This is a genomic window from Pseudomonas sp. 1176_21, from assembly GCF_052850635.1.
Genome location: NZ_VXCV01000015.1, coordinates 57,672 through 112,489 on the forward strand (window position 1 = coordinate 57,672; position 54,818 = coordinate 112,489).

The 54,818-nt window shown below is 66.5% G+C and carries 57 protein-coding genes (2 of these 57 cut by a window edge); 28 read left to right on the top strand and 29 right to left on the bottom strand.

Annotation, left to right across the window (positions count from 1 at the left end):
• The 3 genes from FW760_RS24195 to argC form a co-directional block, all read right to left on the bottom strand.
• A protein-coding gene (locus FW760_RS24195) for a GmrSD restriction endonuclease domain-containing protein (protein WP_446444054.1) crosses the window boundary here: on the bottom strand, positions 1-876 show its beginning. Its footprint begins 1,488 nt before the window's first position; 876 of the gene's 2,364 nt are visible here — the first part of the coding sequence; it begins with the start codon at positions 874-876; the stop codon falls past the left edge of the window.
• Complete coding sequence (locus tag FW760_RS24200; protein ID WP_446444055.1) at positions 873-2,648, bottom strand: GmrSD restriction endonuclease domain-containing protein; 1,776 nt, start codon at positions 2,646-2,648, stop codon at positions 873-875. The genes FW760_RS24195 and FW760_RS24200 overlap by 4 nt, the downstream gene beginning before the upstream one ends.
• Before the next feature lie 467 nt (positions 2,649-3,115).
• Positions 3,116-4,036 carry an N-acetyl-gamma-glutamyl-phosphate reductase gene (argC, locus tag FW760_RS24205; RefSeq protein WP_446444056.1) on the bottom strand — a complete coding sequence of 307 codons (921 nt, stop codon included), beginning with the start codon at positions 4,034-4,036 and terminating at the stop codon, positions 3,116-3,118.
• A gap of 111 nt (positions 4,037-4,147) precedes the next feature.
• On the opposite strand from argC, the gene FW760_RS24210 reads away from it, so the two are divergent.
• From FW760_RS24210 to FW760_RS24220, 3 genes are all read left to right on the top strand, one after another.
• Positions 4,148-5,032, top strand: a complete 885-nt coding sequence (locus FW760_RS24210; RefSeq protein ID WP_043860492.1) for a LysR family transcriptional regulator — start codon at positions 4,148-4,150, stop codon at positions 5,030-5,032.
• Between the two features lie 73 nt (positions 5,033-5,105).
• The gene (locus FW760_RS24215) at positions 5,106-5,825 is read left to right on the top strand and encodes a GNAT family N-acetyltransferase (protein WP_043860493.1); all 720 of its coding nucleotides are present in this window, start codon (positions 5,106-5,108) and stop codon (positions 5,823-5,825) included.
• A gap of 177 nt (positions 5,826-6,002) precedes the next feature.
• Positions 6,003-6,854 carry a CAP domain-containing protein gene (locus tag FW760_RS24220; protein ID WP_446444057.1) on the top strand — a complete coding sequence of 284 codons (852 nt, stop codon included), beginning with the start codon at positions 6,003-6,005 and terminating at the stop codon, positions 6,852-6,854.
• 85 nt (positions 6,855-6,939) lie between these two features.
• On the opposite strand, the gene FW760_RS24225 is transcribed toward FW760_RS24220, so the two are convergent.
• From FW760_RS24225 to FW760_RS24235, 3 genes are all read right to left on the bottom strand, one after another.
• Positions 6,940-7,407 (bottom strand): GNAT family N-acetyltransferase, encoded by a 468-nt coding sequence (locus FW760_RS24225; RefSeq protein ID WP_104573104.1) that lies wholly within the window; start codon positions 7,405-7,407, stop codon positions 6,940-6,942.
• Positions 7,408-7,423: 16 nt separating this feature from the next.
• Positions 7,424-8,383: a DMT family transporter gene (locus tag FW760_RS24230; RefSeq protein WP_446444058.1), complete on the bottom strand. Its 960-nt coding sequence runs from the start codon at positions 8,381-8,383 to the stop codon at positions 7,424-7,426.
• A 77-nt stretch (positions 8,384-8,460) separates the two neighbouring features.
• Positions 8,461-9,189 (bottom strand): helix-turn-helix domain-containing protein, encoded by a 729-nt coding sequence (locus FW760_RS24235; protein ID WP_446444059.1) that lies wholly within the window; start codon positions 9,187-9,189, stop codon positions 8,461-8,463.
• A 171-nt stretch (positions 9,190-9,360) separates the two neighbouring features.
• Between FW760_RS24235 and FW760_RS24240 the strand changes: the two genes are divergently transcribed.
• The 5 genes from FW760_RS24240 to FW760_RS24260 all read left to right on the top strand — a co-directional run bounded on the left by FW760_RS24240 (position 9,361) and on the right by FW760_RS24260 (position 12,742).
• Entirely contained in the window at positions 9,361-10,494 is a 1,134-nt protein-coding gene (locus FW760_RS24240) for a GGDEF domain-containing protein (protein WP_043860497.1), read from the top strand.
• Positions 10,495-10,569: 75 nt separating this feature from the next.
• Entirely contained in the window at positions 10,570-10,812 is a 243-nt protein-coding gene (locus FW760_RS24245) for a hypothetical protein (RefSeq protein WP_078480135.1), read from the top strand.
• A gap of 17 nt (positions 10,813-10,829) precedes the next feature.
• The gene (xth, locus tag FW760_RS24250; RefSeq protein ID WP_043860499.1) at positions 10,830-11,618 is read left to right on the top strand and encodes an exodeoxyribonuclease III; all 789 of its coding nucleotides are present in this window, start codon (positions 10,830-10,832) and stop codon (positions 11,616-11,618) included.
• Positions 11,615-12,340, top strand: a complete 726-nt coding sequence (locus FW760_RS24255; RefSeq protein WP_058540691.1) for a DUF72 domain-containing protein — start codon at positions 11,615-11,617, stop codon at positions 12,338-12,340. Before xth ends, FW760_RS24255 begins: the two co-directional genes overlap by 4 nt.
• Before the next feature lie 72 nt (positions 12,341-12,412).
• Positions 12,413-12,742, top strand: a complete 330-nt coding sequence (locus FW760_RS24260; RefSeq protein ID WP_043860501.1) for a hypothetical protein — start codon at positions 12,413-12,415, stop codon at positions 12,740-12,742.
• Here FW760_RS24260 and FW760_RS24265 read toward each other — a convergent pair.
• Complete coding sequence (locus tag FW760_RS24265; RefSeq protein WP_043860502.1) at positions 12,739-13,041, bottom strand: DUF7693 family protein; 303 nt, start codon at positions 13,039-13,041, stop codon at positions 12,739-12,741. The two genes, FW760_RS24260 and FW760_RS24265, sit on opposite strands and share 4 nt — an antisense overlap.
• A gap of 113 nt (positions 13,042-13,154) precedes the next feature.
• Here FW760_RS24265 and FW760_RS24270 point away from each other — a divergent pair, with 113 nt between their 5' ends.
• The gene (locus tag FW760_RS24270; protein WP_054915351.1) at positions 13,155-13,625 is read left to right on the top strand and encodes a hypothetical protein; all 471 of its coding nucleotides are present in this window, start codon (positions 13,155-13,157) and stop codon (positions 13,623-13,625) included.
• Complete coding sequence (locus FW760_RS24275) at positions 13,622-14,101, top strand: HIT family protein (protein ID WP_123752519.1); 480 nt, start codon at positions 13,622-13,624, stop codon at positions 14,099-14,101. The genes FW760_RS24270 and FW760_RS24275 overlap by 4 nt, the downstream gene beginning before the upstream one ends.
• Before the next feature lie 161 nt (positions 14,102-14,262).
• Here FW760_RS24275 and FW760_RS24280 read toward each other — a convergent pair whose 3' ends face one another.
• Complete coding sequence (locus FW760_RS24280; RefSeq protein ID WP_043860504.1) at positions 14,263-14,739, bottom strand: hypothetical protein; 477 nt, start codon at positions 14,737-14,739, stop codon at positions 14,263-14,265.
• A gap of 27 nt (positions 14,740-14,766) precedes the next feature.
• Positions 14,767-15,909 (bottom strand): GlxA family transcriptional regulator, encoded by a 1,143-nt coding sequence (locus tag FW760_RS24285; protein ID WP_446444060.1) that lies wholly within the window; start codon positions 15,907-15,909, stop codon positions 14,767-14,769.
• A 31-nt stretch (positions 15,910-15,940) separates the two neighbouring features.
• On the opposite strand from FW760_RS24285, the gene FW760_RS24290 reads away from it, so the two are divergent.
• From FW760_RS24290 to FW760_RS24300, 3 genes are all read left to right on the top strand, one after another.
• A complete protein-coding gene (locus tag FW760_RS24290; RefSeq protein ID WP_446444061.1) occupies positions 15,941-16,930 on the top strand; it encodes an ABC transporter substrate-binding protein in 990 nt (329 codons plus the stop codon).
• A gap of 66 nt (positions 16,931-16,996) precedes the next feature.
• Complete coding sequence (locus FW760_RS24295) at positions 16,997-18,115, top strand: aryl-sulfate sulfotransferase (RefSeq protein WP_043860506.1); 1,119 nt, start codon at positions 16,997-16,999, stop codon at positions 18,113-18,115.
• An 81-nt stretch (positions 18,116-18,196) separates the two neighbouring features.
• The gene (locus FW760_RS24300; RefSeq protein WP_078480129.1) at positions 18,197-20,485 is read left to right on the top strand and encodes a TonB-dependent receptor; all 2,289 of its coding nucleotides are present in this window, start codon (positions 18,197-18,199) and stop codon (positions 20,483-20,485) included.
• Between the two features lie 10 nt (positions 20,486-20,495).
• Here FW760_RS24300 and FW760_RS24305 read toward each other — a convergent pair whose 3' ends face one another.
• Positions 20,496-21,827, bottom strand: a complete 1,332-nt coding sequence (locus FW760_RS24305) for an aminotransferase-like domain-containing protein (protein WP_446444062.1) — start codon at positions 21,825-21,827, stop codon at positions 20,496-20,498.
• Positions 21,828-21,932: 105 nt separating this feature from the next.
• Here FW760_RS24305 and FW760_RS24310 point away from each other — a divergent pair, with 105 nt between their 5' ends.
• Positions 21,933-22,823 carry a DMT family transporter gene (locus tag FW760_RS24310; RefSeq protein ID WP_054915345.1) on the top strand — a complete coding sequence of 297 codons (891 nt, stop codon included), beginning with the start codon at positions 21,933-21,935 and terminating at the stop codon, positions 22,821-22,823.
• A gap of 279 nt (positions 22,824-23,102) precedes the next feature.
• Here the strand turns inward: FW760_RS24310 and FW760_RS24315 are convergent, their stop codons facing one another.
• From FW760_RS24315 to FW760_RS24325, 3 genes are read right to left on the bottom strand one after another with little or no spacing between them, the layout of a single operon-like run.
• On the bottom strand, positions 23,103-24,305 hold the full coding sequence (locus FW760_RS24315) for an MFS transporter (RefSeq protein WP_078480128.1): 1,203 nt from the start codon (positions 24,303-24,305) through the stop codon (positions 23,103-23,105).
• Positions 24,283-24,906 carry a glutathione S-transferase family protein gene (locus FW760_RS24320; RefSeq protein ID WP_043860541.1) on the bottom strand — a complete coding sequence of 208 codons (624 nt, stop codon included), beginning with the start codon at positions 24,904-24,906 and terminating at the stop codon, positions 24,283-24,285. Before FW760_RS24320 ends, FW760_RS24315 begins: the two co-directional genes overlap by 23 nt.
• 37 nt (positions 24,907-24,943) lie before the next feature.
• Positions 24,944-26,002 carry an NAD(P)-dependent alcohol dehydrogenase gene (locus tag FW760_RS24325; protein ID WP_058540721.1) on the bottom strand — a complete coding sequence of 353 codons (1,059 nt, stop codon included), beginning with the start codon at positions 26,000-26,002 and terminating at the stop codon, positions 24,944-24,946.
• 155 nt (positions 26,003-26,157) lie between these two features.
• Between FW760_RS24325 and FW760_RS24330 the strand changes: the two genes are divergently transcribed.
• Positions 26,158-26,475, top strand: coding sequence for a DUF2388 domain-containing protein (locus FW760_RS24330; protein WP_043860539.1), 318 nt, complete (start codon positions 26,158-26,160; stop codon positions 26,473-26,475).
• Positions 26,476-26,582: 107 nt separating this feature from the next.
• On the opposite strand, the gene aceE is transcribed toward FW760_RS24330, so the two are convergent.
• Complete coding sequence (gene aceE / locus FW760_RS24335) at positions 26,583-29,255, bottom strand: pyruvate dehydrogenase (acetyl-transferring), homodimeric type (RefSeq protein ID WP_210015196.1); 2,673 nt, start codon at positions 29,253-29,255, stop codon at positions 26,583-26,585.
• Between the two features lie 131 nt (positions 29,256-29,386).
• On the opposite strand from aceE, the gene FW760_RS24340 reads away from it, so the two are divergent.
• On the top strand, positions 29,387-29,833 hold the full coding sequence (locus FW760_RS24340; protein ID WP_058540700.1) for a MarR family winged helix-turn-helix transcriptional regulator: 447 nt from the start codon (positions 29,387-29,389) through the stop codon (positions 29,831-29,833).
• Here FW760_RS24340 and FW760_RS24345 read toward each other — a convergent pair.
• Together FW760_RS24345 and mrdA are read right to left on the bottom strand one after the other, a co-directional pair.
• Positions 29,822-30,892 (bottom strand): transketolase-like TK C-terminal-containing protein, encoded by a 1,071-nt coding sequence (locus tag FW760_RS24345; RefSeq protein ID WP_052504211.1) that lies wholly within the window; start codon positions 30,890-30,892, stop codon positions 29,822-29,824. The genes FW760_RS24340 and FW760_RS24345 overlap by 12 nt on opposite strands.
• 101 nt (positions 30,893-30,993) lie before the next feature.
• Positions 30,994-32,886: a penicillin-binding protein 2 gene (mrdA, locus tag FW760_RS24350; protein ID WP_313326866.1), complete on the bottom strand. Its 1,893-nt coding sequence runs from the start codon at positions 32,884-32,886 to the stop codon at positions 30,994-30,996.
• A gap of 280 nt (positions 32,887-33,166) precedes the next feature.
• Between mrdA and FW760_RS24355 the strand changes: the two genes are divergently transcribed.
• From FW760_RS24355 to FW760_RS24370, 4 genes are all read left to right on the top strand, one after another.
• A complete protein-coding gene (locus FW760_RS24355; protein WP_054915341.1) occupies positions 33,167-34,387 on the top strand; it encodes a putative DNA modification/repair radical SAM protein in 1,221 nt (406 codons plus the stop codon).
• Positions 34,384-35,229, top strand: coding sequence for a TIGR03915 family putative DNA repair protein (locus FW760_RS24360; protein ID WP_054915340.1), 846 nt, complete (start codon positions 34,384-34,386; stop codon positions 35,227-35,229). Before FW760_RS24355 ends, FW760_RS24360 begins: the two co-directional genes overlap by 4 nt.
• Before the next feature lie 178 nt (positions 35,230-35,407).
• Positions 35,408-35,938 (top strand): glyoxalase superfamily protein, encoded by a 531-nt coding sequence (locus FW760_RS24365; RefSeq protein WP_446444063.1) that lies wholly within the window; start codon positions 35,408-35,410, stop codon positions 35,936-35,938.
• 98 nt (positions 35,939-36,036) lie between these two features.
• Positions 36,037-36,930, top strand: coding sequence for a sterol desaturase family protein (locus tag FW760_RS24370; RefSeq protein ID WP_213605708.1), 894 nt, complete (start codon positions 36,037-36,039; stop codon positions 36,928-36,930).
• Here the strand turns inward: FW760_RS24370 and FW760_RS24375 are convergent.
• On the bottom strand, positions 36,913-37,533 hold the full coding sequence (locus FW760_RS24375) for a helix-turn-helix transcriptional regulator (RefSeq protein WP_229589228.1): 621 nt from the start codon (positions 37,531-37,533) through the stop codon (positions 36,913-36,915). The two genes, FW760_RS24370 and FW760_RS24375, sit on opposite strands and share 18 nt — an antisense overlap.
• A 102-nt stretch (positions 37,534-37,635) precedes the next feature.
• Positions 37,636-38,088: an Lrp/AsnC family transcriptional regulator gene (locus FW760_RS24380; protein WP_043860530.1), complete on the bottom strand. Its 453-nt coding sequence runs from the start codon at positions 38,086-38,088 to the stop codon at positions 37,636-37,638.
• Positions 38,089-38,236: 148 nt separating this feature from the next.
• On the opposite strand from FW760_RS24380, the gene FW760_RS24385 reads away from it, so the two are divergent.
• Together FW760_RS24385 and FW760_RS24390 are read left to right on the top strand one after the other, a co-directional pair.
• Positions 38,237-38,854 (top strand): LysE family translocator, encoded by a 618-nt coding sequence (locus FW760_RS24385; RefSeq protein ID WP_043860545.1) that lies wholly within the window; start codon positions 38,237-38,239, stop codon positions 38,852-38,854.
• 36 nt (positions 38,855-38,890) lie between these two features.
• Positions 38,891-39,373 carry a MaoC family dehydratase gene (locus FW760_RS24390; protein WP_054915335.1) on the top strand — a complete coding sequence of 161 codons (483 nt, stop codon included), beginning with the start codon at positions 38,891-38,893 and terminating at the stop codon, positions 39,371-39,373.
• A gap of 21 nt (positions 39,374-39,394) precedes the next feature.
• On the opposite strand, the gene FW760_RS24395 is transcribed toward FW760_RS24390, so the two are convergent.
• The gene (locus FW760_RS24395) at positions 39,395-39,892 is read right to left on the bottom strand and encodes a hypothetical protein (RefSeq protein ID WP_043860528.1); all 498 of its coding nucleotides are present in this window, start codon (positions 39,890-39,892) and stop codon (positions 39,395-39,397) included.
• A gap of 38 nt (positions 39,893-39,930) precedes the next feature.
• Positions 39,931-40,494, bottom strand: coding sequence for a helix-turn-helix domain-containing protein (locus FW760_RS24400; protein WP_054915334.1), 564 nt, complete (start codon positions 40,492-40,494; stop codon positions 39,931-39,933).
• A 123-nt stretch (positions 40,495-40,617) separates the two neighbouring features.
• Between FW760_RS24400 and FW760_RS24405 the strand changes: the two genes are divergently transcribed.
• Positions 40,618-41,502, top strand: coding sequence for a DMT family transporter (locus tag FW760_RS24405; protein ID WP_104573111.1), 885 nt, complete (start codon positions 40,618-40,620; stop codon positions 41,500-41,502).
• 1 nt (position 41,503) lies between these two features.
• Here the strand turns inward: FW760_RS24405 and FW760_RS24410 are convergent, their stop codons facing one another.
• Complete coding sequence (locus tag FW760_RS24410; RefSeq protein ID WP_043860525.1) at positions 41,504-42,301, bottom strand: AraC family transcriptional regulator; 798 nt, start codon at positions 42,299-42,301, stop codon at positions 41,504-41,506.
• Positions 42,302-42,405: 104 nt separating this feature from the next.
• Between FW760_RS24410 and FW760_RS24415 the strand changes: the two genes are divergently transcribed.
• A complete protein-coding gene (locus FW760_RS24415; protein ID WP_446444064.1) occupies positions 42,406-43,215 on the top strand; it encodes a sulfite exporter TauE/SafE family protein in 810 nt (269 codons plus the stop codon).
• Here FW760_RS24415 and FW760_RS24420 read toward each other — a convergent pair whose 3' ends face one another.
• The gene (locus FW760_RS24420; RefSeq protein ID WP_327781352.1) at positions 43,216-44,676 is read right to left on the bottom strand and encodes a transporter; all 1,461 of its coding nucleotides are present in this window, start codon (positions 44,674-44,676) and stop codon (positions 43,216-43,218) included.
• 130 nt (positions 44,677-44,806) lie between these two features.
• On the opposite strand from FW760_RS24420, the gene FW760_RS24425 reads away from it, so the two are divergent.
• The 3 genes from FW760_RS24425 (at position 44,807) to FW760_RS24435 (ending at position 46,841) form a co-directional block, all read left to right on the top strand.
• On the top strand, positions 44,807-45,289 hold the full coding sequence (locus FW760_RS24425) for an Lrp/AsnC family transcriptional regulator (RefSeq protein ID WP_043860522.1): 483 nt from the start codon (positions 44,807-44,809) through the stop codon (positions 45,287-45,289).
• 127 nt (positions 45,290-45,416) lie between these two features.
• Entirely contained in the window at positions 45,417-46,148 is a 732-nt protein-coding gene (locus FW760_RS24430) for a carbon-nitrogen hydrolase family protein (protein WP_116054382.1), read from the top strand.
• 42 nt (positions 46,149-46,190) lie between these two features.
• Complete coding sequence (locus FW760_RS24435; protein WP_116054380.1) at positions 46,191-46,841, top strand: hypothetical protein; 651 nt, start codon at positions 46,191-46,193, stop codon at positions 46,839-46,841.
• A gap of 3 nt (positions 46,842-46,844) precedes the next feature.
• On the opposite strand, the gene FW760_RS24440 is transcribed toward FW760_RS24435, so the two are convergent.
• Together FW760_RS24440 and FW760_RS24445 are read right to left on the bottom strand one after the other, a co-directional pair.
• Positions 46,845-47,891: an LLM class oxidoreductase gene (locus FW760_RS24440; RefSeq protein WP_116054377.1), complete on the bottom strand. Its 1,047-nt coding sequence runs from the start codon at positions 47,889-47,891 to the stop codon at positions 46,845-46,847.
• A 22-nt stretch (positions 47,892-47,913) separates the two neighbouring features.
• Positions 47,914-48,549, bottom strand: a complete 636-nt coding sequence (locus FW760_RS24445; RefSeq protein ID WP_116054374.1) for a glutathione S-transferase family protein — start codon at positions 48,547-48,549, stop codon at positions 47,914-47,916.
• Positions 48,550-48,678: 129 nt separating this feature from the next.
• Here FW760_RS24445 and gcvA point away from each other — a divergent pair, with 129 nt between their 5' ends.
• A complete protein-coding gene (gcvA, locus tag FW760_RS24450) occupies positions 48,679-49,566 on the top strand; it encodes a transcriptional regulator GcvA (protein ID WP_116054371.1) in 888 nt (295 codons plus the stop codon).
• A gap of 10 nt (positions 49,567-49,576) precedes the next feature.
• Here the strand turns inward: gcvA and FW760_RS24455 are convergent, their stop codons facing one another.
• The 5 genes from FW760_RS24455 to FW760_RS24475 form a co-directional block, all read right to left on the bottom strand.
• On the bottom strand, positions 49,577-49,738 hold the full coding sequence (locus FW760_RS24455; RefSeq protein ID WP_446444065.1) for a DUF2986 domain-containing protein: 162 nt from the start codon (positions 49,736-49,738) through the stop codon (positions 49,577-49,579).
• 831 nt (positions 49,739-50,569) lie between these two features.
• A complete protein-coding gene (locus FW760_RS24460) occupies positions 50,570-53,035 on the bottom strand; it encodes a TonB-dependent siderophore receptor (RefSeq protein WP_446444066.1) in 2,466 nt (821 codons plus the stop codon).
• 97 nt (positions 53,036-53,132) lie between these two features.
• Positions 53,133-54,113, bottom strand: a complete 981-nt coding sequence (locus FW760_RS24465; RefSeq protein WP_258658939.1) for a FecR domain-containing protein — start codon at positions 54,111-54,113, stop codon at positions 53,133-53,135.
• The gene (locus tag FW760_RS24470) at positions 54,110-54,625 is read right to left on the bottom strand and encodes a sigma-70 family RNA polymerase sigma factor (RefSeq protein ID WP_302098955.1); all 516 of its coding nucleotides are present in this window, start codon (positions 54,623-54,625) and stop codon (positions 54,110-54,112) included. The genes FW760_RS24465 and FW760_RS24470 overlap by 4 nt, the downstream gene beginning before the upstream one ends.
• A gap of 165 nt (positions 54,626-54,790) precedes the next feature.
• Positions 54,791-54,818, bottom strand: the final stretch of a protein-coding gene (locus tag FW760_RS24475) for a DUF6124 family protein (RefSeq protein WP_158554935.1). 278 nt of this gene lie beyond the right edge of the window; the window shows 28 of its 306 coding nt (coding positions 279-306); the start codon falls outside the window, past its right edge; the stop codon is at positions 54,791-54,793.

A 54,818-nucleotide genomic window follows, 5' to 3' on the forward strand; every position in this document is an offset into this window, starting at 1 on the left:
CATGGTCGCGGGGGCCGTGGCGTCATTGGGGGCGTTGCTGAAGTTCCAGAAAAAATCCGCCCAGCGCGTGTCCATGCGCCAGGCGAAGAAGGTCGCGGTGCTGACCGGCTTGCCGTGCATCTGCCGGGTGTGACCGTCGAACTGGGTGTGCAGGTGCCGTTCATAGCGCGCCTTGAATGTCTCGAAGGCGGTCAGCGGCATGCCGCGGGCGTTCATCTTGATGTACAGGTCGTCGGCCAGGCCGAAGTCGTCCAGGTCGAGGATCTGGAAGCTGATCACCGGCCGCTGCACATCGATCAGGCGGGCAAAACGGGCGGTGGCGGCGTTGTGAAAGCGCTCGTGCATGGCCTGCAGCATGGTCAGGCATGACTGGATGGTGGGGTCCAGGCGCCAGTGGCGAAAGTACCAGGGCTGGTCGGTGAGGTGCTCGATCAGCGAGTCGTCGGCACCCAGCGCGGGCGAGGGCGCATGCTGGCTGAGGGCGTCGAAGAACTCGCTGCTGCTGGGCCTGACGCTGTAGGCGAATCGGGCGCTGCCGTTGGCGTTGCAGAACAGCTGGGCGAAGGCTGCCAGCTCACCGTCGCGTTGCGCCAGGTACCAGTGCAGCAGAAACAGCGTGGTCAGGCGCTGCTGGCCGTCGAGCGGGACGAACTGGCGCTGGGGGTTCAGCGTGCCGTAGACGAAGTCCAGGTTCAGCGGCAGGCTCGGGTCGTCGGGCGGCAGTGCCAGGGCGCGGGCCAGGGCACCGAGGAACTCGCTGCGCACCTCTTCGGTATCGGCCCTGCCCTGGGCGTAGTCGCGCTGGATCAGCGGGATGCGGGTGCCGGCGTAGCGCTCGAACAGCTGGCCGAAGATGATCTGGCTGTTGGCGCTCATGCGTGCTGCTCCTGCGGGTCGGCGAAGAAGGCTATCAGGGTGTGCAAGAGCGCAAGCGCGTAGCCCTTGCGGTCCTGTTCGCCCCAGAACAGCAGGTGCTTGACGTCAGGGCTGTAGCATTTGAGGAACAGGTTGCGCGTGCACAGCGGCACGAACACGCCGCCCTGGTCCAGGGCCAGCAGGCGCTCGCGCTTGACCGCGAAGATCGCGTTCTTGTAGCTGCGGTTGGTCTTCTGGTCGAGCAGCGTGAGGTTGCCGATGCTGTCGTCGACCTCCTGGTTTTCGCCGAACGCCTCCAGCACTGCCTGGTGGAGCACGTTGAAAGCCTCATCGTCTGCACCCTTGGGGTCGCCAATGAATGCCTCCAGGGCCTCGCGCAGAGGCCGGGTTTCGGTCTTGTCCGGCAGGTGCGGCAGGCAGCGCTGCAGCCATTGCTGTTTTTCCTCGGCGCCGTTGAAGCGGTGGGCGGTGACCGAGCGCACATGTTCGATGTCCCAGCGCTCCTTCTTGAAGCTGTCGAACTGGAAGCGCACGTTCGATTGCGGGTTCTGCAGCAGGCTGGCGAGGTTGAACAGCAGCAGGGTCGCGCGAATGGCCGATCTGTCCCGCTGTGAGTAGTCCAGGCCGGCGAGGAAGGGCGAGAGCGCATCGGTAATGGCGTCGCGGGTAGCCGGCTGGGGCAGGGGCGAGCCGGTCAGTTGCATGAACACGCGCTGGCGCAGGCGCTGTTCGAACTGGCTCTTGGGCAGGCCTTGCGAGAGGGCGAACAGCTCGGCCACGGCGACACCCTGCTGCACCAGAAAACCGATGATGTGGTAGAGCCGGCGGTCCTCGAACCATTCCTCCAGCAGCATGCAGGTGTTCTTGACCTGCTGCCATAGCGGTTGCGCCGAGGCGTCGGGGGCAGCCAGCCGGCGACTGTAGTGATGGAACACGGAGTAGCGCTGTCGGGCTGGCGCGCTTGCGCCTTCCAGCCGGGCTACCAGCTGGAACAGGAAGCCGATGCGGTTCTGCCCGGTGCTTGGCTGTTCGTTCAGGAAGTACCAGAGCGCGTCGTTCTGCAGGGCCTTTTCGAGTTGATCCCATTCGTGGGCGATGCGCAGTTGCTGGGGCGTTTCGCCCGAGGCGTCGTCGGCGTTGCGCTTGAGAAACAGCGCACGGATCAGCTCGTCGTCGGTCAGGGGGATCTTGCCGATGTTCAGGCGCGTGAAGGCGTCCACCGGGTTCTCGCTGGCGGCCAGCTCGTACCAGATGACCTTGGTGCGGTTGAGCAGGGTGGACTTGAAGTCGTCGACTTCGTTGTCGTGCTGATCGAACCAGTGCTCGATGCTGTGCATGGCCTGGTACAGGTGGAAGAAATCGACATTGCCGCGGGCCTGTTCGGCCGAGGGCTCGAGCAGAAAATCCGGCAGGTGCGGGCGGGTTTCGTAGCTGAGTTCGAACACCGGTGCGCGGTGTCTTTCGGTGAGCCGCTGGTTGAAGAAACGCAGAATCAGCAGCAGCGTGGTGAGGCGCTGCTGGCCGTCGACCACTTCATACTGGCCATTGTCGCGGGCCTTTAGCACCAGCGGCTGCAGGCAGTAGAAGTCGTCGTTCTGCGGGTTCTTGCGGTAGGCGAACTCGAGGATGTCTTCCAGCAGTTGTTGCACCTGCTCGGGTTTCCAGCGGTAGCCGCGCTGGTAGGCGGGGATCCAGAAGCGATTGACCGGGCTTTGCCTGTCCTCCCTGATCAGCTGGTGGACGGGCTTGGGCCGAAAATCGGGTGAGGTCATTGCAATGGTCCTTATTGCCGAGGGTGCGCAACAGCCGAGCGATGGCAGAGTGCCTTGGTGGGGCGAGGTTGGCAACGGAGTGGGCAGAAAAACCGCGTGGGCAGGTTTTGCTGGCGCTGCGCACCAGATCGCGGGTCAAGCCCGCTCCCACGGCCTGGCGGCCAGAAGCGGAGTCTGCCCGAAGGGCGTAGGAGCCGGCGTTGCCGGCGAACGAGCGCGAAGCGGTCGCAACGCCTGAGTGCGCGGTGTATCAGGCAGACCGCATGTGCAGGTTTTACTGGCGCTGCGCACCAGATCGCGGGCAAGGCCCGCTCCCACGGCCTGGCGGCCAGAGGCAGCATCTGCCCGCAGGGCGTAGGAGCCGGCGTTGCCGGCGAACGAGCGCGAAGCGGTCGCAGGGCCTACATGCACAATGCAGGCTTTTGCTGCGAGGCCACCGCGCCAATCGCCAGGGAAGTGCCCCTCACTCACCCCCCCATCATCAGGTCCAGATTCTGCACCGCCGCCCCCGCCGCGCCCTTGCCCAGGTTGTCGAACACCGCCGCCAACAGCACCTGCTCGCCATTCTCGAACACCATCAGGCGCAGGTCGTCGGTGCCGTTCATCACCTGCGGGTCCAGGTACGTCAGCGCCTTGGCCTGCTGCATCGAAAGCACCTCGACGTGCTGCAATTGCGCATAGTGCTCGGCCAGGCACGCATGCAAGCGCTCCCCGGTAGCACCCGGTGCCAACAGCCGCAGTTGTACCGGGATGGTCAGCACGATGCCCTGGCGGAACGCACCATAGGCCGGCATGAACATCGGCCGCTGGCCCAGCCCGCTGTACTGCTGGATCTCCGGCACGTGCTTGTGCGCAAGCCCCAGCCCATACGCCTGGTATGCCGGCGCCCCGGCCGCATCCGGCCCCTCGTACAGCTCGACACCGGCACGCCCGGTGCCCGAGTAGCCCGACACGGCATGCAGGCTGGCAGGGTAGTCCTGCGGCAACAGGCCGGCATCGATCAACGGCTTGAGCAGGCCGATGGCCCCGGTCGGGTAGCACCCGGGGTTGCTCACCCGCTTGGCTGATGCAATGCGCTCGGCCTGCTGCGGGCTCATCTGGGCGAAACCATAGACCCACTCCGGGTGGGTACGGTGCGCGGAGCTGGCGTCGATCACCCGCACCGCCGGGTTGCGGATGCTGGCCACCGCCTCGCGCGCGGCATCGTCGGGCAGGCACAGCATGGCGATGTCGCAGGCGTTGATCGCCTCGGCGCGATGCTGCGGGCTCTTTCTGTGTTCGGCGGGCAGGGTCAGCAACTGCAGGTCGGTTCGGCCCTGCAGGCGCTGGTGGATCTGCAACCCGGTGGTGCCCTGGTCGCCATCGATGAATACAACGGGTGTGGCCATGAGTGTGCTCGCACGTGAAAAAGGTCAGGGCTTATCTTCGATGCCCGGTTAAGATAGGAAAAGTTGAATTTTACAAAGGTCAGGTTCAGTTTTACTGAAGAGGCAACACCCATGCGTGAAATCAGCCTGGACCGTTTGCGTACCCTGGTGGCGATTGCCGACCTGGGGTCGTTCGCCGAAGCCGCGCGGGTGCTCAACCTGGCCCCGCCCACGGTCAGCCTGCATGTCGCCGAGCTTGAAGCACGGGTGGGCGGCACCCTGCTTTCGCGCACCCGTGGCAACGTGCAGCCCACTGCCATCGGCGAAACCCTGGTGGAGCGCGCCCGCCGCCTGCTGGCCGACGCGCAGCAGGCACTGGACGACGTGCAGCGCCAGGTGCTGGGCCTGGCCGGGCGCGTGCGATTGGGGGCGTCCACCGGGGCGATTGCGCAACTGATGCCCCAGGCGCTGGAAACCCTGGGCCATGCACACCCCGGCATCGATGTGCAGGTGGCGGTGCTGACCTCGCGCGAAACGCTCAACAAGCTCGCCGAGGGCTCGCTGGACATCGGCCTGGTGGCCCTGCCGCAAAGCCCGGTGAAGGGGCTGAGCATCGAGCCCTGGCGGCGCGACCCGGTCATGGCGTACCTGCCGGCACGCTGGGACTGCCCGGCGCAGGTCACGCCCGAGTGGCTGGCGACCCAGCCGCTGATTCTCAACGACAGCAGCACCGGGCTGTCACGCCTGACCTCGGAGTGGTTCAACGCGGCCGGCCAGCAGCCGGCGCCGCGCATCCAGCTCAACTACAACGATGCGATCAAGAGCCTGGTGGCTGCCGGCTACGGCGCCACCCTGCTGCCCAACGAGGGCTCCACGCCGCTGGCCGATGCGCGCATCGTGATGCGCCCGTTGCAGCCGCTGCTGTGGCGCCAGCTGGGCATCGCGCACCGCAGCGGCGAGGTGGAGCGTGCCACCGGCCATGTGCTGCAGGTGCTGTGGGGCTTGAGCGCGGGGTAGGGCGGGGCCGCGCAGACCTGTAGAATCCCCGCCAGGACCGCAAGGTCACCCTGTTTCCGGAGCCAGACGCCGCATGCCTGTCATCACCCTGCTGCAAACACCCCCCGACGAACCGATCAAGGGCCAGATCCTGCAGATGGTGGTCGACTACCTGACCGACATCAGCAGCGTGGCCCTGCCGCCGAGCAACCCGCTGTACAGCCTCTACCAGTACGGCATCGGCTATGAGGTGCACCTGTACCTGGAGGCCCTGAGTGGCGCGCGCGGCATCCCGGTGGAGCTGCTGGTGGCCACCGACGAGCAGGACCCCTCGCGGCTGCTGGGGTTCGTGCTGTACCTGCCGGTGCAGGACGACCCCCAGGCCTGTGCGGTGGCGTACATGGCGGTACTGGCCGGGCATCGGCGCCAGGGCATCGCCCGGGCCCTGCTGGGGCAGGTGCGCGAGCGCTACCCGCACGTGGAGCTGGCCTGCGCCGTGGGCAAGGTGGCGTATTTCGAGGCGATGGGCTTTCAGGTGCTGGGGGCACGCGGGCCGCAGGTATTGATGAACACCCGCGATCACGCCACCGAGGGGCTGCTGGCGGTGCTCGACGTGGCGCCGATCTACCGCACCCTTGAGGTCCAGCAGATTCACGCCTACCTGCTCAAGCAGCACGGCAAGCGGGCCATGGTGGACGCCGAAAAGCAGCGCGACCGTCATCTGGATCAACTCACCCGCCAGGCCAGGGCATTCGTGCAGCAGCGCCTTGGCGACACGGGCGCGCAGGCCGCTGCCAGCCTGCGGCTGGTGTGAGGGTAGGGGCGTCAACCGGTGGATTTGTGCGCAGGGCAAGGAACGCCGGCCGGCACTGCGCATCCAAGCTCGATAGCGACGCACAGGCAGGTATTGATAATGCGTCGCATCCCGTGGTGCTACGAAAGCAACACGAAATCACGCATCATGGGCGCAGTTTGTTCAAGGGAGAGTTACATGCACGACTTATCATCCAGGCTGCGTCTGGGCGCGTTGGCGCTGGGCATGCTTGTCACCACGCTGGCGGTGGCGAGCGACGAGACGCAACTGGTCGAGTCGATCAATGGCTATCGCAGCCAGTCGCAACGTTGTGCCGAGCAGGTGTCGCTGGAGCTGCCGCCGCTGGCCAGCGACCCGCGCCTGGTGCTCCCGGCCAACGGTGTCGGTGACTTGCAGCAGGCGCTGGTGAAGGCCTCGTACCCGATGGTCAGCGTGCAGGCCATCAGCCTGTCGGGGCCGCGCGATGCAGCGGCAGCGATCAAGGCGATCCAGGAGAGCTTCTGCAAGGTGGTGCTCGACCCGCAGTTCGTCGATGTGGGCGTGAGCCGCGAAGGGCGTGACTGGCGCATCGTGCTGGCGCGCCCACTGCTCAGTGCCAAGCTGGCGGAGTCGCAGGTGGAGGGGCAGAAGCTGCTCGATGCGATCAACAGTGCGCGGGCCCAGCCGCGCCAGTGCGGCGCCCAGGCCTATGCGGCCAGCGCGCCGCTGGCCTGGAATACCACCCTGGCAGAGGCCTCCCAGGGCCATACGCGGGCCATGGCCAACGGCAATTTCTTCGACCACCGCGACCGTGACGGGCGCATGCCGGGCGACCGCGCCGAGTTGCAGGGCTACAGCTATCAGCTGATCGGGGAAAACATTGCCGCCGGGCAGGACAACGTGCGCAAGGTGGTCGATGGCTGGCTGGCCAGCGCCGGGCATTGCGCCAACCTGATGAACCCGCAGTTCAAGGAGCTGGGCGCGGCCTATGCGGTGGACCCCAAGAGCGATGCGGGGATCTACTGGACGGCGATGTTCGGGACGAAGTGACAGCATCGTGGGTCAAGCCCGCTCCCACAAGGCACACCGCCATCCTTGTGGGAGCGGGCTTGACCCGCGAGAGGCCGGCGCCGACCTATACCAGTACCTTGGTCATGGGCACACACGCCAGGTCGATGCCCCGGGGTGAGTGATAGAGCGCTGTCGCTTCGCCCACATAACCACACTGTCGATAGAAGGCTGCTGCGTTCAGCGTGGCGTCCAGGTTCACCTGCGCCAGCCCCAGGTTGCGCGCCAGCGCTTCAAGAAACGCCAGCATCTGTTTGCCCAGGCCTTGCTGCATGTACCCCGGCAACACGAAGATCGCCCCGATTTCACGGGCATTCACATCCAGCATGCCGGTTGCCACCGGCTCACCTTCGATGCACCCCATGTAGAAGTGACTGGTCATAAGGCTGGCGTAGCCATCCTCGGCCGTGCCCGCCGTCCAGGCCAGCATCTGTTCTGCCGGGTAGGCCCCGATGCAGTGATGACGGACTGCCTCCCGACGTATGTCGTAGGCCACCTGGGCATCGGCGCTGGTAGCGGGTCTGATGGTGAGCATTTCACAGTCCATTGGTTCAGGAGGAGGTTGCGGTGGCACTGGCAGTATCGCTGCGGTGGCAGTTCAGGCACCAGACCACGCCACCGACCAGCAGCGCAATAGCAACCAGCTCCAGCGCACCGGGCAGCCGCTGTTCCCACAAAAAGCCGAACAGCAGCGCCGCCAGGGTTTCCACCACCAGCACCTGGCCGCTGAGCGCCAGCGGCAGCAGCCGGCTGGCCTGGTTCCAGAAGGCGCCGCCGACCACCGACGATAGCAGCGCCACGCCCGCGGCCACCAGCACGAAGTGAACCCAGGTTGCCGCGCCATGGGCCGCCACTTCAGGGCCCAGCACCGGAATCGCCAGCACCAGCGCCTGTGCGCCAGTCATCAGGCCCGTGAGCAAGGCCCAGTCGTGGGAGGACACGCCGCCGACCAGGGCCAGCCGACGGGCATTGGCCACCGCGTACCAGCTCCAGCTCACCAGCGCGCCCACGGCGCATAGCAGGCCGGCTATCACCTGGCCGCTGCTGGTGCGGGTGTCGGCGCCGCTGTGCAACGCATCGAGGCTGATCAGGGCCACGCCGGCCATCGCCAGCGTCAGCGAGGGGATCAGCCGCCGCACAGGCACCGCGTTGGCGTCATGGCGCCCCGCCAGGGTCACCAGCACCGGGATCAGACCGACGATCAACGAGGTGGTGGCGATGCCGACCAGTTGCACGCCGCTGCCCACCAGCGAGTAGTACACCAGGTTGCCCACCAGGCTCAGCCAGAACAGCGAGACCCAGTCGGCCCGGGTGAGCTGCGCGCATACCCGGTGCAGGCGCGGCATCAGCAGCACCAGCGAAAACAGCCCGTAACACAGGAACCGCAGTACCGCGAACTGCACCCCGCTCAACCCTGGGGTGAGTTCGGGGCCCAGGAAGATCACGCCCCAGCACACCCCGGCCGCCACGCCGTAGCCAAGCCCCTTTAACAACGAACGATCAGCGAACATCGCACCACCCCTGCCGTGAAAGGTGCCCAGCATGCGGGTTTTGCCAGTGGTGGTATTGGCGCCGACTGCGGGTTTTTTTACCCAGGCTGTTGCTGGCGCCTGCGGTAGGCGGCGGGGGTGATGCCGCCCACCCGCTGCATGGCGCGGGTAAGGGCGGCCTGGTCGCTGAAGCCGCTGCGCAGGGCGATCTCGGCAATCGGCAGGTGGCTGTCGCCCAGCCAGCGCTGGGCCTGCTCGATCCTTACGCGGGTCAGCCAGCCCTGCGGGGTGCAGTCATGCAGCTCGCGAAAGCGCTGATGCAGCTGGCTGAGGCTCATGCCCGCGACATGGGCCATGCGTTCGTTGATCCAGGCGGCGGCTGGTTGGGCGTGTACCTGGGCAATCAGGCGGTTGAGGCCGGGGTTCGGCTGCACCGGCAGGGCGGCCAGCGACGCCAGCAGCAAGGGCGCCAGGTGCGTTGCAGTGGCCGCCAGCTGGTCACGGTCGATGAGCTCGGCATATTCGATCAGGCGCCGGGTGGCGGGCGGGATGGCGACGTAGGTGCGTTGGGCCAGCGCCGTGAACGGCTGGCCGTGCAGTGCATCGGGGGCACAGTCGAGCACCAGGAAGCGACTGCCGGGCTGCGCCAGCTGCGCGTGCTGCGAACCGGGCCGCACCAGCGCCGCCAGGGCATTGTCGATGCTGCCGCCACGGCCATCCACATCGATTTCCATGCGCCCGCAGATGGGCAGCACCAGTTGCGTGAAGTCATGCTGGTGATGAGCGCTTTCAGCCTGATAGCTGCGAATATCGAGGTTCAAGACCAATGGTGCACTCCTGGCGTCAGACGTCGGCATGGCCGCCGTGCGCACAGGCTATCCTCGACCCTCTGAACATTCAATCGCACGTGCGCGCCCCAGCCGACAGCCGGCTGTTCGAGATGATCGCACAGTGCCACAATGCGGCTTACCAGCGCTTCACCATAGCGGGCATAGCCAATGGATCATCCCTTTTCGCACCCTGATGCCACTGTGGCGCAACTGGCCCGTACCGACCGTTTGCAGTTGCTGTTCCGTCAGTCGCTGACCGCGGTATACGGCAGCTTTCTTGGCGCAGTGATGCTGTGCTGGCTGTGCTGGGACTACATCGAACACAACGTCGCGTTGAGCTGGATCGGCGTGCTGAGCGTGGCGACCCTGTCGCGCATCGTGCTGTTCACCGCTTACTACCGCAGCCCCGAGACCAGCCATACCCCGTCGCGCTGGGAACGCAGATACTGGGTCACCCTGGTGTTCAGTGCCGGCGTGTGGGGCCTGGGGGCGCTGGCGGTGATGCCGCACGACAGTCTGCTGGCCCAGGCGATCGTGCTGTTGTTCGCCGTGGGCATGTCGGGCAGCGCGGTGTCCTGCTATTACGCCTACCGCTCGATGACCCTGGCCGCCATCGGCCTGGTGCTGCTGCCCTGCACGCTGTGGCTGCTGTTTCAGCCCTCGCAGCTGCAGACCGGCATGGCCCTGGCGGTGCTGGTGTTTTCCTCGTTCATGCTGCGCGCCACCGGCAAGCTCTGCGCGGCGCTGGAGAAGGCGTTATGCCTGACCCACGAGATGGAACGCGCGCACCACATCGCCAGCAGCGCGGCGCAAACCGATGAGCTGACCGGCCTGAAGAACCGCCGGGCGTTCTTCGAACATGCCCAGCAGTTGTACTCCCACAGCCAGCGCGAGCAGCGCCCGCTGTGCGCACTGATGCTGGACATCGACCACTTCAAGCGCATCAACGACACCTACGGTCATCAGGTCGGCGACGAGGTGCTGCGCCAGATCGGCGGGGTGATCAAGGCCTCGTTCCGCGACACCGACGTGTACGGTCGGCTGGGCGGCGAGGAGTTCGCGGTGCTGCTGGCCGACACCCCGATGGACACGGCGCTGGGCATCGCCGAACAGTTGGCGCAAGCCATCGCCCAATTGCAGTTCGTGCACCACAGCGATGGTCGCCAGGGCATGACGGCCAGCTTCGGCGTGGCGGTGGCCAGTGCGGCGCACAGCGACCTGCACACCCTGCTCAACAGCGCCGACCAGGCGATGTACCGTGCCAAGGCCCAGGGGCGCAATCAGGTGGTGGCGGCCGACTGACCGCCTGTGCACTGCAACTGAACGTTCGGCCACGCCCGGCACTCACTAGAGCTGAGTGACCCAGAGGACAATGCCATGTCGGTTGACCGCAATATGCCTGAACTCAAAGCCTGGTATGCCGTGCTGGACGATCAGAGTTACCGGCTGGAATCGCCGGATGCCTACCACCAGGCCCTGGTCAGCCTGGCCCAGGCGCTGCTGGACGACGGTGCCATCGAATGGGACGACTGGCTGGCGCTCAAGGCCATGGCCGATGAGGCGAACACGCACGCCATCGAAGCGGCCGTGGAGGCCAAGGTCGACGACCCGGATACCTGATCGCCAGGGAGGTGCGGATGAAAACGCTGAAGATCGCCACATTCAACATCAACGGCCTGCGGGCGCGGCTGCCCAACCTGCTGGCCTGGCTGGAGCGGGAACAGCCCGACATCGCCTGCCTGCAGGAGCTCAAGGCGGTAGACAGCGCGTTCCCTGTGGCTGACTTCGAAGCCCTCGGCTATGGCTGCCTGCACCATGGCCAGGCGTCGTGGAACGGCGTGGCGATTCTGGCCCGTGACGCGCAACCGCTGGAGGTGCGCCGCGGCTTGCCGGGAAGCGAGGACGATACGCAAAGCCGGTATCTCGAAGCGGCGGTGCTGGGCATTCAGGTCGGCTGCCTGTACCTGCCCAATGGCAACCCGCAACCGGGGCCCAAGTTCGACTACAAGCTGGCCTGGTTCGAACGCCTGATCGCCCACGCCCAGGGCCTGGTGAACAGCGAGCACCCGGTGCTGCTGGCCGGCGACTTCAATGTGGTGCCCACCGACCTGGATATCTACAACCCGCGCTCCTGGCTCAAGGACGCGCTGCTGCAGCCCGAAAGCCGCGAATGCTACCAGCGCCTGCTGGCCCAGGGCTGGACGGACGCTATCCGCCACCTGTACCCGGACGAGCGGGTGTACACCTTCTGGGACTATTTTCGCCAGCACTGGCAGAAGAACTCGGGGTTGCGCATCGACCACCTGCTGCTCAACCCGCCGCTGGCCAGGCGCCTGAAAAACGCCGGGGTCGATGCCTGGGTGCGCAACGAAGCGCATGCCAGCGACCATGCACCCACCTGGATCGAACTCAAGGCCGCTCGATGAGCCCCTTGTTACGCATCGGCTGTGCCGGCTGGAGCCTGCCGCGCGCGTACTGGCCGGCGTTCGCCGAGCAGGGCACGCACCTGCAGCGTTATGCGTCGCGCCTGCCGGCCGTGGAAATCAACAGCTCGTTCTACCGCCCGCACCAGCCCGCCACCTATGCGCGCTGGGCTCATGCGGTACCGCCAGGCTTCGCATTCTCGGTCAAGGTGCCCAAGCAGATCACCCATGTGCAACGCCTGCATGACTGCGCCGGGTTGCTGGATGCGTTTGTGCAGCAGTGCACGCAGCTGGGCGAGCGCCTGGGATGCCTGCTGGTGCAGACCCCGCCATCGCTGGCCTGCGAGCCGCAGGTGGCGCAGGCGTTCTTCGGTGCACTGCGTGAGCGCTACGCCGGCGCGGTGGCGTTCGAGCCGCGCCATGCCTCCTGGGCCGACGCCGGGGCGCTGCTCGAACGCTGGCGCATTGCCCAGGTGGGGGCCGACCCCAGCCCCATCGGTGCCGTGCAGCCAGGTGGCTGGGCCGGCTTGCGCTATTGGCGCCTGCACGGCTCGCCACGCCTCTATCACAGCGCCTATGGGCACGAACGCCTGGCACTGCTGGCCCAGGACATACGCCAGGCCCTGGAGGCCGGCGTGGAGTGCTGGTGCATCTTCGACAACACCGCCAGCGGCGCTGCGGTAGGCGATGCACTGGGCCTGCTGCAACTGCTGGAGGACACATAAGGCAATTTGCTGGCCCCGGCGCCTTTTCATCCTTGGCAAACTCGCCGCCTTTCAACGGGTTAGGATGACTTCATGCGAGGTTTCGTGATGACCGTGGCCGTGTGCGCACTGGCCACCTTCTCGCTGGCGACGCACGCCAAGGCGCTGAACAAGAATGACCGCTTCGTGTGCAGCTGGGGTTCGGAGATTGCCGCCGGCGCGCAGCAGTCCAAGCTGTCCGGGGTCACGCTGTATGCCGCGCGCAAGCGTCTGCAATCGCGCAAGTTCCCCAAGCCGTGGATGCGCATGACGGCCATGGGCATTACCGAACAGACCTACAACAGCCGCTCGCGGCTCAAGCCGCCAGCCATCAAGCAGACCTACTACGAACAGTGCGCGCGCCATGCCATGGCGCAGCGCTAGGCGCCGAGCAGGCGCTCGATCCGGGCCAGTTCCCAGGTGCTGAGCAGGTAGACCGGGTCGGTGCCGTAGCGCAGGCCAGGCTCGTACACCCGGCCATCCGGGCTCTGGCAGCGCTGGCAGTGGTGCAGGTGGCCGTGTTCGACATCCAGGCTCAACTGCCAGCCGTCGATCTGCACCTGCATCACGCCACTGGCCGGTTGCGCCTGCAGGCACTGCAGGCTGGCCAGCCCCAGGGCGGCGTCACGTAGCTGCTGGCACACCTCGCGGGCGGTGAGGGTGTGGTCAGTGGGCGCGTTCATCCATACCTCCCGGAAAAAAGCGTCACTTTATGCGGTGGCGCGGGCGATGTCTTCGCCTGCCTGAGTCGCGCTATAGTCGCCGGCTTGTCGAAGCCCAATGAACGAGGTGTGGTGTGAGAGTGCTGATCGTGCTGTTGCTGGGCCTGATGCCCATCGTTGCCCAGGCGCTTGAGGTGGGCGAGCGCGTGGCCCCGTGGACCCTGCTCGACCAGTTCGAGCAGCCGTATACCCTCAACGACGACACTGCCCTGGTGCTGGTGGCGCGCAGCATGGAGGGTGGCAAGCTGGTCAAGGCGGTGCTGGAGGGGCAGCCCAAGGGCTACCTGGAGGCGCGCAAGGGTGTGTTTGTCGCCGACGTGCAGCGCATGCCGGCGCTGATCGCCAAGCTGTTCGCCATCCCGGCCATGCGCGACTACAGCTACCGCGTGCTGCTGGACCGCGAGGGGCGGGTGGCCTCGCGTTACCCGGGCGCCGAGGGCACGGTGCTGTTGCTGCAACTGGAGCACGGGCGCGTGACGGCCAAGCAGGAATTGGCCGATGCACAGGCACTGCGCGAGGCGCTGGCCGAGGTGAAGGCGCGTTGAAGATCCCCGCTGAGTTCATCGTTCACGAAACCGCGCACTGGGTACTCAACCACCATCTGTCTTCGGCGTTGCCGGGTTATCTGATGCTGGGGTCGCGCCAGTCGGTCGATTCACTGGCGCAACTGCCCGACGCGGCGCTGGCCGAGATGGGCGGGCTGATGGCCAGGACGCAGGCGGTGATGGAGCGCCAGTTGCAGCCCAAGTGGCTGTACATCAGCCGGTACGGGCATATGCCGGGGTACCCGATTCACTTTCACTTCATCCCGGTGTACGACTGGGTGGAGGCGCTGTTCTGGAAGGATGAGCGCTATCGGCTGCTGCAGACCTATGCCGGGGCCGGCTGCCAGTCGCTCACCGATGGCGCGGAGCTGACCCTGTTCGTGTGGCGCGAGTTCGGTGAGCGCGAAGACCCGCCAGCGGTGCAGGGGCGCTCGGTAGGTGAAGCCATTGAATGTGTGCGTGAGGCGTTGCGATGAGGGACCTATGGTTGGAAGGGGCACTACCCGTGTGATTTGAGCCATGCGAGCGCTTTGCGCTCGATCGCGGGCCAAGCCCGCTCCCACAGAAGCAGCGCAAACCTGTGGGAGCGGGCTTGACCCGCGATCGGGTGCGCAGCACCAGCAGGCAACTACGCCCCTCACTTCACCGGATGCGCCGCCACCGCCACCTTCAACGCCTCGGTCACCAGCTCGATCAGCACCGGCCTGGCACTGGCCTGCATGGCCTTGCCGATGTCTGGCTGCTTGCTCATCACCTTGTCGGCATACTTGGATTCGCGACCTTCGCTGGCCAGTGACGCCAGCTCCTTCGCCGAGAACGACTGGCTGTAGGCCTCGACCAGGTGCTGGTCCCACTGCGGCTGGTACTTGGGCAGCAACCCCTTGATGGCCGCCGTCACGCTCTTTTCCGCTTGCTGGCTGCCGACCTGCGCAGTCAGCAGGCCGTAGGTGTTGGTGCGCATGGCCGCCGACAGCGCAATCGGCCCCAGGTTGGCCCCGGCCTGGCTCTTGACCACGAACTCGCGCGCCGCCTCTGCGGCCGGTGCCTTGGCATAGGCGGTGCCACCCAGTCCGCTCAACGCCAGCAGGGCAAGCAGGGTATACAGAACTTTCATGATCACTCCGTTCTCGACAATCCGAATCTACTGCGCCAGATGCTCCAGCGCGATGCCCGGCCGCTCCACATGGCGGTAGCCGGTCTGGCCGGCCACCGGCACGGGCACGCCCGGTTGCGGGGCCCTGGCCTGGGTACGATAACCCAGCGGGCTGGTGCCCAGCTCTTTCTGAAACACCCGGCGCATGCGTTCTTCGCGGCCGAAGCCGACGGTTTCGGCAATGCGCTTGATCGGCTCGCGGGTGGTCTCCAGCAGGCGGCACGCCGCTTCAAGGCGCAATGTTTCCACCGCCTGGGCCGGCGTGTCACCCGTGGCCGCCACATAGGCCCGGGCAAAATGCCGCGGGCTCATGCCGAACTGCTCGGCCAGGCGCTCCACCCGCAGGTCGCCATCCAGGTTGGCGGCGATCCAGGCATGCAGCCGGGCCAGGCGCACATCCGGTGCGGTGCGCAGCGCGTTGGACTGTGCCTGCAACGAGGCACTGAGTTGCGGTTGCCCGGCCGAGCGCCACAGAAACACCGTGAAGTAGCGTGCCAGCGCCAGGGCCGCGTGGGGGCCCAGGTCCTGCTCCACCAGTGCCAGCGCCAGGTCGATGCCCGCCGTGGCGCCGCCGCAGGTCCACAGGTTGGCGTCGTTCAGGTACAGCGCGTCGGGCTGGCACTGCACGCTGGGGTAGCGCGCCTGCAACTCGTCATTGAACTTCCAGTGGGTCACCACCCGACGGCCATCGAGCAGGCCCGCAGCCGCCAGCGCGAAGGTGCCGGTGCCCACCGAGCACAGCCGGCGAATCTGCCCATGGCGCCGGCGCAGCCAGTCGCACGCGCGCGGGTCTGCTTCCAGTGCGGCCACCCCAGGGCCGCCGGCCACGATCAGGGTGTCGATGTCGCGCAGCTCCAGGTCCAACTGCGCCAGTGAACGGGTCATCACCTCGATGCCCGACACCGTGCTGATCAGGCCGCCCTCGGGCGAGGCCAGTACCAGGCGATAGGGCGGGTGCTGTGCGAACGCGCCGGCCAGCAGGCGCGGCACGGCGCCGAACACCTCCAGCGGGCCGGCCGCATTGAGCAGCAACGCATCGTCGAAACCCAGCACCACCACCGCGCGGGGCGCGGGTGGCGTGGCAGCAAAGGAGGGGTGTTTGGCATGGAGTTGCACGGGGGGGCTCGACATACTGGGTTCAACACGAAACAAGGGGACGACAATGCCGTTATTCGCTGCTGCTGCCAAGCACCTGCACGCCCGCCGCACCACCTTGCGCGCCGTGGCGCTGTGCGCCGGCATGGTGCTGGCCCAGGCCGTCAGCGCCGCACCTGCCGCGCTGCGGGTCGGCGACCAGAGCGGGCTGGTACAAACCCTGCTGCAGGCCGCCGGGGAGGCCGAGCCCCTTACCTTGCCCCTGAGCTGGCACCCGTTCCCGGCCGGCCCGGCCTTGCTCGAGGCGCTGAGTGCCGGGGCGGTGGATGTGGGGGTGGTGGGCAATGCGCCGCCGGTGTTTGCCCAGGCCGGCGGTTTCGACATCCGTATCATCGGCGTGGCCGACGGCGCCCAGAACAACAATGCGCTGCTGCTGCCACAAGGCTCGACGGTGCAACAGGTGGTCGACCTCAAGGGCCGGCGCGTGGCGGTGGCCAAAGGCTCCAGCGGCCACTACCTGCTGCTGGCCGCGCTGCGCCAGGCCGGGCTGAGCCCCCGGGAGGTGAAGATCGCCTATGCCAGCCCCATCGATGCGCAAAACGCCTTTGCCAGTGGCCACCTGGACGCCTGGGCGGTGTGGTACCCCTTTGTCGGGCAGGCCACCGCCCACGGCGCCCGGGTGCTGGTGGACGGCTCGGCCTGGCCCGAGACCGGCCTTAACTTCACGGTCGCCAGCGGCCAGGCCCTGGCCGACCCGCAGCGTGCTCGACAGCTGGGCGAGCTGATGGTGCGCCTGGCCAGGGCGCAGGCCTGGGCCACCGCCCACCCGGATGCCTGGGCCCAGGCGCTGGCAGGCAGCACGCGCCTGCCCCTTGAGCTGGTGCGCGAGATGCTGGCGCACCAGCACCTGCGCTATGTGCCCATCGACCCTTCGATCATCGCCTTGCAGCAACGCCTGGCCGATGCCTTCGCCGCCGAGCGCCTGAACCCCAAACCGTTGCAGGTTGAACAGGTATTCGATAGCCGTTTCAACAGTTTGCTGCCACAACCTGACTAAACACTTCAACTCGACCTGCCATGCCGACCTGCCGTCGGCAGGGCACCACTCACCCGGAGAAACCTCATGACTGCCCTGCACACCCCGACCCTCAAACGCCACAGGACCGGCCTGGTTGCCGTGGACCACGCCCGCAGCGCCGGGGGTTATACCCTGTTCGCACCGCAGACCGCCGACGGCAACGTGTTCCTGATCGACCTGGACGGCGAAGTGGTACACCGCTGGAAGCTGCCCCAGCGCCCCGGTCGCGACGCGGTGATACTGCCCAACGGCAACCTGGGCTACAACGGCAACCACCCCGACTCCCCCGAGCTGTTCCCCGGCTGGTCGGTATGGCACGGCGGCGCCTTCAGTGAAGTCACCGCGCAAGGCGAGGTGGTGTGGCAGCACACCGATCTGCTGCACCACCACGATGCCCAGTGGCTGGACAACGGCCACCTGTTGTACACCACGGTCGAGCCCCTGAGCCCCGAGCTGGCCAGCCGCGTGGTGGGCGGTATTCCCGGCAGCGAGGCGGCGGGCGGGGTGATCTATGCCGACGTGGTCAAGGAGGTGGATCGCCAGGGCCAGGTGGTGTGGGAGTGGCGCAGCTGGGAGCACCTGCGCCCCGAGGACTACCCGCTGCACGACACCTTCGAGCGCTACCACTGGCCCATGACCAATGCGGTGACCCCGGGTCGCGATGGCAAGGTGATCCTCAGCTTGCGCAGCGTGTCGTCGGTGATCGCCGTGCAGCGCGGCAGCGGCGAGGTGCTGTGGCGTCTGGGCCACGATCTGGTGGCGCAGCAGCATTGCCCGAGCGAGCTGGAGAACGGCCGCATCCTGGTGTTCGATAACGGTATTTCGCGGCCCCACGTGTCGATGCCGCACTCGCGCATCCTGGAGATCGACCCGCTGACCCGGCGCATCGAATGGCAGTACGCCGATACCCCCGGCTACGCCTTCTTCACCCCGTTCATGGGCGGTGCGCAGCGCCTGCACAATGGCAACACGCTGATCACCGAGGCCAACTTCGGCCGCCTGTTCGAAGTGACGCCGGCCGGCGAGGTGGTGTGGGAGTACATCAACCCGCATTTTGCCGCCTACCCCGATGCGGCCTCGCGCCGCTACCTGCCGGGCGAGAACAACGCGATCTTCCGCGCGCACCGTTACCAGCGCGACGACATTCCCTGGCTGAAAGCCTGAACACAGCGCACCAGCACCCACCCTCACGCTCACGCACACCACGCGCAGCGAGGTACCGCCATACCCCCAAAGGAATCGATGATGAAGCTGCCTTATCCACGCCCCCTGTGCCTGGCCGCACTGGGCCTGCTGTCACTGCCTGCGTCAGCCACTGAGCCGGCCCCCACCGACGCCCCGACCCTTGCCCCGGTGACGGTCGAGGCGCGCCGGCGCAGCGAAGAGGCGCAGCACGTGCCCACCCCCATGAGCGTGCTGGGCGCCCAGGCCCTGGAGGCCCAGCGCCTGTATCGCCTGCAGGACCTGCAACAGGCCATGCCCAGCGTCAACGTGGCGTTCATGAACCCGCGCCAGTCGAGCCTGTCGATTCGCGGGCTGGGCAACAACCCGGCCAGTGACGGCCTGGAGGGCAGCGCCGGGATCTACCTCGACAACGTCTACCTGGGCCGCCCCGGCATGGCCGTGTTCGACCTGCTGGACATCGAGCAGATCGCCTTGCTGCGCGGCCCGCAAGGCACCCTGTTCGGCAAGAACACCACGGCCGGGGTGCTCAACATCGCCACCCGCCAGCCCACCTTCACCCCGCAGGGCAACGTGTCGACGTCGCTGGGCGAGGACGGCTACCGGCAGGTGCAGGGCGGTGTGTCGGGGCCGTTGACCGACACGCTGGCCGGGCGGGTGGCGGCCTACCGCACCGACGAGAACGGCTACGTGGAGAACCAATTCGACGGCGACACCCTGGGCGGCGGCCGACGCCAGGGCTTTCGCGGGCAGTTGCTGTTCAGGCCGCAGGAAGACTTCAGCCTGCGCTGGATCGGCGACTACAACGAGGAGCACTCCAGCGCCGGCACGCGCTCGCTGTTCAGCACCGGGCCGACCATCAACGGGGTCAACCGCTATGAACAGCGGGCCCAGGCGGTGGGCGCGACGCTGGTCGACGGGCGCAGGGTCAACCTCGATGCCGACCAGCGTGTCACGGTGTTCCAGGGCGGCACCTCGCTGGAGGCGAACTGGGGGCTGGCCGATGGCTTCACGCTGACGTCGATCAGCGCCTACCGCTGGTGGGACTTCACCCCGCGCAACGACGACGAACTGAACGTGGACGTGATGCACAACGTAGGCCAGTCGGCCCGCGACAAGCAGTATTCGCAAGAGCTGCGCCTGGCCTCGCCGCTGGGTGAGCGGTTCGATTACGTGGTGGGCGGCTATTACTTTCGCCAGCAGATGCAGAACCGCGTGTTCACCGAGTACGGGCCGCTGGCCGACACCTGGAACGGCACCCCGCAGGGCGCATTGAACGATGTGAACAGCGTGGGCCACGGCAGCATCGACACCGACAGTTTCGCCACCTTTGCCCAGGGCACCTGGCACCTGACCCCGCGCCTGGACCTGAGCCTGGGCCTGCGCGGTACCTACGAGCGCAAGCAGGCCAGGGTGACGCGCGATGCCCCGGTGGGCGGCGCGAGCGTGACGGGTGCGGCGGCAGCGGTAAGGCAGGGGCGTGTGGGCGCCTATGATTCGGGCGACCTGAGCCTCTACAGCTTCAGCCCGTCGGCGCTGGCCAGCCTGGCCTGGCGGGTTAACGACCAGGTACTGGCGTATGGCTCGTTGTCCCACGGGGAGAAGTCCGGCGGGGTCAACCTCAGCGTGGCCAGCGCCCCGGTGGCCGGCGCCGACTCGCTGCTGATCGGTAGCGAACGGGCCAACGACGCCGAACTGGGCATCAAGACCACGCTGCTGGATCAGCGCCTGCAACTCAATGCCAACCTGTTCTGGACGATTGTGCACGGCTACCAGACCAACGCCTACGACGACGCCAACCTCACCAGCTACCTGACCAACGCCGGCAGCGTGCGCAGCCGTGGCCTTGAGCTGGACAGTACCTGGCGGGTGAGCCGTGGCCTGACCCTGAGCCTGAACGGCTCGTGGAACGATGTGCGCTACCTGTCCTACGACAACGCCCCATGCCCGGCGGAGGTGGCCTTGCGCCCCGGCGCCCCGGCCGCCTGCGACCTCAGCGGGCATAACGTGGTGGGCGCGGCCAAATGGATTGCCAACACCAGCGCCAGCTACCAGTGGGACCTGGACAACGGCCTGCAACCCTACGTGAACGGCAACTACGCCTGGCGCTCGCAGGCGGTGGGCACGGTGGACGATTCGCGCCTGGCGCAGTTGCCGGGGTATGCGCTGGTCAACCTGTCGGCGGGGGTGCGCGGCGACTGGGGCCAGGGCCAGTGGGACGTGTCGCTGTGGCTGAAGAACGCCTTCGACAAGACCTACTACACCACCCTGTGGAACTCGCCCAACGGCGCCTACACCGGGGTGCTGGGTACGCCGCGCACCCTGGGCATGAGTGCACGCTACGACTTCTGAGGCGTGGGCTTCAGGAGTACGCCTGCACCACCCAGCGTACCTTCGCCAGCGCCGCGCGCAGCGTGTCCAGGTCCACCGAGCCCAGCGCCAGCCTGAGTGCACGCGGCACGTGACTGGTGGTGGCGAAGGGCTGCGCGGTGGACACCGCCACCTGTTCGCGCATCAGGGCGGCGGCGATCTGTTCGGCGCGGGCGTCATCGGCCAGCGGTAGCCACAGAAAGTACGAAGTGGGGTGGGTGACGCAGGGCATGCCCGCCAGTACTTCGCGGGCGATGGCCTGCCTGGCCTGGGCATCGGCGCGCTTCTCGGCTTCCAGGCGCTCCACCGTGCCGTCCTCGATCCAGGCGCAGGCAATGGCGGTCATCACCCCGGGGGTGTTCCAGGTGGTGGCGCGAATGGAGCGCTCCAGCGCGGCAACCTGGTGCGGCGGGGCGGCAATGAAGCCCACGCGCAGGCCGGTGGCGACGTTCTTCGACAGGCCTGACACGTACAGCGTGCGCTCCGGTGCCAGCTGGGCCAGGGGCGGCGGCGCGTCGTCGGCCAGGAAGGCGTAGGCGGCGTCCTCGATCAGGTGCAGGTTGTGGGTGCGGGCAATCGACACCAGTTGTTCGCGCTGCTCCAGGCTCATCACCCAGCCCAGCGGGTTGTGCAGCGTGGGCATGCTGTACACCGCGCGTACCGGGCGGCTGCGGCACAGCCGCTGCAGGGCGCCGAGGTCCGGCCCGTGGGGCGTGACCGGAACCGGCAGCATTTCGAGGCGCAACGCCTCGGCCAGCACCTTGAACCCGGAGTAGGTGAGGGCGTCGACCGCGATCACGTCGCCGGGCTGCAGCAGGGCCATCAGCACCACGGCCAACCCGTGCTGGGCGCCGCTGACGATCAGTACCTGCTCTGGATTCACCTTTAGCCCGCAACCGAGCAGGTGCCGGGCGATGCAGGCGCGTTCATGGGCGCGCCCGGCATGGGGCTGGTAGCGCAGCAGCGCTTCCAGGTCGCCGCTCAGTGCCAGCTGGCGCAAGCCGCTGCGCAGCAGGTCGGCCTGGCCGGGCAATGCCGGGTAGTTGAAGTTCAGGTCGGCCATGCCGGCGGCCACCACCTGCTGGTCGACGCCCAGGTCGGGCGGCAGCGAGGTTTCGCGCACGAAGGTGCCGCGCCCGGTCTCGCCGCTCACCAGGCCCATCTGCTCGAGTTCGGCATAAACCCGTGACGCGGTGACCAGGGCCAGGCCATGGGTCGCGGCCAGGTGACGGTGGGTGGGCAGGCGGGTGCCAGGGGCGAGCCTGCCGTCACGAATGTCGGCGGCAAAGGTGTCGACCAGGGCCTTGTAGCGCGAGCGAGGCATGTGCAGATGTATCCATGACGATTTTTTGATTGTGCTGATCGTCGGCCCTAGCATGGTTTTTGGCAAGCGTGCCCTTACCCCTGCAACCTGTCGAGCGTGACTTCAATGGAACAGACTCTCAAACCTCGTACCCTGGACGACGCCACCCGTGGCTGGATCAACGGCCTGATCGGCGTGGTGATTTTCAGCGGCTCCTTGCCGGCCACGCGCCTGGCGGTGCTGGAATTCGACCCGGTGTTCCTCACCGTGGCGCGTGCCGCCATTGCCGGTGTACTGGCGCTGGCCTTGCTGATGCTGCTCAGGCAACCGCGCCCGACCCGGGCTCAGGTAATGCCCTTGATCGTGGTGTCGCTTGGGGTGGTGGTGGGGTTTCCGCTGCTGACCGCGCTGGCCTTGCAGTACGTGACCTCGGCGCATTCGATCGTGTTCATCGGCATGCTGCCGCTGGCCACCGCGGTGTTTGGCGTGCTGCGCGGGGGCGAGCGCCCGCGCCCGGTGTTCTGGCTGTTTTCGGTGCTGGGGTGCTTGATGGTGGTGGGCTTTGCGTTGTCGCAGGGCTTGGCGGCGTCGCCCCAGGGTGACCTGCTGATGCTGCTGGCGGTGGTGGTGTGCGGCCTGGGTTATGCCGAGGGGGCACGGTTGTCGCGGGCGCTGGGCGGTTGGCAGGTGATCTGCTGGGCGCTGCTGGTGTCGTTGCCGGTGATGCTGGTGCTGACCTGGTACCTGGCGCCGTCGACGTTTGCGGGTATCAGCCTGCCGGCGTGGGTGAGCCTGGGGTATGTGTCGCTGTTCAGCATGCTGATCGGTTTCGTGTTCTGGTACCGCGGCCTGGCCCAGGGCGGGATTGCGGCGGTGGGGCAGTTGCAGCTGCTGCAGCCGTTCTTTGGCCTGGCCTTGGCGGCGGGGTTGCTGGGCGAGCAGGTCAGCCCGGGTATGCTGGGGGTGACGGTGGGGGTGATCCTGTGTGTGGCGGGGGCGAGGCGGTGGGCGCGGTAGACGGTTGCGCCCAGCCTGGGCTTTTGAGCCGAACTCATCTGATCCGCTTTTTGCCTCGCTAGCTGCATCTGTTTCCAGATCAGAAGGGGGCAGACAATGTGGCCTTCGACAGCCGCACCCCCTCAGTTAGGAGCTCCCATGGGCAAGATGGCAATTTTTGTATTCGGCTTTCTGGTATTGGCCTTCGCAATCGGAGCACTGGGTACCATCTCCCCCCTGTAACCCCCGCCACACCCCGCACAAAACCAGGAAGGCGCCGAGACTCCCGCGCCTTCTTTTCTATTCTGCCACCAAGCCCTTGTTCACCCGCCACGCCAGCGGCAGCGTGAGCAGCAGCGTGGCCGCCAGCACCACCACCGCCGTGGGCACCCCGGTAACGTCCCCCAGCCGCCCGAACACCACCGGTGCCAGCGCGCCGCCACCGATGGTGCCGGTGTAGAACAGCGCGAAGGCCTGCTCGTGCTTGCCGGCAGCCGCCAGCTCCGGCACCACGCCATACAGCACCGACGAGGTGCCGTTCAGCGCCAGGCCCAGCAACGGCAGCATCACCAGCGTGGCCGAATACGGCAGCACCACCGCCAGCACGATCAACAGTGCGGTCCCCGCTTCGGTGAGCGAGACGGTTTTCAGCAGGCCGATGCGTGCGCCCAGGTAGCCGCACAGCAGCTTGCCGAAGGCCCCGCCCACGAACAGCAGCGTCAGCGCCAGGCCGATACCGGCGGTGCCGGCGCCCTTGAGCCTGAGCAGAAACGGCAGGAAGGTCAGAAACCCCATGCGCACCGCGCTGTCGAGCATGCCCAGCATCAGCAGGGCACGCAGGCCGCCCGGCGAGCCGTTTCCGGTGGCCAGCTTCGGCGCCTTGCCGCCCGCCGCCAGGGCCTGGGCCCGGGAGGGGATCAGCCACCACAGCAACACCGCCGCAGCCACACCCAGCACGCCCAGCAGCGTTGCACCGGTACGCCAGCTGACGGCCACCAGCAGCACGCCCATCAGGCCCGGAATGACCGCCTTGCCGATATCGCCCGCGAAGTTGTAGTGCGACAGCGCCTGCTTGACCCCGCCGCCCGCCGCGTGGCTGTCGGTGATCATCGAGGAGGCCAGCGGGTGCTGGGTACTGGCGCCCAGCCCGCCCAGCATCAGCGCCACCAGCAGCACACCCAGGCCCGTGGCCTGGCCGGCGACCAGGTAGGCCACGCCGGCCAGCAGCGTGCCGCCCACCAGCAGGCGCTCGCGGCCAAAGCGCCGGGCCGCGCGGCTGGCCAGCAGCTGAAAACCGGCCATCATCCCGGAATAGGCCCCGCGCAACAGGCCCACCTGGGCCAGGCTGAGGCCGAACTGCGCCTGCCACAGCGGCAGCAGCACGTAGATCACGTCGGTGAGCCCGTCGTGCACCGCGTGGGCGCTGCAGCCGGCCAGCAGCGAGCGGCGGCGCACCGAGGTTTCGGTGGTGACGGTGGCGTTACGGGGTACCGTTTCTTCCATGGATGACAAACCCTTCGCGTTCGGTCAGACGCTCGTAGTATGCCCGAACCGCTGCAAAATCCGGATGCTCCAGCGGGGTTTCGAACCAGCGATTGACCGACAGGCCGATGGCGATGTCCGCCAGTGAAAAGTCCTGGCCACTGACGTAGGCGCCGGTCGATTCGAGCTGGCGGTCGAGGATCTGCAGGTTGGTGGTCCACTGCCTGCATGCCGCCGCCAGTGCCTCGGGGTCCTGATGGTCGGGGGAATGGCGCACCAGCGACAGGAAGGGGTAGGTCCAGGACTTGTTGAGGTCGGTGGCCTGCCAGTCCATCCACTGGTCCACCCGTGCGCGCACCCGGGGCTCGGCGGGGTAGAGGTGCTGCCCGTGGTACTGGTTGGCCAGGTAGCGCAGGATGCTGTTGGACTCCCACAGCACGAAGTCGCCGTCCTTGATCACCGGCACCATGGCGTTGGGGTTGAGGGCCAGGAACTGCGGGCTGAAGGTGGACCTGAAGCCCGAGCCCCAGTCCTCGCGCTCGAAGGCGATACCCAGCTCGGTGCAGGCCCATAGCACCTTGCGTACATTGATGGAGGAAGCTTTGCCGAGTATCTGCAGCATGGGAGGCCCTTGTGGTTCGGTAGGGGAGTGAGGCGCGTCAGGCGCCGGTGGTGTCGTCGAGCGAGGCCATGTCGATCACGAAGCGGTAGCGCACATCGGAGCGCTGCATGCGTTCGAACGCCTCGTTGATCTGGTCCATGCGGATCATTTCACACTCCGGCAGAATGTTCTTCTTCGCGCAGAAGTCGAGCATCTCCTGGGTTTGCGCAATCCCGCCAATCGGCGAGCCGGCCAGGCGCCGCCGGCCGAGGATGAACGGCACGGTCAGTTGTTCGTCGATCGGCCCCACCTGGCCGACGATCACCAGGGTGCCGTCCACGTCCAGCAGCGACATGTAGGGCGACACGTCATGGCGCACCGGCACCGTGTCGATGATCAGGTCGAAGCTGGAGCGCGCGGCGGCCATGGCCTTGGCGTCGGACGATACCAGCAGCTTGTCGGCGCCCAGCGCCCGCGCATCATCGAGTTTGTCGGGGGTGCGGCTGAGCACCGTGACGTCGGCACCCAGGCCCGCCGCCAGCTTCACGGCCATGTGCCCCAGCCCGCCCAGGCCGATGACCGCGACGCGGCTGCCGGGCCCGGCATTCCAGGTGCGCAGCGGCGAATAGGTGGTGATGCCGGCGCACAGCAGCGGCGCGGCCTTGGCCAGGTCCAGGCCGTCGGGCACGCGCAGCACGAACTCCTCGCGCACTACAAGGTGCTTGGAATAGCCGCCGTAGGTGGGTTCGCGGGTGATGCGGTCCAGGCTGTTGTAGGTTTGCGTGTTGTTCTCGCGGCACAGCTGTTCCTCACCCTTGCGGCACTGGTCGCACTGCTGGCAGGAGTCGACCATGCAGCCCACCGCCACGGCGTCACCGACCTTGTAGCGGGTGACCTGGCTGCCCACCTCGGTCACGCGCCCGACGATCTCGTGGCCGGGCACGATCGGGTAGCGGCTGAAACCCCAGTCGTCGCGGGCCTGGTGCAGGTCGGAGTGGCATACGCCGCAGTACAGGATCTGCATCGCCACGTCGTTGGGGCGCAGGGCGCGGCGTTCGAACTTGAAGGGTGCCAGCGGTGCTTCGCGGTGCTGCGCTGCATAGCCAATGGTGTACATGTTCACCTCTCGTCACGCTCGGGAATGGGGACCAGGGTTTCAATATAGCCAGCATGGCGGGCTTCGGTGGGCGGGTAGGGATATTGGCGGGAACTCTTGGCCTGGGGGGCCTATCCTAATGAATGTAGGTTCCCCCCCATCACGGAGGCATCGTCATGCGCCGTTTACTGCTGGTTTCTTCCCTTGTGCTCTGCCTGCCTTTGGGCACGGCCCTGGCCCGTGTGGATGGTCGCGATGTCGCCACCTCCGCCGGGGTTTCCGCCTCGTTGTACTCGACCTTCAAGGACGACAAGCTGGTGATTCCGGCGCGCGATGATGCTTCGACGTTCATCGCCAGCGGCGGCGAAATTCGCGGTGTGTACCTGGAGTCGATGCTGCAGCGTATCCGTCAGCAGAACCCGGGGTTGCAGGCCAGTGACGAAGACCTGGCCAAGGCGATACTGACCCAGGATGAGCTGGGGGCGGGGCAGTAAGGCGCCGCAGGCAAGGTGAGCCCATCGCGGGTCAAGCCCGCTCCCACAGGGATCTTCATGGTCTTTGTGGGAGCGGGCTTGACCCGCGATGGGTACGCCGCGATCTATCAGACTGAAGCCGGATCAACCTTGCCAGGGTCGATGCCCAGCGCTTCGATCGCCCCGGCCACCACCTCGCGCTCGATCACCCCGTCCGCCGCCAGCGCATTCAGCGCCGCCAGCACGATGAACTGGCGGTCCACCTCGAAATGCCGGCGCAGCGCCTCGCGTGTGTCCGACTGGCCGAAGCCGTCGGTGCCCAACGCCACGAAACGCCTCCCGGTCACCCACGGCCGGATCTGGTCGGCATGGATCTTCATGTAGTCCGTGGCCACCACCACCGGCCCCGCATGCCCCTGCAGCAGCGTTTCGATGTATGGCGTCTTCGGCGCCTGCAGCGGGTGCAGCAGGTTCCAGCGCTCCACCGCCTGCGCCTCGCGCCGCACCTCGGTCAGGCTGGTGGCGCTCCACACCTCGCTGCTGACGCCGAAATCACGCTGCAGAATATCCGCCGCCGCCAGCACCTCGTTCAGTATCGAGCCGCTGCCCATCAACTGCACATGCCGCTCGCCCTGCGGCGGTTTTTCCACCGGCAGGCGGTACAGCCCCTTGAGAATGCCTTGCTCTGCGCCTTCGGGCATGGCGGGGTGGGCGTAGTTCTCGTTGAGCACGGTGATGTAGTAGTACACGTCCTCCTGCTCGGCATACATGCGGCGCATGCCGTCCTGGATGATTACCGCCAGCTCGTAGGCATAGGTGGGGTCGTAGGAGACGCAGCACGGCACGGTGGCCGACATCACGTGGCTGTGCCCGTCGTCATGCTGCAAGCCTTCGCCCATCAACGTGGTACGCCCGCTGGTGGCGCCCAGCAGAAACCCCCGTGCGCGCGCATCGCCCGCCGCCCACAGCAGGTCGCCCACTCGCTGGAAGCCGAACATCGAATAGAAGATGTAGAACGGCAGGGTCATCACGCCATGGTTGGCGTAGGCGGTGCTGGCGGCAATCCACGACGAGGTGGCGCCGGACTCGTTGAGCCCTTCCTGCATGATCTGGCCGTCGGTGCTCTCCTTGTAGTAGCTGAGCGTGCCGGCATCCTGCGGCGTGTACAGCTGGCCCACATGGGAGTGGATGCCGATCTGGCGGAACAGCCCCTCCATGCCGAAGGTGCGTGATTCGTCGGGCACGATCGGTACGACGAGGCGGCCGACCTGCGGGTCCTTGAGCAGGGTGCCGAGAATGCGCACGAACGCCATGGTGGTGGAGATGGCACGGTCACCGGTGCCCTTGAGCTGGCTGTCGAAGGCCTCCAGGGCCGGTACCTGCAACGGCTCGACCCTGGCCTGGCGCGCCGGCACATGCCCGCCCAGGCGATCACGGGCCACCTGCAGGTAGCGCGCATCGGCGCTGTCGGGGGCGGGCTTGAGGTAGGGGATCTCGCCGAGGCGCTCATCACTCAGGTCCAGGCCGAAGCGGTCGCGGAAGGCCTTGACCGCCTCGTCGCCCATCTTCTTCAACTGGTGGTTGATGTTCTGGCCTTCGCCGGCTTCGCCCATGCCGAAGCCCTTGACGGTCTTGGCCAGGATCACCGTTGGCCGCCCCGTGTGACGCACGGCCGCCGCGTAGGCGTTGTACACCTTGACCGGGTCGTGCCCGCCGCGAGCCAGCTTCCAGATGTCGTCATCGCTCAGGTCGCTGACCATCGCCAGCAGTTCCGGGTACTTGCCGAAGAAGTGCTCGCGCACGTAGGCGCCGTTCTGCGACTTGTAGGTCTGATACTCGCCGTCCACGCACTCCATCATGCGCTGGCGCAGGATGCCGCTGCTGTCCCTGGCCAGCAGCGCATCCCAGCCGCTGCCCCACACCACCTTGATCACGTTCCAGCCGGCAGCACGGTACAGGCTCTCGAACTCCTGGATCACCTTGGCGTTGCCACGTACCGGGCCGTCCAGGCGCTGCAGGTTGCAGTTGACCACGAAGATCAGGTTGTCGAGTTTTTCGCGCCCGGCCAGCGAGATGGCCGCCAGCGACTCGGGCTGATCCATTTCGCCGTCACCGAGAAACGCCCACACCTTGCGGCCCTGGCGTGGGGTGAGGTCGCGGTCTTCGAGGTAGCGCATGAAGCGCGCCTGGTAGGCCGCGGTGATCGGCCCCAGGCCCATGGACACGGTGGGAAACTGCCAGAACTCGGGCATCAGCCGCGGGTGCGGGTAGGACGACACGCCATCGCGGTCGGTCTCGCGGCGAAAGTTGTCCAGCTGCGCTTCGCTCAGGCGCCCTTCGAGGTAGGCCCGGCCATAGATACCCGGCGCCGAGTGGCCCTGGATGTACACCATGTCGCCGGCAAACTGCGCGGTGCGCCCGCGAAAGAAATGGTCGAAGCCCACGTCATACAGCACCGCCGCCGAGGCGTAGGTGGCGATATGCCCGCCCACCCCCGAATGCTTGCCGGCGCGCAGCACCATGGCCAGTGCGTTCCAGCGGATATAGGCATTCAGGCGCTGCTCGGTGGCCAGGTCGCCGGGGTAGGGCAGTTCGCGCTCGGGGCCGATGGTGTTGACGTAGGGGGTGTTGACGCGGCCACGAAAGTCGCCGTGCAGCGACACGTCCAGGTCCAGCATCTGGTCGATCAGGAAGTGCGCACGCGAGCGCCCCTCCACCTCGACAACGGTGGCCAGGGACTCAAGCCATTCCTGGGTCTGCTCGGGATCTGGGTCGTTCAACAGAGGGGGCTGCTGTTGCATCGGTAATCCTCCTGCGGGGTTGTGGCGGGCAGTGCCGGCAGGCCTGCCGGGTAGTAGTTGCATTTGCAATTGATTCTAGGCATGCGCCCCGTATGATTGCAAATGCAATAACTTTGACCCGAGGAACCCTCATGGCTGCACCCACCGCTGACCTCTGGTTCAGCTTCATTCGCGCCCACCGCAACCTGATTCGCGAAATCGAACGCCGCCTGGCCGACCAGGGCCTGCCCGTGTACGCCTGGTATGACGCGCTGTGGGGCATCGAGAGCGGCCCCGATGGCTGCCGGCGCATGCACGAGCTGGCCGATGTGATGGCCATCGAGCGTTACAACCTGACCCGCCTGGTCGACCGCCTGGAGGCCGAAGGGCATGTGGTGCGCAAGAAGGTCGCGGGCGACGGGCGCGGCGCCCTGGCGTGTATCACCGACAGCGGCAAGGCGCTGCGCAAGCGCATGTGGGCGGTGTACAAGCAGGCAGTGGACGAGCTGTTTCTGAGCCAGTTCACGCCCGAGCAACAGGCGCTGTTCGCCCAGGCGCTGGAACAGTCGAGCTTCAAGGCCCGGGCGTCATTCGCCTAGGCCCAGCCGGGCCTGTGCGGCGGGTAGCGCCTGGGTGTCGAACAGGCCCTGGCCGGCCAGTGCCTGCAACGCGCTGAAGGTTATCCAGCGCCGATCCAGGCAGTTGCCCGGCGCCAGGCTGTCGGCGCCCAGTGCGGTGAAGGGCGCCGTGACATGCGGGGCAAGCTGGTCGGCGATGTGCTGGGCATAGCCAGTCACGGCGATCACCGGCGTGCTGGCCGACATCAGGCAGTACTGCAGGTAGCTCTTGCGTGGCGCGGCCTCGGGGTGCAGGCGGTTCCAGCGCGCGGCATCGTCGCTGTCACGGGCCAGGCGCGTGTAGCTGGGGCAACTCCACAACTGGCTGGCGATGCCCCAGTGCGTGTCGAGCAGCACCGCGGCGGCGCGTACCTCCCGGAGCATGGCGCCGGCGCCCAGCAGGCGTACCTGGGGGCGGGCAGCGCTGGTGGGCTGCAACGGGTACATGCCCAGGAATGCATCGCTGCAATCGTCGTGTGCCGGTTCATCGGCTGCCGGCGGCTGATCGTGCAGGGTCATGTAGTAGAAGCCGTGGCGCCCCTGTACGTACAGCTCGTCCAGCGCCGCCAGCAGGATGGCCTGGGCCTCGGCAGCGCTGGCGGGGTCGTACGGGCGGCACTGGGCGTTGGCCGACAGCCACAACGGCAGCCACGGGTGCGCGCCCTTGGGCCAGCGCGAGGCGGCCGATTCCAGGTCGTTGAACACGATGCCGCGGTGGCCGATCTGCTCGGCCAGCATCGACACGCGGGCCGAGCTCGGCGACTGGGTGAGGTAGATCAGCGGGCGTTCGCGGCTGGGCGCCTGCTGGCGAAACCAGATGCCCCAGGGGCTGACCACCTCGCTCGCGCTGTCGGCGCGATCATTGATCACCCACAGGTTGCCCGCCACGGCCGGGTCGTGCTCGATGCGGTGCACGGTCTGCAAAATCTGCAACAGCGGCGAGTGCGACGCTGCGCCGGTCGACGGCAGGCCGGCCTCGATGCTGCGAATGCAGGCGTGGGCGGCCAGTCGGGCAGGGGGGATGGCAGGCAGTGAATCCACGGGGCAGCTCCATGATCGGTCCTTGGCAGAAGCGCAAGGGATACTGCAATCTGATTGCAAATGCAATCAGATGCTGTCGGCACGATCAGGGCGCTGCGCTTTCAGGTATGGGGCACCGCGGCGGCGGCTGTGTTGCCCGCATACTGGGGCTTGAGGTGGCCTTGTTCGTCCAGCAGGTAGGCGTCCATGATTTCCCGGACCACCGGCCCGGCCACGCGCCCACCGGCCTCGCCGTTCTCGATCATCACCGCGATGGCGATGCTCGGGTGGTCGGCGGGGGCAAAGCCCACGAACAACGCGTTGTCGCGGTGGCGCTCCAGGGTCTTGTCGCGGTTGTAGCGTTCCCCCTGCTTGATCGCCACCACCTGCGCGGTGCCGCTCTTGCCTGCGATGCGGTACTGCGCCCCGGCAGCGGCGGCGCGGGCGATGCCGCGCGGGGCGTGCATGACCATCTGCATGCCCTGGTTGACCTGGTCCCAGGCGTGGCGGTCATGCAGCACGATGTCGGGCATGGGGTTGGGGTCTACCGGCGGCTCGTCGCCGATGCTCATGGCCAGGTGCGGGCGGTGCCACACGCCCTTGCTTGCCAGCAGGCTGGTGGCCTGCGCCAGTTGCAGCGGGGTGACCTGCATGTAGCCCTGGCCGATGCCCAGGATCAGGGTTTCGCCGGGGTACCAGGCCTGGCGCCGGTTGGCGCGCTTCCAGGCGGGCGAGGGCATCAGGCCGGGTGACTCTTCGAACATGTCCAGCGAGACCTTCTGGCCCAGGCCGAATTCGCTCATGTAGTCGTGCAGGCGCTCGACCCCCAGCTTGTGCGCCAGGTCGTAGAAGTAGGTGTCGTTGGAGCGCATGATGGCGCTGTACATGTCCACCCAGCCGTCGCCGCTGCGGTTCCAGTTGCGGTACTTGTGGTCGTAGTTGGGCAGCTCGTAGTAGCCGGGGTCGAACACCCGGCTGGCCGGGGTGATCACGCCGCTGTCGAGGCCGGCGATGGCCACCTCGGGCTTGATCGTCGAGCCCGGGGCGTACAGGCCGCGCAGCACGCGGTTGAACAGTGGCCGGTCGATGGAATCGCGCAGCTCGGCGTACTGCCTGAAGCTGATGCCCTTGACGAACAGGTTGGGATCGAAGCTGGGGTTGCTGACCATCGCCAGCACCTCGCCGGTGGCCGGGTCCAGCGCCACCACCGAACCACGGCGATCGCCCAGGGCCTTTTCGGCGGCCAGCTGCAGGTGCGCGTCCAGGCTCAGGGTGATGTTCTTGCCGGGTACCGGGTCGTGGTGGCGCAGCACGCGCATGATGCGGCCCTGGGCGTTGGTCTCGACCTCTTCGTAGCCCACCTGGCCGTGCAGCTGGGCCTCGTAGAAGTGCTCGATGCCGGTCTTGCCGATGGACTGGGTGCCACGGTATTCGGTGGCATCGAGGGTCTTGGCTTCTTTCTCGTTGATGCGCCCCACGTAGCCCACCGAGTGGGCAAAGTGCGCGCCCATGGGGTATTCACGAATGAACTGCGGCTCCACGTCCAGCCCCGGCAGACGGAACTGGTTGACCGCGATCAGGGCGATCTGCTCTTCACTCAGGCCGAACATCAGCGTCACCGGCTCGAACGGCTTGCGGCCACGGCGCAGGTCCTTCTCGAAGCCCTGGCGGTCCTCCTCGCCCAGGCCCAGGATCTGCACCAGGCTGTCGAGCACCCTGGGCGTGTCGCCAGCACGCTCGCGGGTCATGGTGAGGTTGAAGCTGGGCTTGTTGTCGGCCAGCACCTCGCCGTTGCGGTCGTAGATCAGCCCGCGCTCGGGGGCGATGGGCAGCACGTGCACGCGGTTGTTCTGCGACACGGCGGCATGGTAGTCGTGCTGCACCACCTGCAGCACGTACAGCCGCCCCACCAGCACCGCCACCAGCACCAGTACCAGCAGCGCACACGCGATCAGCCTGCGGTTGACCAGGTGCGTTTCTTTCTCGTGGTCCTTGAGGGGGATAGGCTGGGGCATGTGCAGGCTCTTGCGGAAAACGGATGCACCACCGGCCTGGGAGCAGGCAGTGAACGGGCGCGATGGCGTGAATGAACGGCGATCCTACGCAAGCTGCTGCGGTGCCTCAAGGCCGGTTGTCCGCAGGCGGGCGAGGGTGCGCCGAGGTTCCCCGGTTAGCGGGGCGCAGCGTTCATGAAGATTTTTTCATGAAGGCCGCAGCGGCCCGGTCGACAGGCTGCGCTTGCATGCGTGGCGATCTGCGAATACTGTATGGATAATCAGTATCGAGGTGGACCCCATGCAGCTCATCGCCAAGCTCGGCATCCTGGCCGATGCCGCCAAGTACGACGCCTCGTGCGCCAGCAGCGGCGCCCCCAAGCGCAGCTCGCGCGGTCGCGACGGCCTGGGCGCCACCGATGGCATGGGCATCTGCCACAGCTACACCCCCGACGGGCGCTGCGTGTCGCTGCTCAAGGTGCTGCTGACCAACTTCTGCCTGTACGACTGCCAGTACTGCGTCAACCGCCGCTCCAGCAACGTGCCGCGGGCACGCTTCACGCCTGAGGAGGTGGTGCGCCTGACCCTGGATTTCTACCGGCGCAACTGCATCAGCGGGCTGTTCCTCAGCTCGGGCATCATCCGCTCCGCCGACTACACCATGGAACAGTTGATTCGCGTGGCGCAGCTGCTGCGCGAAGAGCACAACTTTCGCGGCTACATCCACCTCAAGACCATCCCCGACGCCGACCCGCTGCTGATCGAGCAGGCCGGGCGGCTGGCCGACCGCCTCAGCGTGAACATCGAGCTGCCCACCGAAGCCAGCCTGCAGCGCCTGGCGCCGGAGAAGCAGGTGCGTACCATTCGCCAGGCCATGGGCACCATCCACCACGGCCAGCAGGCGGTGGCCGGTGAAGTCAACGCACCGCGCTTCACCCCTGCCGGGCAGAGCACCCAGATGATCGTGGGCGCCGATGCCACCGACGACCACACCATCCTGGGCAATGCCGAATCGCTGTACCAGGGTTATGGCCTGCGGCGTGTGTATTACTCGGCGTTCAGCCCGATCCCCGACAGCCCCACCAGCGTACCCCTGGCCGCGCCGCCGCTGCTGCGCGAGCACCGCCTGTACCAGGCGGACTTTCTCATGCGCGGCTATGGCTACAAGGCCGGCGAACTGCTGGGCGGCGCGGGCAACCTGGCGCTGGACATCGACCCCAAGCTGGCCTGGGCCCTGGCCAACCGCGAGGTGTTTCCGCTGGATGTGAACCGTGCCGAGCCGGCGTTGCTGGCGCGCATTCCCGGCATCGGGCTGCGCAGCGTGCAACGCCTGGTGGCGCTGCGCCGTGAACGGCGCATTCGCTATGACGACCTGATCCAGCTGCGCTGCGTGCTGGACAAGGCGCGCCCGTTCATCGTCACCAGCGACTACCGCCCGCCCCAGTCGGAAACCCGCAGCGGCCTGCTGCGCGAACGCCTGCGCGAGCCGCAGGCACCGGTGCAGATGGGGTTGTGGGGATGATCGCGCTGGACTGCGACGAGCACTTCGACACCTGGCGCGACCAGGCCCGCGTGCTGCTGGGCCACGGCATCGACCCCACCGAGGTGGTGTGGGCGCACGGCCCGGTGCACGATCTGCTGGCGGTGCCGGCGGTATTGCCGCAGGGCCCCGGGCCGTTTCGCACACGGGTGCCGGCCGCCTTGCTGGATCAACTTGAGCAGGCCGCCCGCTACCGTGGCGAGCAGCGCTGGAACCTGCTGTATGAAGTGCTGTGGCGCGTGGCCCATGGCGACCGCACCGCCATGCTGGCGGGCGACCGGCTGGGCAGCGAGCTGCAGCGGCGCATCAAGCAGGTCAGCCGCGAGGCCCATCACCTGCATGCCTTCGTGCGCTTCGTGCCATTGCCGGCGGCACTGGCCGAGCAACTGCAACTGGACCTGGTGGCCTTCCATGAACCGGCCCACGACATTCTGCAAAGCGCCAGCGGCCACTTTGCCGACCGGCTGGGCCGCCAGCGCTGGCTGATCGCCACGCCACGCGATGGCATCCGTTTCGATGGCAGCACCCTGGACTACCGACGGCACTGCCCCGAGCAATGGCGCCAGTGGGCCTGCCACGCCGACGACCCTGGCGCCGAGCTGTGGCGCACCTATTACCGGCACACCTTCAACCCGGCACGGGTCAACCCCGATGCCATGCGCCAGCACATGCCGGGGCGCTTCTGGCGTCATCTGCCCGAAGGCCCGCTGATCGCGCGGCTGGTGGGCCAGGCGCGCCAGGGCAAGCAGCGCGACGGCCAGGCGCAGGAGGTGGGGCAGCAGGGCGGCAAGCGCATCGGGCGCGGGGATTCGCCAACGCGCTGAGGGCCGCCTTTCCATATGCCACCCTGGCTGTGTATGATCGGCGCGGGCCGATGCTGCCCGCCGCTCGCTCCCGTTGGGAAAGGTGAAAGCATTGCAGTTACCCCTGACGCGATCATTCTCTTGAACGTCGAGGCCTGGCAACGCGAGCCCCACACTGCCTCGGCACCAGGAGCACATGATGATCTCGATCGAACAGGCCAAACAGATGGCCAAGCGTCTGCGTACCGCCCTGCAGGCGCAGAACCCGCTGCTGACCCACTCCGGTGCACTGGAGCTGGTGGCGCAGCAGCTGGGCCACAAGGACTGGAACACCGCCTCGGCCCTGCTTGCCCCCGCCACCTCTGCAAGCGAAGTGTGCTTCGACAAGCCTATCCCCATCCTGCGCATGTTCGACGAAGCCAAGGCGCGCGAGTTCTACCTCGACTTCCTGGGCTTCAGCGTGGAGTTCGAGCACCGCTTCGAAGCCGATCTGCCGTTGTACCTGGGCATCGTGCGCAATGGGCTGCAACTGCACCTGTCCGAGCACCACGGCGACGCGAGCCCTGGCTCGACGGTGTTCATCCCCATGCACAACATCGAGCAATTGCGCGACGAGCTGCTTGCCAAGCGCTACGGCTATGGCCGCCCAAACATCGTCGAGCAGGGCTGGGGCAAGGTGCTTGAGGTGTACGACCCGTTCGGCAATCGCATTCGCTTCTGCCAGGGCTGACCGGCCTTTCCCCCCAGGCTGAAGATGCGCCGTTTGTTCAAGCGGAGCAGGCTGCGGCTACACGAAACTCCAGGCTCTGACCTGCCTGGAGTTTCACGATGCGAACCCTGTACGCCCCTGTATTTTTCCTTGGATTCGTCGGCTCGGCCGTTTGGCTGCTGGACGAGGGCGCAAGCCTTGGCTGGTTGCCGGTTCTGCTGTTGCTGGCGATTGGCGTGTCGCTGCTGTGCGAGCGGCTGTGGCCCTATCGCGAGCGTTGGAATGTGAGCCAGGGCGATGGCACCCGGGACGTGATTCACGCGGGGGTGAACGAGGCGCTCAACGTGGCCGGCATTGCCGCCATCCCCCTGATTGCCCTGGTGCTGCCCGATACCGGCCTGTGGCCGAGTGACTGGCCGCTGGCGCTGCAACTGTTGCTGGCGTTGCCGGTGGCAGACCTGGGCATCACCCTGGTGCATTACGCCAGCCACCGCCTGCCGTTGCTGTGGCGCCTGCACGCCGTGCATCACAGCGTGACCCGAATGTACGGCTTCAACGGGCTGATGAAGCACCCGCTGCACCAGATGCTCGAAGCGCTGGGCGGCACCTTGCCCTTGCTGCTGTGCGGGTTGCCGCTGGATGTGGCGGCCTTGCTGGCGTTCAGCATATCCATCCAGCTGCTGTTGCAGCACAGCAACGTCGACATGCGCATCGGCTGGCTGCGCCATGTATTTGCCTGGGCGCCGGTGCACCGGCTGCATCACCTCAAGTACGGCACCACGGGGGATGTGAACTTCGCGCTGTTCTTCAGCGTTTGGGACCGCCTGCTGGGTACCGCCTTGCACCTGCCGCACTATCACCTGGCGGACGACGACCTGGGTATCGGCGACTTTCCGGACTACCCGGTGGGCTACGGCGCGCAGTTGCGCCAACCCTTTCGCCGCGACCAGCCCGAGCATCCACCTGCCGTACTGCCCGATGCCCTGAGCCGTGCGCTAGTCCAGCAGCCTTAGGCGCAGGTGGCGCAGGGTACGGTCGGCACGGATGCCGAACTGCTGGCGCACGCTGCGTGACAGGTGGGCCGAGTCGGCAAAGCCTGCGCAGGTGGCTGCCTCGGTCAGGCTGCTACCGCCCAGTGCCAGCTGCAAGGCCACGCGCAGGCGTTGCCACAACACCAGGCGGCGCACCGACAGCCCCAGTTGACCGCTGAACAGGCGCTCCAGCTGGCTGAGCGACAGCGCCGCCTCACTGGCCAGCTGCGCGGCGGGCAGGGTGTTTTCATCCAGTGCACGCACCCGTTGCAAGGCGGTGGCCAGGCGCGGATGCAAAGGGCGCCGGGGCAGGGCGCGCAAGCGTTGGTTCAGGCCCTCCAGGTCTGCGCCGGCGTCTTCGCAGAGCTGGCGCAGCACCGGCAGTTCGAAAGCCAATGGCTCGGCAAACAGCGTGATCGCCGGTTGCTCGCTGAGAATCGCATGCGGCTGGCCGGAGGCAATGAGCAGCAGCGGCCCGCACTCGACCTGGCCCTGGATCGACGCCTGCACCGGGGCAGCGCAGGCGATCAGCACCTGGTGGGCATAGTGCGCGTGGGCCTGGGTTTGCCCGACCTGCCCGGCCACCAGGCAGTAGTCGGTGGCCAGCCACAGGTCGCCTTGCCAGGGCTCGTTGGGTGCGCGGTGGATAGTGGTGCTCCTGGGTGAGGGTGAAGGCGGGCGGCGAGGTTACAACGGCAAGGGCCGGTCCTGCACCACGCGCTTCATCACCAGGGTGGAGGTGAGCCGCTGCACGTTGGGCAGCGACGACAGGCTTTCATCATAGAGCCGCTGGAAGGCCGGCAGGTCCTGGGTGATCACATGCAGCAGGTAGTCCGGCTCGCCGAACAGGCGCTGCGCATCCACCACCTGTGGCAACGCCACCAGTGCGTTCTCGAACGCCTCGACCGCCGTGCGATCGCCCTCGCGAAGGGTGACGAAGACCATGGCGGAAAAGGTCAGGCCCAGGGCAATGGGGTCCAGTTTCGCCCGATAGCCCAGCAGCACCCCCGATTCTTCCAGGGCACGCACCCGCCGGTGACAGGGGGAGAGGCTCAACCCCACCCGCTCGGCCAGTTCGGTGATAGAAAGGCGCCCGTCTTTTTGCAGTTCGGCAAGAATGTTCCGGTCGATGCGGTCCATCTGGAAGGATCTTCCCCTATTGGCCTATGTCGCGATTATCTTCGAAAGAAAATTCTAGCAAGATTTCATTATTGTTCCCTGCATCAATTTGCTTGTGGAGCAGGACGATGCAGCCAACCGTGGATCAACCCCTGGCGTGGGTAGCGCCATGACCCTGAGTGTTTTCGTGGCGTTCTGGGCGGTGTCGATGTTGTTCATCATCACGCCGGGTGCGGACTGGGCCTATGCGATATCGGCCGGGCTGAAGGGGCGGGTGGTATTGCCCGCCGTGGCCGGGCTGTTGTCGGGGCATCTGATCGCGACACTGATCGTCGCCGCCGGGGTGGGCACGCTGGTGGCGGGGCATCCGTTTGCGCTGTCGGTGCTGACGGTGGCCGGGGCCGGGTACCTGCTATGGTTGGGCATCGGCATGCTGCGCCACCCGACTGTGCCCCAGGCGGACCAGGTGCAGGTTGCCGGTGCGTGGCAGCGCTGGGCGGTGAAGGGCCTGTGTGTGAGCGGCCTGAACCCCAAGGTGTTCCTGCTGTTTCTGGCATTGCTGCCACAGTTCACCGACGCCACGGCGCCGTGGCCGGTACCGCTGCAGATCGTGGCGCTGGGGCTGGTGCATGCGCTCAGCTGCGGGGTGATCTACCTGCTGGTGGGCTTTGGATCGCAGGCCGTGCTGGGCGCGCGGCCTGCGGCGGCGCTGTGGGTCAGCCGGGTGTCGGGGGCGGCGATGGTCATCATCGCGCTGGTGCTGCTGGGCGGGCAGCTACCCAGGTAGGCAGAATGTACGCGGCAATCGAACAGGGGGAGTGCCATGAAGAGCTTGAGAGCACGGGCCGTACAGGGCCTGGAGGTGGGGGCGCAACTGAGCGTGACCCGGTGCTTCACCGATGAGGACATCCGCTGCTTTGCGCAGCTTTCGCGGGACTACAACCCCGTGCACTACGATGCCGCCTCGGCCGAACTGCGCAGGTTCAGGTCGATCATCTCCCATGGCCTGCTGACGGCCAGCCTGGTGACCGAGATCGGCGGGCAGATCGGCTGGCTGGCGACCAGCATGAGCTTCGAGTTCAAGCGGCCGGTGTATGCCGGCGATGCAATCACCTGCCACTGGCTGATCGTGGACAAGGACGAGCGCGGGCATGCGCGGGCGCAGTTGAGCATCGTCAACGCGCAGGGCGAAACCGTGCTGGAAGGCATGACCACCGGGGTGTTGCCGAACGCAGCGGCGCGTGAACGCATGGCGCAGCTGTTGGCCGAGGGCGACCCCGGCAACCTGGCTGCGGCAGGTGCCTAGGGCGCCGGCACGCGGCAGGGTTCAATTGCGAAAGTACAGCTCGTCCAGCTGGCGCCGACGGATCGCCACGTACTGCTCCCACACCTTGGGGAACTCCGCCTCGCGGATGAACGGGAAGGTGAGGTACACGAATCGCCCCTTCACCTGAATGTACTGGCGTGCACGCTGGAAGGCCGGCTGCTCGGTCAATGCGATGCTCTCGTCGTAGCCGTCGTGGTAGTGACGAATATCCACCCGGTGCGGGGCAAGCATGCCGCGGGCAAAGTCGATCACCCAGCCGGTGCCCACCGAGGTGCTCAGGTAACCGTAGACGCCATCCTCCGACAGCTGCAGGCACGCCTTGGCCTGCGTGCCGTCGTCATCGTTCACCAGCACGATCTGGTCGTTGAAGTACTGGATGGATTGCCCCTGCGGCCCGTGCAGCACCAGGTTCCAGCCTTCGGCATCCATGCGGAACTCGCCCTGGTTGGCAAACTCGGCGATCCATCCGTTTGACAGCTCGATTCTGTGGTTGGTCATGGGGGTGGGGGTCCTGAGGGATAGGGCAGGCAGTTGCTTCAGCTGTGCTCGATCAGCATGACAGCAACGGTATCGGGCTCCAAGGCTTCGAACACATGGGGCTGGTTGGCCGGGTAGCGCAGGTAGTCGCCGGCATGCAACAGCACCGGTGCACTGGCCGGGCCTGCGCTGGCGGCCCCCTGGCACACGAATACATGCTCGAAAGTGCCCGCCGGGTGCGCCTGGGAATGGTGCGGCTGCCCGGGCTGGGCATGCACGCGGTACAGGTCCCGGCGTATGCCGGGCGGGCAGTCGGCGAGCAGGGTCGCCGCGTAGTCGGCGTCGTCGGCCTTGAGCGCCGCACCTTCGCCTGCGCGAATCACCGTGACCGTCTGCGCCGGCTGCTCGAAGAACCGCGTGACCTGAATGCCCAATGCCGTGGCCAGCGCCCACAGGGTCTCGATGCTGGGGTTGCCAAGGCCGGACTCCAGCTGCGACAGCGTAGATTTGGCCACGCCGGCGCGGCGCGCCAGATCGCTGACGGACATCCCCGACTGCAAGCGCTCGCGCCTGATGGCCTGGGCCAGAATCATGATCGGCGCATCGTTCGATATAATGGTCATTTGTTCGTTATGAGTTGACTGGGAGAGAGGGCGGCGGACATTATGGCACCCACTTGTTCGTTTTGATGGATTTTGTTCGATGGCACAGCCTTCTGTTTTTACCTCGACGGGACACCGCGCGCCATGAATGCACGTTCACGCGGCACCCTCGAAATGGTTACCGCCATGTGCATTTCTGGCACTGTCGGCTGGTTCGTGGTGCAGTCGGGCCAGTCGCCTTCGTCGATGGTGTTCTGGCGCTGCCTGTTCGGCGCCGCCGTGATGGCCCTGGCGTGCTGGGCGCTGGGGGTGTTTGGCACGCTGCGCCCGACCCGCGCGCAGTGGGGGTGGATGCTGCTGGGTGGCGTTGCGCTGGCCTGTAACTGGCTGCTGCTGTTCAGCGCCTACAGCCAGGCCTCCATCGCGGTGGCCACGGTGGTCTACCACACGCAACCCTTCATGCTGGTGGGGCTGGGCGTGCTGCTGTTCGGCGAGCGGATTTCGGCCAGTGGTGCAGGCTGGTTGGGCCTGGCGTTTGTCGGCATGCTGCTGATTGTGACGGCCAAGACGGGGGCGGCCGGGGAAAACTACCTGATAGGTGTGATGCTCGCGCTGGCGTCGGCCTTGCTGTACGCGATTGCGGCGATCATCGCCAAGCGCCTGCAGGGCGTGCCGCCGCACCTGATCGTGCTGGTGCAGCTGCTGGTGGGCGCGGCCATGCTCTGGCCCTGGGCGCAGGTGCCGGACATGACCGCGCAGCCCCAGGCCTGGGCCTACCTGCTGACCATTGGCGCGGTGCATACCGGGCTGATGTCGACCCTGCTGTACGGCGCCATCCAGAAACTGCCCACGGCGCTGATCGGCGCCCTGTCGTTTCTGTACCCGGCGGTGGCCATCCTGGTCGACTGGCTGGCCTTCGATCACCCCCTCAGCGGGCTGCAGGCAGCCGGGGCGCTGGCCATATTGCTGGCGGCGGCCGGCATGAACCTGGGCTGGCGCCTGGGCTCAAAGCCGGCCCTGAATACCTGAGTTAGACCACCGCGTGCCCTGGGCCGCACTGGTCGAGCGTGGCCAGGTAAACACTGGGCGGGGCGCCCAATTGACGATGGAACATGCTGGAAAAGGCGCTGGGGCTGTCGTAGCCCAGCTCCAGCGCGACCCGTGTGACCGAGGCGCCGGCCGCCAGGCGGGTGACGGCAGCCATCAGGCAGGCCTGCTGGCGCCAGGTGCCGAATGAAAGCCCGGTTTGTTGGCGGAACAGGCGGCTGAAGGTTCTTGCACTGCAATGCAGGGCACTTGCCCAGGACTCGGCGCTGGTGTCGATGCGGGGTTGGCGCAGGAAGTTGCGACATAGTTCGGCCAGCCGCGGGTCGTTTGGCAAGGGTGCGAACAGCGCCAGGCTCGGCGCGCTGCGCAGCTCGTGCAGTACCAACTGAATCAGATGCCCGTCGCGACCGTGTGTTTCATACAGAGCGGGTACGTGCGCCGTGGCCAGCAACAGGTGGTGGAGCAGGGGCGAGACCACCAGGGCCTGGCACTGCGAGGTATCACGCACCGGCTGCGCCGGCTCTATGTACAGGCTGCGGGTGCTCACCCCGCGCATCAGCACCTGGTGCGGCTTGCCGGCGGGTATCCACACCCCGCTACCGGGCGGAATCACCCAGCTGCCGTCCTGGGTTTGGACCTCCATCAGGCCACTCATGCCATACAGAAACTGTGCGCGCCGATGCACATGGGTGGGCAGCAGTGTGTCGGGCGGGTAGTCGGTACCGATGGCGAGCACCGGGCGGGCGACGGCGTCGACGCTGGCGAGCGGAATATTGAGCATGTGAAGCACCTTGGCCGGAACGCGAGGATTATTGGCCAATTCGCGAGGGCTGGCCACATGTCTGGCCGTTAACGTGTGGCTCCCCCTTGTGTTGGAAGCGATGCATGTTCTGGTTTCTGCTGTGTGCGTTCGGTGTGGTAGCCGGTGTGACGACTGTGCTGTTCGGCTTTGGTGGCGGCTTTGTGGCGGTGCCGCTGCTGTTCACCCTTATCAGTGTGAGCCATGCGCCGGGGTCGGCCATCGGCGAGGCCGCGATGCATATCGCCGTGGCCACCTCCACGGCGGCGATGATCTTCGGCGCAGGCCTTTCGACCTTGCGCCATGCCCGTGCGCGCACCTTGCAGTGGCCTGTGGTGCGGCCGTTGCTGGGTTACGTTGCGCTGGGTGCAGTGCTGGGCGCATGGGCCGCCACGCAGGTGCAAGGGGCGTGGATACGCTGGCTGTTCATCGGCTACCTTGGCCTGACCATTCTTGATGCCGTGTTGCGCCCGGGGTTTACCGTGAGCACAAGCGATGGCATGCGCCCGCTGGGCCGTCGATCCAGCGCCGTGATCGGTGTCGGCATGGGCGCCGTGGCCGCATTCCTGGGTGTAGGCGGCAGCGTGATGAGCGTGCCGCTGATGCGCAGGCGTGGGGCGAGCATGGCCGTGGCGACGGCGTCGGCCAACCCGCTGTCGCTGCCGATGGCGATTGCCGGTACTGCCGCCTACGCCGTGCTTGCGTGGCGCACCGAAGTGCTGGGGCCCTGGTTTGCCGGCTATATCGACGTGCGTGCCCTGGCCGTGCTGGTGCTTGGCTCGTGGTGCGGCATTCGCCTGGCCGCGCCGTGGATCGGGCGCATGCCCGACGCGCTGCATGTGAAGTGCTACCTGGCCCTGCTGGGGGTGGTGCTGGTGGTGATGGTGGTTGCCTGACTAGCCCAGCCAGACGCTCAGTAACCCCGCAGCCAGCGCGACCAGTGCCGTGTTGAGGCACACCAGCGCAAAGCCGAAGCGCACCAGTTCGCCTTCTTCACTGGTGCTGGTTCTGGCCAGGCCCAGGATCAGCATCACGATCGACAGCGAGCCCAGCGCCGCATGCCCCGCCGCGCTGTTCTGCACCGCCGCGAGCAACAGGCGGCCGTGTTCGGGCAGCATGGCGATGGCGGGCATGAAGATCGCATTGCCGCCCACGTTCGAGCCGGTCATGTAGCCGGACAACCCGCCCAGCAGGGCGACCAGCAACGAGGCGGTGGACGGTGCCAGGCCGGTCAGCAGCTGCATCAGGCCCGCCAGAAAGCCGGCCTTGACCATCAACTGCGACATGGCGAGAAAAAAGAAGATCGTCAGCAGGGGCCGCTTCGCCCGGGCCAGCAGTGCGGTGCCGATGCGGGTACCCGGCCCCGGCAGGGACGGTGCGCTTCGCGGGTGAAACCCCAGGCCCACCAGCACCAGGATCAGTGCCACGCCCGGCGAGGCGAGCGGCTTCCAGGTGACCTGCGCGCCCTGGACGACCCACAGGTTCTGCCAGCCGGTGATGGCCCACAGCGCCTTGAGTGCGACGATGCTGGTGATCAGCACCAGGTAAGGCCACGCCTGGCGCGGCCATTGTCGCGCCCCGCGTGTGCCGCCGTGGTTGTGCAGGCGCCACAGCCCGTTGGCCAGTACGGCGGCTGCGCTCACCAGGCCCGCCGCCACGCCGGCTACCTCCGGCCCCAACCCGCGGCTGCTGCTGTAGAGCACCCCCACGAATACCAGCCAGCCAGCGCCCAGCACCGTCCATTCGCGCAAGGTGCGAACCTCGGCCAGGTACAGTGCCATCGCCCCGAGCGCGAGAAACACCGGTGCGCTGGTCAGTGCCGAGGTGGCTGCCAGCGCCGCAGCGTCCAGATGGGCCAGGGAAGCGCCGATCACCGATGCCAGGCCCAGCGTGCCCCACGGCATGATCGCCATGCCGGCCAACGCGATACGCAGCGCCACCCGGCGGTCGAACAGGCTGAGCAGCAGCGGCACGGTGGCGATCAACGACACGCCAAAGCCGGTCATGGCTTCGAGCAACGGGGCCAGCCCGAGCACGATGAACACCACCTGGTCGCCGCGCCCGAGCCCGAGCGAGCGTACCCACTGGCTGAATGCCAGGTTCACGCCCAGGCGCTCGATGAAGATCACGAAGGCCAGCCCCGGTACGATCACGAACGCGGTGCTGGCAAACAGCACGGCAGTGTCCTGGGCGGCCGCCACCAGGCTGCCCAGGCGCCACGTATCGGCAGCACCGACCAGCCACAGCACCATTACCAGCAGCGTACCGGCGATGGCGGCGTGCACGGGTGGGCGGCGCAGTACCACCAGCATGGCCGTGACCAGCAGCACGGGCGACAGATGAAACAGTGCGAGCATGCGAGCAATATCCTGTGTAAGTCCCGACCAGGGCTGCGGCTGCAGGCTGGGGCTCGATAATATTTCTCGCTGTCAGATAAAGGGGCGCGGATTTCTGGTAGTTTTCGAGAAAATTTCTCGCAGGGTTTCCATGGCCATTCACGATGTAGCGGCTGAGCCGCTGGACAAGTTCGACCGCGCCATTCTTGACCTGGTGCAGCGCGACAACACCGTGCCGCTGCGGTTGGTGGCCGAGCAGGTCAACCTGTCCACGGCGGCGGTGCAGCGGCGCATCAAGCGCATGGAGGAGCGGGGCGTCATCACCGCCAATGTCGCCGTCGTCGACCCTACTGCGGTGGGTCGGCCGATCACCATCATCGTGGAGGTGATGGCCGAGCGCACCAGCCTCGATGCGCTGGAGGCCATGAAGGCGCACTTTGCGGTGCCTGAAGTGCAGCAGTGCTACTACGTCACTGGCGAGGTGGATTTCGTGCTGGTGCTGACCGTGGCCAGCATGCAGGAGTACCAGGCGTTGGCGCGGCGGTTGTTTGCCGAGAACGCCAATGTCACCTGGTTCAAGACCATTGTGGCGCTGGACCGGGTGAAGGTCGGGTTGCAGGTGCCCAGCCTGTAGGAGCGGGCCTTGCCCCGCGATCTGGCGCGCAGCGCCAGCAGAACCTGCGATGCGACACCGCACACTTTCCAAGGTAACGATGTTGGTGCAGCATAGGCCCGCGTCGACAAAGGGACATGAGACTCGAATGAAGCTGATCGCTGCGCAAATCTCGGCCACCCCGGGGGATGTCGAAAAGAACCTCGCCCAACACATCGGCGCTATCCACGCCGCCGCAAGCCAGGGAGCCGATGCGGTGGTCTTCCCCGAACTTTCGCTGACCGGCTACGAACCCGAACTGGCCGGTGGCTTGGCGATGGCGCCCACCGACAGCCGCCTCGATGCGTTCCAGGCCTTGAGCGATCGCTACACCCTGCTCATCGCCGTGGGTGCGCCAACCCAGGGGAGGGAGGGCACCCAGATCAGCATGATCGCCTTCCAGCCAGGGCTGCCACGTGCGGTGTATTCCAAGCAGCTTCTGCACGCCGACGAACTGCCATTCTTCACGCCTGGTACCCAGCAGCAGGTGTTCCGCCAGGGCGGGCATGTTCTGGTGCCCGCGATCTGCTATGAATCCTTGCAACCCGCCCATGCATCCCAGGCCGCCGCGGCAGGTGCCCAGGTGTACCTGGCCAGCGTGGCCAAGTCGCAGAAGGGCGTGGACCTGGCCTGCAACCATTACCCGGCAATGGCCCGCAAGCATGGCATGACCGTGATCATGGCCAACTGCGTAGGCCCCGCCGACAACTTCATCGGTGCAGGCCAGTCCGCGGTCTGGAACCCGAATGGCGAGCGCGTTTGCACTGCCGACGCCACCCGGCAAGCCCTGGTCGCATATGACACACGCACGGGAGAAGCGGGTACTGTCAGCCTGGCTTGAATCACCATCGCCACCCCAATTCGTCGACCTTCGGAAGCACTCATGCCCGCCTTGATTCCCCTTGACCCCGCAACACTCCCGGACATCGCCACGCTGCGCCAGCGCGCCAAGGCCCTGGCCATGCTCGATGCCATCGTCTCCCCCGAATGGGAATACCGCTATTTCAGCTACAACGCGAGCTGGTTCGACGGTGAGGAAATGGCGTCGATGCGCAATGGCTCGGGCGATGAATGGTTTGTGCACTTCGGGCCGTTCGGCGCGGCCATCAAGGGGATTGCGCATGAATCCCCGTTAGCCGGCGACAGCCGTCTCGTCGAGGCCGTACAGCAACAAGTGCCGCCGGCCTTTGCCGCCTTTCTCAACGAAGCGGCCTTCAGTATGGACTGGCTGAGCTACTGCTACTGGAGAAGCCCTGACGACGCGGCCTGGCAGAAGGTGGCAGCGCCGAACGTCACAACGGACCACCTCGACGATGGCTCGGTGGAGTTTCTGGCGCTGCTGATCGAACCGGCCAGTGGCTACGTGGAGTTTGCCCAGTGGTACTACGAGCAGGCCGTGCCATTGGCGGCGGTGCAGCAACTCTACGACCACACCCCGTTGACCGCCGACCTGGTGGACGCGCTCAACCCGGACCTGGACTTTGCCGAGGCGGTGGCCTCGGCTGTCGAAACGGGCTACCCCTGCGCCGGATAAGTGCTACCACCCCTGGGCCAGCGGCGCTGGCCCTTGCAAGGTGGGGAACAGCGGCAACACTTCTTCGGCCAATTCCTGAATGACCTCGTCAACCGGCCGCCGGGCCATCTGAATGCCCAGCGCCGCATGATTGACGCCCGCTGCCTTCCATTCGCCAAGCAACGCGATCAGCCCGTTGCGCCCGGTCTTGAGAACGTACCCACCTTGCAACGGCGTGCGCGGGAAGTCGGGGTCTTCGTCCAGGTCGATCCACTCGTTGGTCATGTGCGGGCGAAACCCGCCGTGGGGGATCTGCGAGCGCCACGCCCGAACCTTTTCTGCCAGGCGAAGCGGGCCCTGCGCCGTGTGGGTGGCGTCCGGGTAGGTCAGCCAGCCATCGGCCTGCTCACCCAGCCACTGCAGGGACTGACGCGACGACCCCGTCACAATCAGCGGAATGCGCCCGGTGACCGGTTGTGGCAGTAGCTGCGTGCCGTTCATCTGGCCCAGCGGCGAGCGGAGGGTCGCAGGGCCCTGCGCCAGCAATTGCCGAAAGTAGTCCACGCTGTGGGCAAAGCGCTCACCGCGCTGGTCATGGGCCAGGCCGTAGGCGGGGAACTCCACGGCCCTGTCCCCCGACGCGATGCCCATCACCAACCGGCCGCCCGACAGGCGATCGAGGCTGGCGGCAGACTTGGCCAGGTCGATGGGGTGGCGCAAGGTGAAGATGGCGCTGCCGGTGACCAGCGCGATGTGCCGGGTATGGGCGGCCAGGTAGCCCAGGTACACGAAGGGGTCGAACACCTGGCCGGCATCGCCGAAGGCCGGGTCGAACAAGGGCACGTCGCGCACCCATACGGCAGCAAAGCCCAGGCGCTCGATCTCGCTCACATGCTGCGCCTGGGCGTGAAGCACCGCCATGTCGCCCTGGTAGAAGCGCAGTGGCAGAAAGATGCCCAGTGTCAGGTGATCGGCGGCGAACATGCGCCGGTAGCCGGGGTGGTGGGCGAAGGCTTCGGCGTTCGCGCCGCAGGTGACGGCGGGTGCAGTGGGGTGGGTCATGGTGTTCATGCCTGTTCCTTGGTGTCGGGGTTCATGGGCCGGTGGCAGGGGCGGGCAGGCGGATGCCGCGTTGTACCGCAGGGCGCTGCTCTACCTGCGCGTACCATTGGCTCAACCAGGGCTGCTGGCTGAAGTCGAAGCCCACCAGCTGCGCGATATGCAGCCAGGCGAAGGTGGCTATGTCTGCAATCGAATAGGTGGCGCCACCCAGCCACGGCTGGTTTGCCAGGTGCTGATCGAGGGTGACGAAGGTGGCTTCGGTGAGGGTCCTGTAACGCTGGATGGCGGCAGGGTTGGGCCCGCTGTCGAAGCATTCGAAGTGCACGCGCTGGCCCAGCAACGGCCCCATGCTGGCGCTGTGAAACATCAGCCAGGTGATGCATGCCCAGCGCTCGGGAGCGTCGTGGCCAAGCAACTGGCCGCTCTTGTCCGCCAGGTACAGCAGGATGGCGGCGGACTCGAACAGGGTGATGCCAGTGGCGCGGTCGATCAGCACCGGAATGCGACCGTGCGGGTTGAGCGCAAGAAACTCGGGCCGCTGGTGCTCGCCCTCATCGATGCGCACATGGCGCAGGCTGTAGGGCAGGTCCATTTCTTCCAGGGCGATGGTGATCTTGAAGCCGTTTGGCGAACTGTCGGTGTAGAGAATCAGGTCAGGATCGGACACAGGGCAAATACCTCAGGCAGACTAATGCTTGTTGCGTGGTGTGGGTGCCATGCTAGTGAGTGATTGCCTGGGACAAAAACGATTAGTCCTGCGCTTTGACGTTAGATTTTCTAAACCAGGGAATACGCCATGGGCGCCGTTCTACCCTTGCTGGCGCTGCGCGCCTTTACCGAAGCTGCACGGCTGGGCAGCCTCAAGGCGGCGGCCGAGCACATGGGCGTCACCCCCGGCGCCATCAGCCAGCAGATCCGCCAGCTGGAAGACCGTCTGGGCGTCACGCTGCTGCTACGGGGGCGGCATGGGGTGCAGCTCAGCGATGCCGGCGCACGTCTTTTCCCCGGGTTGTCGCGGGGCTTTGGGCAGATCGAGAACGCGCTGCTCGAACTTGAGTCGTTCACCCACGAGCAAACGCTTACCATCAGCACCGTGCCGTCGTTCGCGTCCACCTGGCTGGTGCCGCGCCTGGGTGACTTCAGTGCCCGGCATCCTGGCATCGAAGTGCGGGTGGAGGCGTCGGCAAGGCTGGTGGATTTCCAGCGCGAGCGCATCGACATTGCGCTGCGCCATGGCCTGGGCCAGTACCCGGGGCTGGAGTCGATCCCACTGATGGCGCCGGTGCTGCTACCGGTGGCCAGCCCTCGGCTGCTGGCCGAGGGGCCGCCGATCAACAGCCCGCAGGATTGCCTGAACTACCCGTTGCTGCACGACACCGAGCGAGCGGATTGGCTGCTGTGGCTGCAAGCGCATGGCGTGGAGGCTGACAGCCGTAGCCAGCGCGGTGCCAGTTACGATGAAGACCTGTTGCTGCTGCGCGCGGCGGCGAGCGGGCAGGGCATCGCCCTGGTGCAGGACAATCATGCCCAGGAAGATCTGCACAACGGCAGGCTGGTGGTGGCGCTGGACAGGCCGTGGCCGTCGCGATTTGCGTACTACCTGGTAACGCGCAAAGAGGCCTTGAAGCGGGCGCAGGTGCAGGCGTTCATCGAGTGGATAACGCAGCAGGCGGGCGCTGCGTGACAGGTGTGGCTCAGCTTTCGGCGGCGGGGGGCGGGGTTTCGGCGGCTTCTGCAGCCAGCTTCAGTCGGTCGGCCTTGCAGATGTATTTGGGTTTGCTTTTGGGGGCCAGCTTGGCGCTGGCCTTCTTGGCGTTGGCCTTGAGTATCTGCTTGATCTTCTTTTGGCGGTTCATGGTTCTGCTGGGCCTGTAGATGCTTGAAAGCGGTGCGATGGCGGGGAGGTTGCAGGTGTTCTGCTGAGCCTTGCCGGCATTGCCGGTGGGGCGAGTTTACTAAAGGTTGCGCTGCAAGCGTGAGCGTTGTGCGTGGGGGGCTTTGAGGGCGCGTTCGCAGGTTTTGCTGGCGCTGCGCGGCAGATCGCGGGGCAAGGCCCGCTCCTACGGCCTGGCGGTCAGAGGCGGAGTCTGCCAGAGGTCTACATGCACGGTGTATCACGCGAACTGCACGTGCAGGTTTTGCTGGCGCTGCGCGCCAGATCGCGGGTCAAGCCCGCTCCTACGGCCTGGCGGCCAGAGGCGGAGTCTGCCCGAAGGGCGTAGGAGCCGGCGTTGCCGGCGAACGAGCGCGAAGCGGTCGCAACGCCTGAGTGTGCGGTGTATCAGGCAAACCGCACGTGCAGGTTTTACTGGCGCTGCGCACCAGATCGCGGGGCAAGGCCCGCTCCTACGCCCTGGCGACCAGAGGCAGAATCTGCCCGCAGGGTGTAGGAGCCGGCGTTGCCGGCGAACGAGCGCGAAGCGGTCGCAACGCCTGAGTGCGCGGTGTATCAGGCAAACCGCACGTGCAGGTTTTACTGGCGCTGCGCACCAGATCGCGGGGCAAGGCCGCTCCCACGGCCTGGCGGCCCGAAGCAGATCATCGAGCCATGCATAATCCGCTTCTGCCCGCAGGGCGTGGGAGCGGGCTTGACCCGCGAATCGAGCGCGAAGCGGTCGCAACGCCTGAATGCACGGTGCATCAGTCAATCTGCATATGCCGGCAATCACGCTGACCCCGGCGCATCATCAGAAGCTGTACTTCGCCGTAACCATCAAGTTGCGCGGGTCGCCAAACACGTCATATGGGCTCCACGTGGAGTTGCTGGCGATGCCCTGGTAGTACTTCTTGTCGAACACGTTGTTGATGTTCAACTGCGTGTCCAGATGCTTGTTGACCTGGTAACCCGCCATCAACCCGACCAGCGCATACGCCTCCTGCTCGACATGGTAGTTGCCGAACACATTGCTGCCCTTGTTGAAGGTCGCGCTCTGGCTATAGAGGTTGGCCCCCACACGCCACTGCTTCAGATCACCCTGCAACTGGTACGTGGTACTGGCCTTGAACATATGACGCGGCAGGTCGGTGTCGAACAGCCGGCCTTCCTTGGCCTTGTCGGCATCCTTCTCGTACTTGGCCTGGGCGAACGTATAGCCGGCGCCCACTTGCCAGTTGGGCGTCAGCGCACCATTGATCTCGAACTCGATGCCCTGGCTGCGCACCTTGCCGGCCGCTTCATAGCACCCGTAGCTACCCACCGGGATGACCTTGCACAGGCTTGCATCCGCCACCTCGGCCGCGCGGTTGAGCTGGTCGATCTGGAACAGCGAAGCACTGGCATTCAGCGCGCCGCCAAAATACTCACCCTTGATACCCACTTCGTAGTTTTCGCCGGTAATAGGCTCAATGCCTTTGCCTTGGCCGTCCTTCTCGGTCTGCGGCTGAAAGATATCGGTGTAGCTGGCATACACCGAATGGTTGTCGTCCAGGTCATAGATAACCCCGGCATAACGGGTGACGTTGCGCACCACCTTGGTCTTGCCCGAGGTGTAGTACTGGTCGTTGATCTGGTCATAGATGGCCGTGGCGTCGTACCAGTCCAGGCGCGCACCGAGTATCACCTTCAGCGGGTCGGCCAGGTTCCAGCGCGTGGTGAGGTAGAGGCCTTCCTGATCGACCTTGTCGTCGATGGAGTAGATGTCCGGCACGTTCGGTCTGGCCAGCCCACCCGGATTGAAGCGGTTGATGTCCGGCACATCGACGAACACCGTGCCGCCGGTGGCTTCGGTCTTGAGCTGGCGCTTGCTGGCGCCGACCACCAGTTCATGCTCGCGCCCCAGCAGTGTGAACGGGCCTGTGGCGTAGACATCGTAGGTGGACTGATCGAAGTCGCGGTTCTGGTTGAAGATGCGCTGGCGGTAGGTGGCGTCGTTGTTGCGCTCCAGCACGCCGCCCATCATCTTGAATTCGGACCAGTTTTTCGACGCGCCCAGGTGAAGGCGCCAGTCGTTGTCGAAGCGCTGGTCGAGCTCGACGAACACCGTCTTGTTCTCGACGTCCTGGTGCGACCAGCTGTAGCCGAAGGTCTTGGAGCGAGAAAAGCCCATGTGGCTGCCATCGGGGTTCACCGGCAGGCCGCCCCAGTTGATGTTGTTATTGTCGTTCTGGTCGGACGCCCCCACGGTCAGGGTGGTGCTGTCGGTGAGGTCGAACTCGCTGATGCCGTAGAACACCCCGCGCTCGCGCCCGGCGTAATCCTGATAGCTGCCCTTGTCGTTGTACGCGCCGACGATGCGGCCACGCACGCTGGCGCTGTCGTTCAGCGGGCCGGACACATCCAGCTCGCTGCGGTAGTTGTCCCAGCTGCCGGCGCTGCCGGTCACGCTGGCCTGGAACGCCTGGGTAGGGCGCTTGCGCACCATGTTGATGGCGGCCGACGGGTTGCCGGCCCCTTGCATCATGCCGGTGGCGCCGCGCACCACTTCGACGCGGTCATAGGGGGCCAGGTCGGCGGTGGCCACCCAGTCGGCGTTGTAGGTGGTGGGTAGGCCGTCGAACATCAGGTTGGTGATGGGGAAGCCGCGGGCGAAGAACTCGCTGTTGGCCGGGCGCGCGGCCGACAGGCGCAGCCCGGGCGTGGCCTGCACCACGTCGTCGAGGCTGCGCATGCCCTGGTCGTCCATGCGCTGGCGGGTAATCACCGTGACCGACTGCGGTGTTTCGCGCAGCGACAGCGGCAGCTTGGTGGCGGTCTGCATGGCGCCGGTGGTGTACGAACCGCTGTGCTCGGTGGTCGAGCCCAGGCCCAGGCCGCTGATGGTGGTGGCGCCCAGTTCCAGGGCATCGCCGTTTTGGCTACGGGCAATCAGCAGGTAATTGCCGCTTGCGGTGCGGGTAACCGTGAGGCCGCTGCCGGCCAGCAGGCGTTCGAGGCCATCCTGCACGGCATAGTCCCCACGCAGTGCCGGGGCGCGCTTGCCCTGCACCAGCGCCGGGTCGAACGGCAGGCTGATGCCGGCCACCTGGGCAAAGCTGTTGAGCGACTCTTCCAGCGGGCCGGCCGCCAGCTCGTAGTGGCGGCTGCTTGCCTCGGCGGCCTGCGCGGCCGCACTGGCCAGCGACACGCTGGTGGCACCGGCCAGCAACATACTGCGCAGGGTCAGTGCCAGCACGCTGCGCTGCAAAGGCCGGGTGGGGATAAAAGCAGAAGACATGGACGGCGTGCTCCTTTCGAATGACGAGGTGTATTGCCTGTCTGTCGAAGAGGGCGGCAAAACCCGTAAAAGTTTTTGAGATTTCTTCTCATCAGCCTTACCGGGCGACGATACGGGTCCATAACGGGGTAAAGCGTTCCACCCGCACCGGCAGCGAATCGCTCAGGGCGCTGAGGGCCTGGTCGATGTCATCGAGCTGGAACACGCCCGACACCTCCAGGTGCGCGATGGCCGGGTCGCAGCGCAGCCAGCCGTGGCGATAGCGCGCCAGTTCTGCGGTCAGCTCGCGCAGTTGCATGCGCTTGGCCACCAGTTGCCCGCGCGCCCAGGCGCTGGCATTGAGGGGGCTGGTTTCGACCCGCTGGCTGCCGATTGCATCGATCAGGTATTGCTCCCCGGCGGCAACCATCACCGGCTGGCCCTTGCCCTGAATCGCCACCACCCCATCCTCGACCCGCAACCGCGTGCCGCTGGCTTCATCACGCACCGCAAAGGCCGTACCGATGGCCTGCAACTGCGCATGCCGCGTGCTGACCCAGAAGCTGCGACGCCCGCCCGCCGTGGCGGCGTCCTTGCCGGTGTCGATAAAGATTTCGCCGCGCCGCAGCACGATCAACCGGCGCTGGGCGGTGAATTGCACGTCCACTGCACTGGCTGTGTTCAGTTGCAGGCGGGTGCCGTCGTCCAGCAAAAACTGACGGCGCTCGCCCACCTCGGTGGCGTAGTCCGCGCCCCAGGGCACCAGCGTGCTGTCACGCATCGACCAGCCGGTAACGCCGCTGGCCAGCAGCCCCACGCCCAGCAGCTTGAGCGCCTGACGCCGGCTGTGACGACCGCCTTGCAGGCGTTGCAGTGTGTCCCGCGCCACCGAGCCGGGCAGTGCGGCCAGGCCCTGGAAGGTGGCATCGCTTTTCTGCAGCGCTTGCCAGGCCACCTCATGCAGCGCGTGCGCCTGACGCCAGCGTTGGCAGGCCTCCAGCAGCTGCGGGTTGGCGCCGTCGGACTCGATGCGCACCAGCCAGCCGATGGCCTGGTCCAGCACGTTGTCGGGCAGTTCGGGCAATGGCGGGCGGCTCATCGCTGGGCCAGGTAGCAATGGCGAATGGCGCTGGCCATGTACTTCTCCACCGAACTCAGGCTTACCGCCAGGCGCTCGGCGATCTCCTTGTAGCTCAGGCCCTCCAGGCGCGACAGCAGAAAGGCCATGCGCACCTTGGGCGGCAGGCCGTTGAGCAGGGCGTCCACACGGGCCAGGGTTTCCAGCAGTATCAGCTGCGACTCGGGCGACGGCACCTCGGCTTCGGGCAGGTGTGCGATGGCCTCCAGATACGCCCGCTCGACCCGCTGGCGACGCACGCGATCCACCAGCAGCCCGTGGGCCACGGTGCTCAACCAGGCACGCGGCTGACGCAACTGCTGCAGCTGCTCCGGCTTGCCGAGGATGTGCACGAAGATGTCATGGGCCAGGTCCGCCGCGTGGTCGCCGTGGCGCATGCGCTTGCGCAACCAGCCCAGCAACCAGGCGTGATGGTTGATGTACAGCGCACGAACATCGGCGTGAGGGGTGGGGGAAGTGGATGGCGACGACACGGAAAACCTCAGCATGATAGCCAGGTGCATTTGAGAATTTGTCGCATCCTAGTGCCAGTGGGCCGTGGACAGCAAGGGGAGAGTGCGTGATGTTGGGGGGCAGGTGGGGTTTTGGTGGGCGGAGCGAGCTCGGTAGGCCGCGTGTGCGGCCCGTGTGTTGCGTCGTTACTCGGGTGTCGCGTTTGCTTCCATG

Bases quoted from the DNA above. Each gene is read 5' to 3' on its own strand.
- aceE (WP_210015196.1), bottom strand. From the start codon at position 29,255: ATGCAACAGCAGCCCCCTCTGTTGAACGACCCAGATCCCGAGCAGACC.
- FW760_RS24325 (WP_058540721.1), bottom strand. From the start codon at position 26,002: ATGTACACCATTGGCTATGCAGCGCAGCACCGCGAAGCACCGCTGGCA.
- FW760_RS24310 (WP_054915345.1), top strand. From the start codon at position 21,933: ATGGAACAGACTCTCAAACCTCGTACCCTGGACGACGCCACCCGTGGC.
- FW760_RS24400 (WP_054915334.1), bottom strand. From the start codon at position 40,494: ATGACCATTATATCGAACGATGCGCCGATCATGATTCTGGCCCAGGCC.
- FW760_RS24365 (WP_446444063.1), top strand. From the start codon at position 35,408: ATGATCTCGATCGAACAGGCCAAACAGATGGCCAAGCGTCTGCGTACC.
- FW760_RS24340 (WP_058540700.1), top strand. From the start codon at position 29,387: ATGGCTGCACCCACCGCTGACCTCTGGTTCAGCTTCATTCGCGCCCAC.
- FW760_RS24410 (WP_043860525.1), bottom strand. From the start codon at position 42,301: ATGCTCAATATTCCGCTCGCCAGCGTCGACGCCGTCGCCCGCCCGGTG.
- FW760_RS24435 (WP_116054380.1), top strand. From the start codon at position 46,191: ATGCCCGCCTTGATTCCCCTTGACCCCGCAACACTCCCGGACATCGCC.
- FW760_RS24295 (WP_043860506.1), top strand. From the start codon at position 16,997: ATGACTGCCCTGCACACCCCGACCCTCAAACGCCACAGGACCGGCCTG.
- mrdA (WP_313326866.1), bottom strand. From the start codon at position 32,886: ATGCCCCAGCCTATCCCCCTCAAGGACCACGAGAAAGAAACGCACCTG.
- FW760_RS24225 (WP_104573104.1), bottom strand. From the start codon at position 7,407: ATGCTCACCATCAGACCCGCTACCAGCGCCGATGCCCAGGTGGCCTAC.
- FW760_RS24315 (WP_078480128.1), bottom strand. From the start codon at position 24,305: ATGGAAGAAACGGTACCCCGTAACGCCACCGTCACCACCGAAACCTCG.
- FW760_RS24210 (WP_043860492.1), top strand. From the start codon at position 4,148: ATGCGTGAAATCAGCCTGGACCGTTTGCGTACCCTGGTGGCGATTGCC.
- FW760_RS24430 (WP_116054382.1), top strand. From the start codon at position 45,417: ATGAAGCTGATCGCTGCGCAAATCTCGGCCACCCCGGGGGATGTCGAA.
- FW760_RS24240 (WP_043860497.1), top strand. From the start codon at position 9,361: ATGGATCATCCCTTTTCGCACCCTGATGCCACTGTGGCGCAACTGGCC.
- FW760_RS24230 (WP_446444058.1), bottom strand. From the start codon at position 8,383: ATGTTCGCTGATCGTTCGTTGTTAAAGGGGCTTGGCTACGGCGTGGCG.
- FW760_RS24290 (WP_446444061.1), top strand. From the start codon at position 15,941: ATGCCGTTATTCGCTGCTGCTGCCAAGCACCTGCACGCCCGCCGCACC.
- FW760_RS24370 (WP_213605708.1), top strand. From the start codon at position 36,037: ATGCGAACCCTGTACGCCCCTGTATTTTTCCTTGGATTCGTCGGCTCG.
- FW760_RS24455 (WP_446444065.1), bottom strand. From the start codon at position 49,738: ATGAACCGCCAAAAGAAGATCAAGCAGATACTCAAGGCCAACGCCAAG.
- FW760_RS24460 (WP_446444066.1), bottom strand. From the start codon at position 53,035: ATGTCTTCTGCTTTTATCCCCACCCGGCCTTTGCAGCGCAGCGTGCTG.
- argC (WP_446444056.1), bottom strand. From the start codon at position 4,036: ATGGCCACACCCGTTGTATTCATCGATGGCGACCAGGGCACCACCGGG.
- FW760_RS24200 (WP_446444055.1), bottom strand. From the start codon at position 2,648: ATGACCTCACCCGATTTTCGGCCCAAGCCCGTCCACCAGCTGATCAGG.
- FW760_RS24260 (WP_043860501.1), top strand. From the start codon at position 12,413: ATGCGAGGTTTCGTGATGACCGTGGCCGTGTGCGCACTGGCCACCTTC.
- FW760_RS24385 (WP_043860545.1), top strand. From the start codon at position 38,237: ATGACCCTGAGTGTTTTCGTGGCGTTCTGGGCGGTGTCGATGTTGTTC.
- FW760_RS24330 (WP_043860539.1), top strand. From the start codon at position 26,158: ATGCGCCGTTTACTGCTGGTTTCTTCCCTTGTGCTCTGCCTGCCTTTG.
- FW760_RS24415 (WP_446444064.1), top strand. From the start codon at position 42,406: ATGTTCTGGTTTCTGCTGTGTGCGTTCGGTGTGGTAGCCGGTGTGACG.
- FW760_RS24395 (WP_043860528.1), bottom strand. From the start codon at position 39,892: ATGACCAACCACAGAATCGAGCTGTCAAACGGATGGATCGCCGAGTTT.
- FW760_RS24280 (WP_043860504.1), bottom strand. From the start codon at position 14,739: ATGAAAGTTCTGTATACCCTGCTTGCCCTGCTGGCGTTGAGCGGACTG.
- FW760_RS24220 (WP_446444057.1), top strand. From the start codon at position 6,003: ATGCACGACTTATCATCCAGGCTGCGTCTGGGCGCGTTGGCGCTGGGC.
- FW760_RS24245 (WP_078480135.1), top strand. From the start codon at position 10,570: ATGTCGGTTGACCGCAATATGCCTGAACTCAAAGCCTGGTATGCCGTG.
- FW760_RS24390 (WP_054915335.1), top strand. From the start codon at position 38,891: ATGAAGAGCTTGAGAGCACGGGCCGTACAGGGCCTGGAGGTGGGGGCG.
- FW760_RS24380 (WP_043860530.1), bottom strand. From the start codon at position 38,088: ATGGACCGCATCGACCGGAACATTCTTGCCGAACTGCAAAAAGACGGG.
- FW760_RS24255 (WP_058540691.1), top strand. From the start codon at position 11,615: ATGAGCCCCTTGTTACGCATCGGCTGTGCCGGCTGGAGCCTGCCGCGC.
- FW760_RS24265 (WP_043860502.1), bottom strand. From the start codon at position 13,041: ATGAACGCGCCCACTGACCACACCCTCACCGCCCGCGAGGTGTGCCAG.
- FW760_RS24360 (WP_054915340.1), top strand. From the start codon at position 34,384: ATGATCGCGCTGGACTGCGACGAGCACTTCGACACCTGGCGCGACCAG.
- gcvA (WP_116054371.1), top strand. From the start codon at position 48,679: ATGGGCGCCGTTCTACCCTTGCTGGCGCTGCGCGCCTTTACCGAAGCT.
- FW760_RS24215 (WP_043860493.1), top strand. From the start codon at position 5,106: ATGCCTGTCATCACCCTGCTGCAAACACCCCCCGACGAACCGATCAAG.
- FW760_RS24355 (WP_054915341.1), top strand. From the start codon at position 33,167: ATGCAGCTCATCGCCAAGCTCGGCATCCTGGCCGATGCCGCCAAGTAC.
- FW760_RS24425 (WP_043860522.1), top strand. From the start codon at position 44,807: ATGGCCATTCACGATGTAGCGGCTGAGCCGCTGGACAAGTTCGACCGC.
- FW760_RS24285 (WP_446444060.1), bottom strand. From the start codon at position 15,909: ATGTCGAGCCCCCCCGTGCAACTCCATGCCAAACACCCCTCCTTTGCT.
- xth (WP_043860499.1), top strand. From the start codon at position 10,830: ATGAAAACGCTGAAGATCGCCACATTCAACATCAACGGCCTGCGGGCG.
- FW760_RS24420 (WP_327781352.1), bottom strand. From the start codon at position 44,676: ATGCTCGCACTGTTTCATCTGTCGCCCGTGCTGCTGGTCACGGCCATG.
- FW760_RS24405 (WP_104573111.1), top strand. From the start codon at position 40,618: ATGAATGCACGTTCACGCGGCACCCTCGAAATGGTTACCGCCATGTGC.
- FW760_RS24465 (WP_258658939.1), bottom strand. From the start codon at position 54,113: ATGAGCCGCCCGCCATTGCCCGAACTGCCCGACAACGTGCTGGACCAG.
- FW760_RS24440 (WP_116054377.1), bottom strand. From the start codon at position 47,891: ATGAACACCATGACCCACCCCACTGCACCCGCCGTCACCTGCGGCGCG.
- FW760_RS24305 (WP_446444062.1), bottom strand. From the start codon at position 21,827: ATGCCTCGCTCGCGCTACAAGGCCCTGGTCGACACCTTTGCCGCCGAC.
- FW760_RS24300 (WP_078480129.1), top strand. From the start codon at position 18,197: ATGAAGCTGCCTTATCCACGCCCCCTGTGCCTGGCCGCACTGGGCCTG.
- FW760_RS24320 (WP_043860541.1), bottom strand. From the start codon at position 24,906: ATGCTGCAGATACTCGGCAAAGCTTCCTCCATCAATGTACGCAAGGTG.